Annotated in this window: 55 protein-coding genes and 3 tRNA genes (2 of these 58 cut by a window edge); 24 read left to right on the top strand and 34 right to left on the bottom strand. The window is 34.3% G+C overall.

The window, feature by feature from the left end:
- Positions 1–130, top strand: partial view of a family 43 glycosylhydrolase gene (locus BIW12_RS15670; protein ID WP_071185979.1) — the end only. The gene continues 1475 nt to the left of window position 1, outside the view; only the last 130 of its 1605 coding nucleotides appear in the window; its start codon lies beyond the left edge, outside the window; its stop codon occupies positions 128–130.
- A 230-nt stretch (positions 131–360) separates the two neighbouring features.
- Entirely contained in the window at positions 361–1215 is an 855-nt protein-coding gene (locus BIW12_RS15665) for a CvfB family protein (protein WP_071185978.1), read from the top strand.
- A 68-nt stretch (positions 1216–1283) separates the two neighbouring features.
- On the opposite strand, the gene BIW12_RS15660 is transcribed toward BIW12_RS15665, so the two are convergent.
- Complete coding sequence (locus tag BIW12_RS15660; RefSeq protein WP_071185977.1) at positions 1284–2045, bottom strand: C40 family peptidase; 762 nt, start codon at positions 2043–2045, stop codon at positions 1284–1286.
- A 13-nt stretch (positions 2046–2058) separates the two neighbouring features.
- Entirely contained in the window at positions 2059–3237 is a 1179-nt protein-coding gene (locus BIW12_RS15655; RefSeq protein WP_071185976.1) for an acetyl-CoA C-acyltransferase, read from the bottom strand.
- Positions 3238–3484: 247 nt separating this feature from the next.
- On the opposite strand from BIW12_RS15655, the gene BIW12_RS15650 reads away from it, so the two are divergent.
- From BIW12_RS15650 to BIW12_RS15635, 4 genes are all read left to right on the top strand, one after another.
- Positions 3485–3568: transfer RNA gene (locus BIW12_RS15650), tRNA-Ser, on the top strand.
- 14 nt (positions 3569–3582) lie between these two features.
- A tRNA-Pro gene (locus BIW12_RS15645) sits at positions 3583–3657 on the top strand.
- A 14-nt stretch (positions 3658–3671) separates the two neighbouring features.
- Positions 3672–3745 (top strand) — tRNA-Arg (locus BIW12_RS15640).
- A gap of 112 nt (positions 3746–3857) precedes the next feature.
- A complete protein-coding gene (locus tag BIW12_RS15635) occupies positions 3858–5966 on the top strand; it encodes a TonB-dependent receptor family protein (protein ID WP_083382150.1) in 2109 nt (702 codons plus the stop codon).
- Positions 5967–6106: 140 nt separating this feature from the next.
- On the opposite strand, the gene BIW12_RS15630 is transcribed toward BIW12_RS15635, so the two are convergent.
- Positions 6107–6976 (bottom strand): AraC family transcriptional regulator, encoded by an 870-nt coding sequence (locus BIW12_RS15630; protein WP_071185975.1) that lies wholly within the window; start codon positions 6974–6976, stop codon positions 6107–6109.
- Between the two features lie 282 nt (positions 6977–7258).
- On the opposite strand from BIW12_RS15630, the gene BIW12_RS15625 reads away from it, so the two are divergent.
- From BIW12_RS15625 to BIW12_RS15610, 4 genes are all read left to right on the top strand, one after another.
- Positions 7259–8023, top strand: a complete 765-nt coding sequence (locus tag BIW12_RS15625; RefSeq protein WP_071185974.1) for an SDR family NAD(P)-dependent oxidoreductase — start codon at positions 7259–7261, stop codon at positions 8021–8023.
- Positions 8024–8083: 60 nt separating this feature from the next.
- Positions 8084–8938, top strand: a complete 855-nt coding sequence (locus BIW12_RS15620) for a fumarylacetoacetate hydrolase family protein (RefSeq protein WP_071185973.1) — start codon at positions 8084–8086, stop codon at positions 8936–8938.
- Between the two features lie 81 nt (positions 8939–9019).
- The gene (locus BIW12_RS16460) at positions 9020–9223 is read left to right on the top strand and encodes a putative quinol monooxygenase (protein WP_232227108.1); all 204 of its coding nucleotides are present in this window, start codon (positions 9020–9022) and stop codon (positions 9221–9223) included.
- 433 nt (positions 9224–9656) lie between these two features.
- Positions 9657–11204: a reverse transcriptase domain-containing protein gene (locus BIW12_RS15610; RefSeq protein WP_071185972.1), complete on the top strand. Its 1548-nt coding sequence runs from the start codon at positions 9657–9659 to the stop codon at positions 11202–11204.
- A gap of 75 nt (positions 11205–11279) precedes the next feature.
- Here the strand turns inward: BIW12_RS15610 and BIW12_RS15605 are convergent, their stop codons facing one another.
- The 5 genes from BIW12_RS15605 to BIW12_RS15585 form a co-directional block, all read right to left on the bottom strand.
- Positions 11280–12383 (bottom strand): NADH:flavin oxidoreductase, encoded by a 1104-nt coding sequence (locus BIW12_RS15605; protein WP_071185971.1) that lies wholly within the window; start codon positions 12381–12383, stop codon positions 11280–11282.
- A 296-nt stretch (positions 12384–12679) separates the two neighbouring features.
- Positions 12680–14098: a TolC family protein gene (locus BIW12_RS15600; RefSeq protein ID WP_071185970.1), complete on the bottom strand. Its 1419-nt coding sequence runs from the start codon at positions 14096–14098 to the stop codon at positions 12680–12682.
- Between the two features lie 60 nt (positions 14099–14158).
- Positions 14159–17389: an efflux RND transporter permease subunit gene (locus BIW12_RS15595; RefSeq protein WP_071185969.1), complete on the bottom strand. Its 3231-nt coding sequence runs from the start codon at positions 17387–17389 to the stop codon at positions 14159–14161.
- A 17-nt stretch (positions 17390–17406) separates the two neighbouring features.
- On the bottom strand, positions 17407–18543 hold the full coding sequence (locus tag BIW12_RS15590; protein WP_157499562.1) for an efflux RND transporter periplasmic adaptor subunit: 1137 nt from the start codon (positions 18541–18543) through the stop codon (positions 17407–17409).
- Positions 18544–18754: 211 nt separating this feature from the next.
- Positions 18755–19333, bottom strand: a complete 579-nt coding sequence (locus tag BIW12_RS15585; protein ID WP_071185967.1) for a TetR/AcrR family transcriptional regulator — start codon at positions 19331–19333, stop codon at positions 18755–18757.
- A gap of 501 nt (positions 19334–19834) precedes the next feature.
- On the opposite strand from BIW12_RS15585, the gene BIW12_RS15580 reads away from it, so the two are divergent.
- Positions 19835–21472, top strand: coding sequence for a sodium/sugar symporter (locus tag BIW12_RS15580; protein ID WP_071185966.1), 1638 nt, complete (start codon positions 19835–19837; stop codon positions 21470–21472).
- Between the two features lie 124 nt (positions 21473–21596).
- On the opposite strand, the gene BIW12_RS15575 is transcribed toward BIW12_RS15580, so the two are convergent.
- The gene (locus BIW12_RS15575; RefSeq protein ID WP_071185965.1) at positions 21597–21908 is read right to left on the bottom strand and encodes a DUF3861 domain-containing protein; all 312 of its coding nucleotides are present in this window, start codon (positions 21906–21908) and stop codon (positions 21597–21599) included.
- 590 nt (positions 21909–22498) lie between these two features.
- Between BIW12_RS15575 and BIW12_RS15565 the strand changes: the two genes are divergently transcribed.
- Complete coding sequence (locus tag BIW12_RS15565; protein WP_083382149.1) at positions 22499–22777, top strand: putative quinol monooxygenase; 279 nt, start codon at positions 22499–22501, stop codon at positions 22775–22777.
- Positions 22778–22797: 20 nt separating this feature from the next.
- Here the strand turns inward: BIW12_RS15565 and BIW12_RS15560 are convergent, their stop codons facing one another.
- The 6 genes from BIW12_RS15560 to BIW12_RS15535 form a co-directional block, all read right to left on the bottom strand.
- Positions 22798–23100, bottom strand: coding sequence for a DUF6787 family protein (locus BIW12_RS15560; RefSeq protein WP_071185962.1), 303 nt, complete (start codon positions 23098–23100; stop codon positions 22798–22800).
- Positions 23101–23133: 33 nt separating this feature from the next.
- Positions 23134–23571, bottom strand: coding sequence for a DUF6146 family protein (locus tag BIW12_RS15555; protein ID WP_071185961.1), 438 nt, complete (start codon positions 23569–23571; stop codon positions 23134–23136).
- Between the two features lie 120 nt (positions 23572–23691).
- Complete coding sequence (locus BIW12_RS15550) at positions 23692–24249, bottom strand: hypothetical protein (protein WP_071185960.1); 558 nt, start codon at positions 24247–24249, stop codon at positions 23692–23694.
- A 96-nt stretch (positions 24250–24345) separates the two neighbouring features.
- Positions 24346–25296, bottom strand: a complete 951-nt coding sequence (locus BIW12_RS15545; RefSeq protein WP_071185959.1) for a D-2-hydroxyacid dehydrogenase — start codon at positions 25294–25296, stop codon at positions 24346–24348.
- A gap of 104 nt (positions 25297–25400) precedes the next feature.
- A complete protein-coding gene (gene serC / locus BIW12_RS15540) occupies positions 25401–26471 on the bottom strand; it encodes a 3-phosphoserine/phosphohydroxythreonine transaminase (RefSeq protein ID WP_071185958.1) in 1071 nt (356 codons plus the stop codon).
- A 92-nt stretch (positions 26472–26563) separates the two neighbouring features.
- A complete protein-coding gene (locus tag BIW12_RS15535) occupies positions 26564–27622 on the bottom strand; it encodes an acyl-CoA reductase (protein WP_071185957.1) in 1059 nt (352 codons plus the stop codon).
- Positions 27623–27760: 138 nt separating this feature from the next.
- Here BIW12_RS15535 and BIW12_RS15530 point away from each other — a divergent pair, with 138 nt between their 5' ends.
- Entirely contained in the window at positions 27761–28111 is a 351-nt protein-coding gene (locus BIW12_RS15530; protein ID WP_071185956.1) for a 4Fe-4S dicluster domain-containing protein, read from the top strand.
- A 43-nt stretch (positions 28112–28154) separates the two neighbouring features.
- Here the strand turns inward: BIW12_RS15530 and BIW12_RS15525 are convergent, their stop codons facing one another.
- Positions 28155–28898: a class I SAM-dependent DNA methyltransferase gene (locus BIW12_RS15525; RefSeq protein WP_071185955.1), complete on the bottom strand. Its 744-nt coding sequence runs from the start codon at positions 28896–28898 to the stop codon at positions 28155–28157.
- 284 nt (positions 28899–29182) lie between these two features.
- Between BIW12_RS15525 and ychF the strand changes: the two genes are divergently transcribed.
- The 8 genes from ychF to BIW12_RS15485 all read left to right on the top strand — a co-directional run bounded on the left by ychF (position 29183) and on the right by BIW12_RS15485 (position 40669).
- Positions 29183–30277, top strand: a complete 1095-nt coding sequence (gene ychF / locus BIW12_RS15520; RefSeq protein WP_071185954.1) for a redox-regulated ATPase YchF — start codon at positions 29183–29185, stop codon at positions 30275–30277.
- 108 nt (positions 30278–30385) lie between these two features.
- Positions 30386–30922: an NADPH-dependent FMN reductase gene (locus tag BIW12_RS15515; protein ID WP_071185953.1), complete on the top strand. Its 537-nt coding sequence runs from the start codon at positions 30386–30388 to the stop codon at positions 30920–30922.
- Between the two features lie 294 nt (positions 30923–31216).
- A complete protein-coding gene (locus BIW12_RS15510; protein WP_071185952.1) occupies positions 31217–34813 on the top strand; it encodes a PAS domain S-box protein in 3597 nt (1198 codons plus the stop codon).
- Positions 34814–34819: 6 nt separating this feature from the next.
- On the top strand, positions 34820–35221 hold the full coding sequence (locus tag BIW12_RS15505) for a response regulator (RefSeq protein WP_071185951.1): 402 nt from the start codon (positions 34820–34822) through the stop codon (positions 35219–35221).
- Positions 35222–35336: 115 nt separating this feature from the next.
- The gene (locus tag BIW12_RS15500) at positions 35337–37199 is read left to right on the top strand and encodes a DNA topoisomerase IV subunit B (RefSeq protein WP_071185950.1); all 1863 of its coding nucleotides are present in this window, start codon (positions 35337–35339) and stop codon (positions 37197–37199) included.
- 5 nt (positions 37200–37204) lie between these two features.
- Entirely contained in the window at positions 37205–37615 is a 411-nt protein-coding gene (locus BIW12_RS15495; RefSeq protein ID WP_071185949.1) for a nucleotidyltransferase substrate binding protein, read from the top strand.
- Positions 37615–37917 (top strand): nucleotidyltransferase family protein, encoded by a 303-nt coding sequence (locus BIW12_RS15490; protein WP_071185948.1) that lies wholly within the window; start codon positions 37615–37617, stop codon positions 37915–37917. Before BIW12_RS15495 ends, BIW12_RS15490 begins: the two co-directional genes overlap by 1 nt.
- 16 nt (positions 37918–37933) lie before the next feature.
- Complete coding sequence (locus BIW12_RS15485; protein ID WP_071185947.1) at positions 37934–40669, top strand: DNA gyrase/topoisomerase IV subunit A; 2736 nt, start codon at positions 37934–37936, stop codon at positions 40667–40669.
- 31 nt (positions 40670–40700) lie between these two features.
- Here the strand turns inward: BIW12_RS15485 and BIW12_RS15480 are convergent, their stop codons facing one another.
- The 12 genes from BIW12_RS15480 to BIW12_RS15425 all read right to left on the bottom strand — a co-directional run bounded on the left by BIW12_RS15480 (position 40701) and on the right by BIW12_RS15425 (position 49359).
- Positions 40701–41354 carry a 3'-5' exonuclease gene (locus BIW12_RS15480; RefSeq protein WP_083382148.1) on the bottom strand — a complete coding sequence of 218 codons (654 nt, stop codon included), beginning with the start codon at positions 41352–41354 and terminating at the stop codon, positions 40701–40703.
- The gene (locus tag BIW12_RS15475) at positions 41354–43288 is read right to left on the bottom strand and encodes a DUF294 nucleotidyltransferase-like domain-containing protein (protein ID WP_071185946.1); all 1935 of its coding nucleotides are present in this window, start codon (positions 43286–43288) and stop codon (positions 41354–41356) included. Before BIW12_RS15475 ends, BIW12_RS15480 begins: the two co-directional genes overlap by 1 nt.
- Positions 43289–43440: 152 nt before the next feature.
- Positions 43441–44211 carry a TerC family protein gene (locus BIW12_RS15470; RefSeq protein ID WP_071185945.1) on the bottom strand — a complete coding sequence of 257 codons (771 nt, stop codon included), beginning with the start codon at positions 44209–44211 and terminating at the stop codon, positions 43441–43443.
- Positions 44212–44245: 34 nt separating this feature from the next.
- On the bottom strand, positions 44246–44635 hold the full coding sequence (locus BIW12_RS15465) for a DNA topoisomerase IV (protein WP_071185944.1): 390 nt from the start codon (positions 44633–44635) through the stop codon (positions 44246–44248).
- Between the two features lie 35 nt (positions 44636–44670).
- A complete protein-coding gene (locus BIW12_RS15460; protein ID WP_071185943.1) occupies positions 44671–45513 on the bottom strand; it encodes a DUF922 domain-containing protein in 843 nt (280 codons plus the stop codon).
- 2 nt (positions 45514–45515) lie between these two features.
- Positions 45516–46088, bottom strand: coding sequence for a pentapeptide repeat-containing protein (locus tag BIW12_RS15455; protein WP_071185942.1), 573 nt, complete (start codon positions 46086–46088; stop codon positions 45516–45518).
- Positions 46088–46390, bottom strand: a complete 303-nt coding sequence (locus BIW12_RS15450; RefSeq protein WP_071185941.1) for a type II toxin-antitoxin system RelE/ParE family toxin — start codon at positions 46388–46390, stop codon at positions 46088–46090. Before BIW12_RS15450 ends, BIW12_RS15455 begins: the two co-directional genes overlap by 1 nt.
- A complete protein-coding gene (locus tag BIW12_RS15445; protein WP_071185940.1) occupies positions 46375–46605 on the bottom strand; it encodes a hypothetical protein in 231 nt (76 codons plus the stop codon). Before BIW12_RS15445 ends, BIW12_RS15450 begins: the two co-directional genes overlap by 16 nt.
- A 134-nt stretch (positions 46606–46739) precedes the next feature.
- Positions 46740–46961, bottom strand: a complete 222-nt coding sequence (locus tag BIW12_RS15440; RefSeq protein WP_071185939.1) for a DUF6095 family protein — start codon at positions 46959–46961, stop codon at positions 46740–46742.
- 83 nt (positions 46962–47044) lie between these two features.
- Positions 47045–47860 carry an N-acetylmuramic acid 6-phosphate etherase gene (murQ, locus tag BIW12_RS15435; protein WP_071185938.1) on the bottom strand — a complete coding sequence of 272 codons (816 nt, stop codon included), beginning with the start codon at positions 47858–47860 and terminating at the stop codon, positions 47045–47047.
- A 39-nt stretch (positions 47861–47899) separates the two neighbouring features.
- The gene (locus tag BIW12_RS15430) at positions 47900–48595 is read right to left on the bottom strand and encodes a ZIP family metal transporter (RefSeq protein ID WP_071185937.1); all 696 of its coding nucleotides are present in this window, start codon (positions 48593–48595) and stop codon (positions 47900–47902) included.
- Positions 48595–49359 (bottom strand): SAM-dependent methyltransferase, encoded by a 765-nt coding sequence (locus BIW12_RS15425; RefSeq protein ID WP_071185936.1) that lies wholly within the window; start codon positions 49357–49359, stop codon positions 48595–48597. Before BIW12_RS15425 ends, BIW12_RS15430 begins: the two co-directional genes overlap by 1 nt.
- Before the next feature lie 110 nt (positions 49360–49469).
- Here BIW12_RS15425 and BIW12_RS15420 point away from each other — a divergent pair, with 110 nt between their 5' ends.
- Entirely contained in the window at positions 49470–50633 is a 1164-nt protein-coding gene (locus tag BIW12_RS15420; protein ID WP_071186487.1) for a THUMP domain-containing class I SAM-dependent RNA methyltransferase, read from the top strand.
- Positions 50634–50703: 70 nt separating this feature from the next.
- Complete coding sequence (locus BIW12_RS15415) at positions 50704–50940, top strand: hypothetical protein (RefSeq protein WP_071185935.1); 237 nt, start codon at positions 50704–50706, stop codon at positions 50938–50940.
- A 123-nt stretch (positions 50941–51063) separates the two neighbouring features.
- On the opposite strand, the gene BIW12_RS15410 is transcribed toward BIW12_RS15415, so the two are convergent.
- The 6 genes from BIW12_RS15410 to BIW12_RS15385 all read right to left on the bottom strand — a co-directional run bounded on the left by BIW12_RS15410 (position 51064) and on the right by BIW12_RS15385 (position 57413).
- Positions 51064–51891 (bottom strand): DUF6048 family protein, encoded by an 828-nt coding sequence (locus BIW12_RS15410; protein ID WP_071185934.1) that lies wholly within the window; start codon positions 51889–51891, stop codon positions 51064–51066.
- Positions 51863–52384 carry a DUF6452 family protein gene (locus BIW12_RS15405; protein ID WP_071185933.1) on the bottom strand — a complete coding sequence of 174 codons (522 nt, stop codon included), beginning with the start codon at positions 52382–52384 and terminating at the stop codon, positions 51863–51865. Before BIW12_RS15405 ends, BIW12_RS15410 begins: the two co-directional genes overlap by 29 nt.
- A gap of 72 nt (positions 52385–52456) precedes the next feature.
- A complete protein-coding gene (rlmD, locus tag BIW12_RS15400) occupies positions 52457–53869 on the bottom strand; it encodes a 23S rRNA (uracil(1939)-C(5))-methyltransferase RlmD (protein WP_071185932.1) in 1413 nt (470 codons plus the stop codon).
- A gap of 622 nt (positions 53870–54491) precedes the next feature.
- On the bottom strand, positions 54492–55427 hold the full coding sequence (locus BIW12_RS15395; protein ID WP_071185931.1) for a hypothetical protein: 936 nt from the start codon (positions 55425–55427) through the stop codon (positions 54492–54494).
- A gap of 142 nt (positions 55428–55569) precedes the next feature.
- Positions 55570–56067 (bottom strand): YdeI/OmpD-associated family protein, encoded by a 498-nt coding sequence (locus tag BIW12_RS15390; protein ID WP_071185930.1) that lies wholly within the window; start codon positions 56065–56067, stop codon positions 55570–55572.
- A gap of 29 nt (positions 56068–56096) precedes the next feature.
- Positions 56097–57413: a serine hydrolase domain-containing protein gene (locus BIW12_RS15385; protein ID WP_071185929.1), complete on the bottom strand. Its 1317-nt coding sequence runs from the start codon at positions 57411–57413 to the stop codon at positions 56097–56099.
- A 161-nt stretch (positions 57414–57574) separates the two neighbouring features.
- Between BIW12_RS15385 and BIW12_RS15380 the strand changes: the two genes are divergently transcribed.
- Positions 57575–57671, top strand: the start of a protein-coding gene (locus BIW12_RS15380) for a hypothetical protein (protein ID WP_071185928.1). It continues 359 nt past the right edge of the window; the window shows 97 of its 456 coding nt (coding positions 1–97); its start codon is at positions 57575–57577; its stop codon lies beyond the right edge, outside the window.

The raw sequence follows: 57671 nt of genomic DNA, 5'->3' as shown, positions 1-57671 counted from the left end.
TCCTTCCTGGACTAGTATTCGCATTTCAGACATTGTGGTAAAAGACGGTAAAATAACAATTGGATTTTTTGCTAACGGAACTGCTAATTCATTTTGTTTGTTTGATGATGTGACTTTGGTAAAAAAATAAAGTTAGCCACGAATTACACGAAATAACACAAATTTGGATTTCATAGATATTTCACGAATCTGTCAATGTCAGATAAAATTGGTGTAATTTTTTAATTTGTGCCAATTTACCAGAACATAGATTATCTCATGTTTTTTTGAACTTAGTGTTCTTTGCGAAAAACTTAGTGTTCTTTGTGGTTAAATTGTTGTGTAACATCGTACCTTTGCGGCTTAGAAAAAAGAATAAAAATGCTTAAAATAGGAAAATACAACAGCTTAACGATATTACGTGATACCAAAGTAGGATTGTTTTTGGGGAATCCCGAACAGGATCCGGAAGGAATTCACGACGTCCTTTTGCCAAATAAATATGTCCCTAACGAATTTGAAATAGGCGAGGAGCTTATTGTTTTTGTTTATTTGGACCACGAACAACGTCCGGTGGCTACCACATTGGAACCTTATATTTTACTGAATGAATTTGCGCTTTTGCGTGTTAATTACACCAATCAGGTGGGAGCTTTCATGGATTGGGGAATGGAAAAAGATATTCTGGTTCCGTTTAAGGAGCAAGCCCGACCAATGGAAAAGGGAAAACGCTATTTGGTTTACCTTTATATGGACGAAAAAACCAATAGATTAGTTGCTTCAAGTAAGACGAATCAATTTCTTAATAACGAAACACTTACCGTTGAGAAAGGTGAAGAAGTAGAATTGATTGTTTCTCACATTACCGAAATTGGAATTAATGTAATTATCAATGAGAAGCATAAAGGTCTTTTGTATAAAGATGAAGTTTATGACGACAGTATTCGTACAGGAGACAGAATGCGTGGTTTTATTAAAAACATTCGACCTGATAACAAAATAGATGTTTCGTTGCAAAAACAGGGTTACGAAAGTATCGAACCTAATGCTGAGAAAATCTTGGACGAACTAAGAGCAAGTCGTGGTTTTTTAAGGCTAAACGATAATTCGCATCCCGAGGATATTAAAACGGTTCTTAAGATGAGTAAGAAGACTTTTAAGAAAGCCATTGGAGCTTTGTATAAAGAAAAACTTATTGAAATAAAAGATGACGGGATCTATCTTGTAAAAGAATAAGAGAAACTGTTGCCGGAAATTACAAATGTAAAAAGCCATCTTTAAATTTAGAGATGGCTTTTGTGGTTTTAGATAATCTTTTTTATAACCCTGAGTTTATGAGTATGTTTGTTGATTTCGGCATTAAAAATACCTAAATGATCAATACGGTCAATCCTAACTTTACCACTGGCATGAATGATATAATTGTTTTCCATGATAATACCCACATGGATGATATTGCCTTCTTCGTTGTCAAAAAAAGCTAAATCACCAGGCTCGCTCTCCTCGATAAAACTTAAAGCCTCACCCTGTGTCGCCTGTTGTGAGGCGTCTCTTAAAAGTTTGTAGCCATTCAATTTGTAAACCATTTGTGTAAAACCGGAACAGTCAATTCCAAAAGGTGTTTTTCCGCCCCATAAATAAGGTGCGTTTAAATACAAATAGGCGGTGTTAATGAGATTTTTTTTGTCTTTGATTCCGTTAACTTTAGTGCCTTCAAACTCATAATTTTGAGTATTGATTTCGTTATTGTTCAAAAAAGATAAAGAAGCTCCCAACGGAATGGGTATTAAGGTATTAGAAGGGCCTGTAATGTATTCGATTAAATCCGAATTTAAGATTAAGGTTTCTTTAGATAATTGTTCGTAATTGGATTCGGAAATCTCCTGATATTGTTTAGAATCTACCCAGCCTTCGTAATCGTCATATTGTAATTTGATACGAGACCATTGTTTGTGTCTTTCTAAAATTTTAAAATGTTCGCCAAATAAGACCTGAGAAACAATTTCACTTTTGTCACTAGGTTCAAATCGAAGTGGGATAATGGCTAAATTACAGATTCCAAACATTTAATTATATTTTTTAGATTCTTTCTATAACAATTGCTGAAGCACCACCACCACCGTTGCAAATTGCGGCAGCTCCTATCTTTGCATTATTTTGCTCTAAGATGTTTAGTAAGCTTACAATGATTCGGGCACCGGAACAACCCAAAGGATGTCCTAATGCAACAGCACCTCCGTTAACGTTTACTTTTTTATTGTCTAAACCAAGGATTTTAATATTGGCTAAACCAACAACTGAAAAGGCTTCGTTAAATTCGAAAAAATCGACATCATTGATTGAAATACCGGCTTTGTCTAAGGCTTTTGGTAAGGCTTTGGCCGGGCTGGTAGTAAACCATTTTGGTTCTTGTGCAGCATCGGCATAGCTTTTTATGTAGGCTAATGGTTTTAATTTTAATTCGGCTGCTTTTTCTTCGCTCATGATTATTAAAGCAGCAGCACCGTCATTTATTGTAGAAGCATTGGCAGCGGTTACCGTTCCGTCTTTTGAGAAAACAGGACTCAAGGAAGGTATTTTATCCAATTTTACATTAGTAAATTCTTCGTCTTTATTAATGATAATTGGTTCGCCACGTCTTTGTGGAACTTCAACAGGAACTACTTCGTTATTAAATTTCCCTAATTCCCAGGCTTCTGCGGCACGTTTGTAAGATTCGATGGCAAAATTATCTTGTTCTTCACGGCTAATATTGTATTCCTTGGCACAAAGGTCGGCATAAACTCCCATGGCTTGGTTGTCGTAAGCATCCATAAGTCCGTCTTTTTGCATTCCGTCAATAAGAGTCGTTGGTCCAAATTTAGTTCCGTTTCTTAAATGAGTGTAATGCGGAATTAAGCTCATGCTTTCCATTCCTCCGGCTACAACAATTTCGGCATCGCTAGCCTGAATAGCCTGAGCAGCCATCATAACTGATTTCATTCCTGAAGCACACACTTTATTGATTGTGGTACAAGGAACATTATTGTTTAATCCGGCATAAATAGCTGCCTGACGGGCGGGTGCCTGTCCGGTGCCGGCCTGAATAACATTACCCATCAGCACTTCGTCAACCAGAGTAGGGTTTAGGTTGATTTTGTCTAAAGCTCCTTGTATTGCTATAGCGCCAAGTTTTGGGGCTGAAATAGTGGATAATGCTCCCATAAAACTTCCGATAGGGGTTCTAACGGCTGAAACGATAACAATTCTTTTGCTCATGACTGAAATGATTATTTAATATATAGTAGAAGCAAATTTACTCTTTTTTGTATAAAATTTAGATTTTCAGGAGTTGATTCTATTTTTATAAAAATAGTTTTGCTTGTATATGAATCTATATATTTGATTGTGAGAGTATTTAAAATAAAGTAAAAAAAATAATAAAAATAATCTCGAAAATAGTTGTGAGAAATGGGATGATGTGTTACATTTGCAACCGCAAAACGAGATACATTCTTTGAGCTTAGGAGAGGTGCCAGAGCGGTAATGGAGCAGATTGCTAATCTGTCGACGGGTAACCGTCGCCAGGGTTCGAGTCCCTGTCTCTCCGCTTAATTTTTGCCTCGGGGTGTAGCGTAGCCCGGTTATCGCGCCTGCTTTGGGAGCAGGAGGCCGCAGGTTCGAATCCTGCCACCCCGACAAATTGAAATAATGGTTCCATAGCTCAGCTGGATAGAGCAACGCACTTCTAATGCGTAGGTCGAAGGTTCGAATCCTTCTGGAATCACATTAAAACCCCTTGATTTCAAGGGGTTTTTTGTTTTTATATTTTTTTTTATTTCTACATTTACCACTACAAAAAGCCGCTTTTTGTCACAAATTCACGAATTTTTCACGATATGACAATAGAAATCAGACTAAACAATCAAAAAAAAGTATTTACTTGTTTAATTTGTTTGTTGGTTTTATTATCTGGTATTTCTGTTTTTGGACAAGCTAAAAAGGATACACTTTCTTTGTCTGAATTAGTATTATCAGCTGCTCCTATTCGAAAAAATATTCAGAATACAGCTGCTGCAGTTTCGATAATAACCGAAAAAGAAATCAATCAGACCGATGGGGTAATTTTGACTCCGGTTTTGAATAAAATTCCGGGAGTTTATATGCAACAAGGTGCTTTGAATACCAATAGAATTACAATTCGCGGTATCGGGGCAAGGACACAATACGGTACAAGCAGAATTAAGGCTTATTTTGAAGGGATTCCGCTTTCTGATGCTGAAGGAGAAACGGTGTTAGAGGATATTGATTTAGAAGCTTTAGGAGGAATCGAAATTATAAAAGGACCTAATTCGAGCAGTTTTGGTGCCGGTTTGGGAGGTGTTATCAGTTTGAAAGCAAAGCAAATTGATGAAGAGGTCACCTTTGGAAAATCAGGAACTACTTTTGGGAGTTTTGGGTTGATGAAACAGATTTTATCGGTTGGTTCTGCTGATTCAAATTCTTCTGTTTTTGTCAATTACAGTAATTTGCAGCAGGATGGTTATAGAGTAAATAGTGATTACAATCGAAAATCACTTAATCTGTTTGGTAAACAGCGGCTCTCCGGAAAAAGTACTCTTTCTTTCTTTGGAATTGCAACCCGATTGAAAGCATTTATTCCGAGTTCGATAAGTGAAACTGCTTTTAATAACAATCCTAAATCGGCGGCGGCTACCTGGCTTGCTGCGAAAGGATTTGAATCCTATGATAAATTGTTGGCGGGTTTGGGATTGGAATATCAGTTTTCTGAAAATTGGTCTATGGATAACAGTTTTTTTACGACTTTAAAAAACGCTTACGAAGCCCGACCTTTTGATATATTGGAAGATAAAACCAAATCGGTAGGTTTTCGATCGAAAGTAAATTATTCATCTTCTTTATTCACTTTGCCAAATGTTATCAGCCTTGGAACTGAATTTATAACGGAGAATTATAATTTCTCTCTTTTTCGAAATTTATATCAGTCTAATTCCGGAAAAGGTAGTTTGCAGGGAGAACGATTTGCTAAAATGGAACAAAACAGACGTTATTGGAATGCGTTTTTACAAATGGAAACTAAACTATCAACAAAACTCAATCTGGAATCCGGAATTGCATTCAATACAACTCATTACAATCAGGTAGCTATTTTTTCAGAAGCGGGAATCAAACAAAATTACAGCTTTGAAAGTATTTGGTCGCCTCGAATAGGATTGTCTTATAAAATAGCCAATGGTAAAAATATTTATACTTCATTGAGTAAAGGTTTTTCTATTCCTGTAGTTGCCGAAACCCTAACAACCGAAGGGCAAATTAATACTGATTTAAAACCAGAAGTGGGAGTTAATTATGAAGTAGGTTTTAAAGGGAATTTTTTAGGTCGAAAGCTTTATGCGGAATTGGTTTTTTATTCTGCACAAATTAAGAATTTATTAGTGGCGCGAAGGATTGCCGACGATCAATATGTGGGCTTTAATGCAGGTGAAAGTTCGCATCAGGGAATGGAATTCGTAGTGAATTATAAATTTGATGCGAATGCCAATATTCAGCTTAATCCGTATTTATCGGGAACCATTACTCATTTTAAATTTAAAGATTTCGTAGATAGGGACAGTGATTTTTCAGGGAAATTGTTGCCTGCTGTACCTAATGTGCAATTGAATGCGGGATTAGATTTAGTAACGGCAATGGGTTTGAGTTTTAATGCTTCTTATCGATATACGGGCAAAAGATATCTTGATGATGCCAATTCGAAAGAAACAAAAGGGTATCAATTGCTTGATGCAAAAGCCAGCTATGTTTTTTATGTTCTTAAAAAGATAAAAATGGAGATGAATGTGGGAATCCAAAATGTATTGAATGAAAATTATGCAGCCAGTGTTTTGCCTAATGCAGTAGGTTTTGGTACAGCTCCGGCGCGTTACTATTATCCGGGAAATCCGGTAAATTATTACGGAGGCTTCAATGTGGTTTATGTGTTTAACTAAAGGTTGTTTTTGAATTTATTTTAAAAAGAAATTTTCTTTTTCCCTATTCCGCCTGGGCGGATGAAAAATTTCTTGAAAATTCATCAAAATTACATCCGCCGCGGCGGAATAGGGGGAATTAATTTCGATAAATTTTAAGTTTAACGCGCTATTTTGTTTTTGTATTCTTTAGGAGTGTTTCCCGTATTTTTCTTGAATAGTTTATTGAAATTAGAAACGGTTTTGTATCCGCATTCATAGGCTATTTCCGAAACACTCATGTCAGTTTCAATAAGCTGTTTGCAGGCATTGGAAATGCGTATTTCGTTCAGATATTCAATAAAATTCTTTTTGGTTCTGGATTTGAACATTCTGCAAAAAGAAGTCGGTGTCAGATTGGCAATTTGAGCTACTTCATCCAGAGAAATCTCTTTTTTGTAATTGTCTTTTATGTATTGGTAAACATCCGAAAGACGATCTTTTTTGAAAGAATCGTTGGAAGGAGTATAAGTTTCGCTATTTATGAAGTCTAAATCAGTAGTGGTAGCGGATAGAAGAGATAAGATTTCGAACAGACCTATGATTACTTCAAAGTCCTGTTTGATGACTAATTGTTCTAATTTTTCGGCAATCAGTTTGTTTGTTTTTCCTTTAATTGAAAGCCCTTTTTTTGCTTTTTCGAAAAGGCTATTGATTTTTTGAGCTTCTTTTAATTCGTAAAAAGCCGGGCCAAAAATATCTTTGTTGAAGTAAACTACAATGGCTTTTGCCTTTAGTTTGTTGATGTTGTGATAATAAATTTCGTCATTTAGCCAAACATGAGGGATGTCGGAACCAAGGAAAACCATATCTCCGGCTTCAAAATTGTCAACAGAATTACCTATAATCCTTTTACCAAAACTTTCCTTTACATAAACCAGTTCCAGTTCCGGGTGGGAATGGAAAGGGGCCTGAAAGAAAGATTCCTCTCTGACAAGTACAGAAATAGCATTATTTAGGTAAGACGATATTTGGGTTCTCTCTAGTTTCATTAGCTTCCAAAGATAAATAATAATTAGATAAGGATAAAATCGAATTATTATTTAGGATTGTGGCACAGTACCTTTATTTTTTTATATTTAGATAAATTTAAAATCGTAATCTATTGGTATTTAAAACGATATGATGTTAGGTGTTGGTTTTGTAAATCAGTTGTTATTTCCAATAATTCAACAAATTAAGACTATTTTGTCTCTTGAAAACGAAGCATTTATTTATAAATTTGTCCTTATTAAAATAAAATATCATTTATAATAATTTAATACTACGTTAAAATGTTCTCATTAAAAGATAAAAAAGCAATCATAACAGGTGGTGGTAGCGGAATAGGAAAAGCTATTTCTGTTTTATTTGCAAAACAAGGAGCTGAAGTTCATATTATAGAATTAACTGCCGAAAGTGCCCAAGCTACCGTAGATGAAATCACTGCCGAAGGAGGTAAAGTTTTTGCTCATGCCTGTAACGTTGCCAAACATGATGAAGTAGTTGCTACTTTTGAAAAAATTGGTAACATTCATGTTTTAGTGAATAATGCCGGAATTGCCCATGTAGGTAAGGTTGATACCACTCCGGAAGCTGATTTTGACCGAATTATGGACGTAAATGTAAAAGGAGTTTATAACTGTTTGTTTGCAGCTATCCCTCAATTCCGTAAATCAGGTGGAGGATCGATTGTGAATATGGCTTCGATTGCTTCATGGGTTGGTATTTCAGATCGTTTTGCTTATTCTACAGCCAAAGGAGCTGTGATGTCTATGACTTTATCAGTTGCCAGAGATTATATCAACGAGAATATCCGTTGCAATTCGATTTCTCCTGCACGTGTGCATACTCCTTTTGTAGATGGATTTATTGCTAAAAATTATCCTGGAAATGAGGCTGAAATATTCGAAAAATTATCAAAATCACAGCCTATTGGAAGAATGGGAAAACCGGAAGAAATTGCTACTTTAGCATTGTTTTTAGCAAGTGACGAAGCCGGGTTTATCACAGGATCAGATTATCCAATTGACGGAGGATTTATCAAATTAAATAATTAAGTCTAAGCGACTTAGTTGCTAAATACCTAAAAGAAAAAAATAACAATAAAATATAGAGAAATGAAATTAATACGTTTTGGAGCAGCAGGCAGCGAAAAACCAGGAATTTTAGTTGGAGAAAAAAGATATGATGTTTCTTCAATTGTAACTGATTATAACGAATCTTTTTTTGAGAATAATGGCTTAGAAAAGTTAAAAGCAGCTATCGAAAGCGGAACTTCTTTCCCTGAAGTTTCAAATGAAGTTCGTTTGGGTTCTCCGGTTGCAAGACCTTCAAAAATTATTTGCATTGGTTTGAATTATGTGGATCACTGTCATGAAACTGGTGCACCAATTCCAACAGAGCCTATCATTTTCTTTAAATCGACTACTTCTTTGTGTGGACCAAACGATAATGTGATTATCCCTAAAGGAAGTGAAAAAACCGACTGGGAAGTTGAATTAGCTTTTGTAGTGGGTAAAAAAGCAAGTTATGTGGAAGAAGCTGAAGCTTTGGATTATGTTGCGGGATATGCTTTGTTAAACGATTATAGCGAAAGAGCTTTCCAAATTGAAATGGGAGGGCAATGGGCTAAAGGGAAAGGCTGTGATACTTTCGCACCTCTTGGACCGGTTTTAGCTACTCAGGATGAAATTGCCGATGTGAACAATCTTCCAATGTGGTTGACTGTAAACGGTAAAAAATTCCAAAACAGTAATACTTCTAACTTAGTGTTTAAAATTCCATTTTTAGTACATTATTTAAGTCAGTTTATGACTTTACTTCCTGGTGATATCATCAGTACAGGAACGCCTCCTGGAGTAGGTTTAGGTATCAAACCAGATCCTATTTATGTTAAAGCAGGTGATGTGATTGAATTAGGAATCGAAGGTTTAGGTTCTAGTAAACAAGTTGCTGTAGCTTATTCTAAATAAGATATACCGAATATATTTTTTAAATGGAGTATTGGATTTAAGATTCAACACTCCTTTTTTGATTAAGTATTTAACTCTTGGGTGATTTTTTTTGATTGTAAATTTTCGTCAGTTCGAGGTGGATTTTTAGAAAATGCGATAGTTTTTTCAGAAAATGTTTTTATTATTTGGGAAGAGTGGAAAGATCAGGCAGGGCTTGATATACACAACAGTCAACAATACTTAATTGATTTTATTGCCGATACCAAAACTTTATTGGCTTCTCCTATTCAGGTTTTTAATTAGTATTGCAAAAGAGAATGGTATTTAGTGTTTTTTAGAAGCAAACTATGTGAATAAATGTTTTGCAAAAAGTAAGTTAACGACTATTTTTTTTCTATTTTTGCTTAGCATTGGTAGACGGAGCCGATTAACACGTTTTATAAATTATTGCGTTTAGTTTAAGAATTAAACGGAGATTTGATACCAATAAAGCAAATAATTTGAAATATAATTACTGCCATCTTTGGAAGGGGACTCCTCGAGAGCCAACCCTCAATCATTTCTAGTGCTGTTTCTGCCATCTCATTCATTAAGTTGTTTAGATACAAAGATACAAACTTTATACCTGACGTAAGAGGAAGCGGTGTTAGCAATAGCATCGAACAGGCATGTGTTTTTCCATTAAGTTAGGCTTGCTTCCCAGTAGCCGTTTACCTTTGCTTTTTTTAATTGTCTTATGGTAAAAAAAGATTGGTTTAGATTAAAACGCTATCCTCATATTGGATTGCCATTAAAATTAAGGCATAGACCTTGGATTGAAAATTATATTTTTGATAAAAAAAATATCGCAAAACATAGTTTTTATCCTTTTATCCATAGAAAAATTTCTGTTAGGAAGTTTAGAAAAGTAAAAAATGCTGATGGAACAAAGTCTATAAAAAGAGAATCTAGTTATAAAGACAGAGAGGTTTTTTATGCTAATCATTTAGATTCTATGATCTATGGATATTACTCAGATATTATTACAAAAAAGTATGAGAAAAAATTAATTGAACACGGCATAAAAGATTGTGTTTCTGCATATAGAAGTGTTCCATTAAAAGCCAACGAAAAATCTCGAAACAAATGTAATATAGATTTTGCAAATGATATCTTTAAGTATATAGAAGAAAATAAAAACCGTGACCTCATTGCAATTACATTTGACATTACTTCATTTTTTGATAATCTTAACCACAAAAGATTAAAAGAAACTTGGATTGAAATTCTAGATGAAAAGATTTTACCAGATGATCATTATGCCATTTTTAAGAATCTAACAAAATTTTCATATATAGAACAGGAGGATATTTTTGAAGAATTTAAAGATCAAATAATTGTTGATAAAAAAGGGAAAAACACTAAGATTTCTATTCCTAATATTGAATTGTTAAAAGAGAAAAATGCAATTGCTTTCTGCAGTTTAAAAGATTTTAATTCAAGAATTCGAGCTAAAAATCTCATAAAGAAAAACCGTTTTAAAACAAAAAATGATTTCCTAACAGGAAATTTTAGAATTAAAGGAATACCTCAAGGCTCACCAATTAGTTCGACACTTGCTAATATTTATCTTTTACATTTTGATAAATTGATTAATGAGAAGATAACTGAAATAGATGGAATGTATCGAAGGTATAGTGATGATATGATTGTAGTTGCAGACGAGAAAAATATGGACATGATTTATAATCTTTTGATTGATGAAATTCAAAATTTTGATTTAGAAATTCAGCCCAGTAAAAGCCAGTCATTTATATTTAAGTATTTTAATGAAAAATTTGGTTGTAAAGAGATTGATTTAGATACTGGTGAAATTAAAGACAATACAAAATTTGAATATCTTGGATTTTCGTTTGATGGTGAAAAAGTCTATTTAAAATCATCTGGTTTGGCCAAATATTATAGAAAGATGAAACGTTCTATAAAAAGAGGGGGATATTATGCTAAGTTTGGTAAAAATAAGGTTCCTCAACTTTTTAAAAATAGACTTTATAAACGTTATACTATAATGGGTGCACATCGAAGAAAAATAATTAAAAAAGCTCCACATTTACCTAATACGTTTTATAGAACAAATACGTACGATTGGGGAAATTTTTTAACATATGCTAAACTTGCGGCAAATGTTTTTGAAAACAATGGTATAAATTCTCAGATAGGGAAGCATTGGGACAAGTTTCATAATTTGATAAAAGATAAAGAAGTTGAAATTGAAAATCATTACGCAAATAAGATCAGAAAATAAAATAAGAATGAAAAACAAAACCCCTAAACAGTTTAACCGTTTAGGGGGGTGTCAATAAATAAGCAGAATATAAAATTATAATACCAATTCGCTCAGAGCTTCTTTGCTAAATCCTACCAATTCCTCTGTTTTTCCAGCTTTTATTTTGGCAACCCAATTTGGGTCAGATAATAAAGGTCTTCCAACGGCAACCAAATCAAAATCGCCTCTGTCGAAACGTCTTGTTAGTTCGTCTAAAGAGGCTGGTTGTGAACTTTCGCCTGCAAAAGCACCAAAGAAATCACTGGAAAGCCCAACAGAACCCACGGTAATTGTTGGAGATCCAGTTAGTTTTTTAGCCCATCCTGCAAAATTTAAATCTGAATTTTCAAATTCAGCTTCCCAAAAACGACGTTGTGAACAATGCAAAATATCCACTCCGGCATCCACAAGAGGTGTAATCCAAGAGTCCAATTCCTGAGGTGTTTTCGCCAGTTTATAATTGTAATCAGATGGTTTGAATTGAGAGAAACGCATGATAACCGCAAAATCATTTCCTACCTGTCTTCTAATTTCTTTCACCACTTCAATTGCAAAACGGCTGCGTTCTTTTATTGTTTTTCCACCATAAATATCAGTACGTAAATTGGTTTCAGGGCTAAAGAATTGGTCAATCAAATAACCGTGCGCACCGTGAATTTCGATAGTGTCAAAACCCAATCTTTTAGCATCGGCAGCAGCTTTTCCAAAAGCAAGAATGGTATTTTCAATGTCTTTTTCAGACATCGTAGTTCCGTTACTGAAACCGGGACGGTTCAATCCGGACGGTCCTTCAAACGGTACTGGCGGAACCCAACCCGAATGATGATTGTCCATAATGCCCATGTGCCAGATTTGTGGTCCCATTTGGCCTCCGGCGGTGTGAACTTCATTAATCACTTTTTGCCATCCTTTTAATGCCTGATCGCCATAAAAGTGAGGAACATTTCCATCATTGGATGACGATGGTCTGTCGATAACTGTTCCTTCAGATAATATTAAACCTACTTCGCCTTCGGCTCTTTTTTGATAGTAAGAAGCCACTTCATCAGTTGGAATTCCGTTTGGAGAAAAGGAACGCGTCATAGGTGCCATTACGATTCTGTTTTTAAGATTTAATGTCTTAAAATTAAAGGGGGTAAATAAATTAGTTGTACTCATACTATTTTATAATTTTAGATTTTATTAAACTGTTTGTATTTAACTATATATCAAATGTTGTTGTTTTCAGATTATCCCGTCCTTAGCTTCCGCAGTCGAGTGTCAAATGTTTGAAGAATGCGTAAAAAGAAAATCTGTTTGAGTCCCGAAAGCTTTCGGGACGAGTTATTTTCTTTTAGCATTCGAAAACTAATTTGACCGACGAGGAAGTGTATGACTTGATTTTTTTGTTTCTTTTTTGATCAAGCAAAAAAGAAAATTGATAATCTACTTTTTTCTTTTATATCATTGAATATTTACCTCCAACCACCACCCAATGCTCTATACAATTCAGTATTAGCAGAAAGTTGTTCTCTTTTTATATTCGCCAGTTCCAACTCACTTTGCAATAAATTTGCCTGTGCTGATAAAACTTCCAGGTATTCAGCCATTCCGTTTTGGAATAACAAATTGGCATTTTTTATCGCTTGCTGCAAGGTTTTTACTCGTTGTTGCAAAAACGATTCCTGTTGTTGTAATTTCTCTACTTTTACCAAGGCATCTGAAACTTCACTCACAGCCACCAAAACAGCCTGTCTGAAACTCAACACCGCTTTTTCTCTTTCGATTTTCGCAATATTGTATTGTGTTTGCACTTTTTTAGAGTTCAATAAGGGTTGGGTTAAACCTCCTGCCACTGTTCCAAATAAAGAAGCCGGAATATTGAACCAATTGCTGGTTTCGAATGAATTTACGCCGCCTTGCGCCGTAATTCTAAGCGCAGGATATAAGTCGGCTTTGGTGATTCCAACATTGGCGTTAGCCACTTTCAGCGCTAATTCGGCACTTTTTACATCCGGTCTTCGGCTTACTAAGGATGACGGAATTCCGGTTAACGTATTGTTTTTTACTTCAACTGAACCCAAGCGAATCGTTCTTTCTTTCGAATTTGGGAATGAACCCGTTAACACACTCAAAGCATTTTCCTGAATGGCAATGTTTTGTTCCAATAAAGGAATCAATTGTGCCGCATTTAATCTCTGCGCTTCAGCTTGTTGAATCGCCAATGAAGTCACCTGACCCGAATCGTGTTTTAATTTGATGATTTTGCTGGTACTATCATTCAGTTTCAGATTTTGTCTGGCAATATCCAATTGTGCGTCCAGCATCAACAGATTGTAATATCCTTTGGAAACATTGGCTACAATAGAAGTTTGCAATGCTTTTTTCACTTCTTCCGATTGCAGGTAATTTGCAAACGCCCCTTTTTTTTGATTGCGGATTTTACCCCAAATATCAGCTTCCCACGAAAGGGAAACTCCGGCCGAATAATCGTCAATGTGTTTTTGACCCAAAGCCTGATTCAGATTCATTCCCGTAAAACTATTGTCCGAAGGATTGCTGGTACTGGCATTGACAAACAAATTAGCCTGAGGAACATTTCCCCATTTGGATTGTGTGAATCGGTATTGCGCAATTTCGATGTTTTTAGTGGCGATTTGCAAATCGTTATTTTTGGTCACCGCGCTATCGATTAACTGAATAATATCTTTTTCGGTAAAGAAATTTTTCCACTCTAAATCGGCAATGCTCGGGGTATCTTTTGAAACCGATGCATTCCTGAAATTCTCAGGAAATGCATCTTTTGGAGTTTCAATATCCTTCGAAACGGTACAGGATATCAAGGTGCTGGTCAAAATGGCGACCATCACGATTTTATTTATATGCTTTTTCATTTTATACTTCTTTATTTTTCTGAACAGAAATCATCTTTTGTCTCAAGATCTTTTGACACTTTATAGGATATGTACGTGAGGCTGATGATTATTGTCAGCAGAATTGTTGTTATATAATTTTCCATTTTTATTTTCTTCGTTATGAGTTACAGCTACTGGTTTTCCAGAAAGCTTTTCCTGTAAATGTTGGAACACGATGAATAAAACCGGGATGATTAACAGCCCCAGAATTACTCCTGAAACCATTCCGCCCGCAGCTCCAATACTTATCGAGTGATTCCCTTGTGCCGAAGGCCCTTTGGCACTCATCATCGGGATTAAACCGACAACAAAAGCCAGTGATGTCATGATAATTGGTCGCAAACGCAGTTTGGCGGCATCAATCGAAGCTTTGACCAAATTCTGTCCTGATTTTCTTTTTTGCAATGCAAATTCGACAATCAGGATGGCGTTTTTGGCGAGCAGTCCGATAAGCATTACCAAGGCAACCTGTACGTAGATGTTGTTTTCAATTCCGGTTAAACCAATGGCTGCAAATACCCCGAAGATTCCCGCAGGGATGGAGAAGATTACTGCCAAAGGCAAAATGTAACTTTCGTATTGTGCTGCCAATAAGAAATAAATGAATATCAAACACAGCAAGAATATCGTTGCCGATTGACCTCCTGACGAAATTTCTTCTCTTGTTTGTCCTGAGAATTCATAGCTATAACCGGCAGGTAATTGTTGCGCTGCGACTTCTTCGATTGCTTTGATGGCATCTCCTGAACTAAATCCTGGTTTTGGAATGGCATTTATCGAAATAGAGTTAAACAAATTGTATCTCGAAGCAGTTTCAGAACCATAAATACGGCTTAGTTTTACCAAGGTGTTGATTGGAACCATTTCACCACGATTATTTTTTACAAATACACGATCGATTGCAGATGGATCAGCTCTGTCGGCAATATCAGCCTGAACAATAACTCGGTAGTATTTTCCAAAACGATTAAAATCAGAAGCCTGAGCACTACCAAAATATGCCTGCATGGTTTGCAGAATGTCTTTGACTTTTACACCCAATTGATCGGCTTTTTCATCATTGATATCCAATTGCAATTGCGGATAATCGGCTTTGAAAGAAGTAAAAGCAACCGCAATTTCGGGACGTTTCATTAATTCTCCAATGAAGGTTTGTGAAATTCCGCTGAACTTATCCAGTTTGCCTCCTGTTTTATCCTGCAGCACTAAATCTAAGGCTTCAACGTTACTGAAGCCGGGAACGGTTGGGAAACTGAATACAAAGAAACTTCCGCCGGAAATCGCGCCTAATTTGCCACGAACCTCATTCATGATTTCGTCAATATTTTTTACCTCGCCACGTTCTTCATTTGGTTTCAGCAAAACAAAAACTACTGCCGATGACGGACTGGTAGAATTTGTCAATAAGTTGAAACCTGAAATTGCCGTTACAAATCTTGAAGCTTCCAAACCTCTTAAGGTATTTTCGGCTTCGGTCATTACTTTTTGAGTTCTGTACAAAGAAGTTCCCGATGGAGTGTTAACCGCGATGGCAATAAATCCCTGATCTTCTGTTGGGATAAATCCTGATGGAGTTGTTTTTACCATTACAATGGTTGCAACAGTTATTAAGGCCAATCCGCCTAAACTCAACCATTTTTTGCGAATTAAAAATTGCAATCCACCCACATAACGATTCGTTAAAGAGTTGAAACTTGTATTAAAAGCAGTGAAGAATTTTTCTTTAAATCCTTTTTTCTCATAAGGTGTATTTTCATCATGTGCGGCGTGATTGTCTTTTAAGAATAAAGCGGCCAGGGCAGGGCTTAAAGTCAAAGCATTTACAGCCGAAATTACAATTGCAATGGCCATCGTAAAAGCAAATTGACGATAGAAAACCCCAGTAGAACCTTCCATGAAACCAACAGGCAGGAATACTGCAGCCATTACCAACGTAATCGAAATAATCGCACCGGTAATTTCGTGCATCGCTTCGTGAGTAGCTACTTTTGGAGACAGATGTTTGTGTTCCATTTTGGCATGCACGGCTTCGACCACCACAATCGCATCATCTACCACAATACCAATCGCCAGAATTAAAGCGAATAAGGTTAATAAGTTTATTGAAAATCCGAATAACTGCATGAAAAAGAACGTACCCAAAATCGCTACCGGAACCGCAATTGCCGGAATCAAAGTTGATCTAAAATCCTGCAAGAAGATGAAAACCACAATAAATACCAATATAAATGCTTCTAATAAAGTATGTTTCACCTGATCTATCGATTGGTCTAACGATACTTTTGTACTATAAAAAATATTGTGTTTGATGCCCGGAGGAAAATCTTTAGCGGCTTTCACCATCAATTTATTAATCGCAACCTGAATATCATTTGAATTAGAACCAGCCAACTGAATCACACCAATTACAATTCCTTTTTTACCATTTAAACGCGTTAAACTGTTGTAAGAATAAGAACCAAGTTCCACTCTGGCAACATCTTTTACACGAAGTACTGAACCATCAGCATTCGAACGAATGGCAATATTTTGATAATCTTCGGGTTTGCTTAGTTTTCCTTTGTATTTGATTACGTATTCAAAAACTTCCTTACTTCTTTCTCCAAATTTACCCGGAGCAGCTTCTAAACTTTTGTCCTGAATGGCTGCCATAACTTCATTCGGCGTCACATTGTAAGCAGACATCTGGGTTGGATTCAACCAAACACGCATCGAATAATCTTTTACACCACCAAAAATACTGGCGGCACCCACTCCCGGAATACGTTTGATTTCAGGGATAATATTAATCTGGGCATAATTGGCAACAAAAGTTTGGTCGTATTTGGATTCGTCATCGGTGTACATTCCGATGGCCATGATAAAACTATTTTGTTGTTTTGCGGTAATAACCCCTTGCTGAACTACTTCGGCAGGCAACTGACTTGTAGCCTGAGCCACCCTGTTTTGAACGTTTACTGCGGCACGGTCAGCATCGGTACCCAGTTTAAAGAAAACCGTAATGGCTAAAGTTCCGTCGTTACTGGCTGTTGAGCTCATGTAAGTCATATTCTCAACACCATTTATCGATTCTTCAAGAGAAGGAGCAACCGAACGCAAAACGGTTTCGGCATTCGCTCCCGGATAAACTGCCGTTACCAAAACCGATGGTGGCGCAATATCAGGAAACTGTTGTAAGGGCAATTTGGTAAGACCAAGTACACCTAATATCACCAGTAAAATGGAGATAACGGTGGCGAGTACTGGTCTTTGTATAAATATTTTGAACATCTGTATAGAAATTATATTTAGTTAATAATTTGAGCAATTTGTGCTTTTGGTTTCTCAGGCTGGATCAGTTGTCCTTCCTGAAGTTTGTCGATACCGCTTAATACAATTTGGTCACCTGATTTTATTCCGTCTTTGATTAAGTAATTAGTACCGCTTTTTCCGCTGATGTTAATCGGCATTTTGTTGACTTTGTTCTGTTTATTTACGGTGAAAACAAAAACTTTATCCTGCATTTCAATTGTAGCCGATTGTGGAATTAAAATCGCATCGTCATGTTGCACTCCTAATCGGATTTTCCCGGTATTTCCGGAACGTAATGTTCCGTTTTTGTTTGGGAAAGTAGCTCTAACGGTAATGGCTCCTGTGTTTTTATCAAACTGACCATCAACCATATCAATTTTTCCTGATTGTGGGTAAGCTGAATTATCGGCAAGGACTAAAGTAACGGGAGGTAATTTTTTGATTTTATCGCCAAGGGTATTTCCGCTGTACGCTGATTTGAATTTGATAAAATCGGTTTCGCCTAATGAGAAGTAAGCATATACTTCATGCACATCGGATAAGTTGGTTAAAGGCTCAATATCAGTTGCAGCAACCAAACTTCCTTGTTTTTTAGGCAATCTCCCAATGTATCCGCTTACAGGGGCTGTAACATTAGTATATCCTAAATTAATTCTGGCCGAACCCACCATTGCTTTTGCCTGCTCAATATTGGCAGCAGCGATTTTTTGTGTTGCTTTAGCGGTTTTCAACTGATAGTCTGAAACTACTTTGTTGTGTACCAATGGTGTCAGCTTATCGACTTCTAACTGAGCGTTTAAATAAGCCGCTTCTGCTGCGTGAAGATTAGCCAGAGCATTGTTTAATTGCTCACGAAAAGGACGCTCGTTTATTTTAAAAAGTGTTTGACCTTTAGTTACATAAGCACCTTCATCAACATAAATCCTTTCCAGATTTCCGCTTACCTGTGGGCGTATTTCAACATCTACAGCACCTTGCAGGGAAGCCGGGTATTCATTTTCTGTAGTGGCTTCCTGTGATTTAATGTTCATTACTGGAAGGCTAGGGGCTGTAGTTGCTGGTGGAGCGGCATTTTTATCGTTGCAACTGATAACGAATAATGCTAGTATACTTATTAGGGTAATCTTTTTCATAGTTATTGTTTTCCTTAAATTAATATTTGATTTAGAACTTCTTTTTGAAATAAACGTTTCAGAATCCATGCTGTTTTTTATTAAATTAATGTTTGATTTTAGCACTCATTCTGGAATAATCGTTTCAGAATGAATGCTGTAGTTTAAAAAATGGGTATGCGTAATAAATATTATATCTGAAATAAACGTTCCAGAATTGGTGTAAAAAAAATTACTTGAATATGTTTTTTATCAGGAATTCTGACATTTTTTTGATTTTGATAGGATTTCCATTAAGAATATACGATTGCTTCCATCCTGTAAAAGAAGTGGCAATGTATTCAGCCATTAATGCCGCATCTTCCGAATCATCCATTTCGCCATCATCCATCGCTTTTTGAACTATAGTAGCTAAGAATTCAATGAATATATCATTGTTTTTACTCATTACATTTCGGACAGTGCAATCATCCGGAGCAATTTCGAAAATCGTTTTCATCCCCAGACATCCTTTATCACAGGATATAATCCAATCTGCTTTATCAGAAATGACCTTAATCAGCGCAGCTTTCGCCGATGTTTCGTTAGCCACTTTATCTTTTAATTCCTGCATCGCATTATCAAAATAATTGCTGATGCATTTCATAAAAAGCTGATGCTTGTCGCCAATGGTATTGTACAAACTGCTTCTATTGATTTGCATAGCATCCACAAGGTCTTGCATTGAAGTAGCATTATATCCTTTTTCCCAAAAGACATTCATTGCTTTTTCAATTTTTTCGACTTCGTTAAATTCTACACAGCGAGCCATAAGATTTAATTTGAAGTGCAAAGATATAGTTATTTTAATTCTGAAACAAGCATTTCAGAATTGTTTTTTGTTTTTTTAATTTTGGCTGTATTAATTTTCTTTTTTGCTTGATTAAAAAAGAAACAAAAAAATATCAATGCGTTACTTTTTTTTTGTATTCATGCCCCGAGCTTAAAAGGCAAACGGATGTAATAATTTTCGATTTCAAGTTTTGCGCTTCTTTGTCGGTTATAATTAGTATTCTTCAAATATTTGATAATCGACTGCGGAAATTATGGACACAATTGGAAACAACACAAAAAAAGTGCTTCTTAATTCGGAAAGAATTTTTTATTTAATTGAGTCACAATCTGTTTTTCAGGCTCACCAAATGGATTAATTAGCTATTCCTTTATGAAAAATCCATGTATTAGCATAAAATATCCATATTCAGTTTTTATTTTGAGTCTATTTTTGTGTACATAGTCTTGCTATTGACTACAATAAACCAACCTAAAAATTATGAATGCACTACAAACCGCAGATTACATTGTTTTTCTTATTTATTTTGTGATAGTCACCTCTTACGGAATGTATATCTATCGAAGTAAGAAAAATGCAGTTACAAGCTCAAATGATTATTTTTTGGCCGAAGGATCACTAACCTGGTGGGCTATTGGAGCCTCATTAATTGCGTCTAATATTTCAGCGGAACATTTTATCGGGATGAGTGGTTCGGGTTTTGCACTTGGACTGGCTATTTCTTCATATGAATGGATGTCGGCAGCAACATTAATTATCGTAGCCGTGTTTATCCTTCCGGTATATCTTAAAAACAAAATATTTACGATGCCGCAATTTTTGGCAAAAAGATACAATGATACCGTAAGTGCAATTATGGCGGTAATCTGGTTGCTGATTTATATATTCGTAAATCTTACTTCGATTATTTATTTAGGTGCTTTGGCCATTTCATCGATTGCGCCGGTTAGTTTTGAGTTTTGTGTTATCGGATTGAGTTTATTCTCTGTTATAGTTACTTTAGGAGGAATGAAAGTAATTGGATATACCGATATGTTTCAGGTAATCGTATTGATATTGGGAGGTTTGGTTACCACTTATTTGGCACTAACCTTACTTTCAGAGCAGTTTGGATATGGAAAAGATATTTTTAAAGGTCTTGCTATTATAAAAGAAAAAGCACCGGGTCATTTGCAAATGATATTTGATAAATCGAATCCACATTATTCCGAATTACCGGGAATGTCAGTAATTATAGGAGGGATGCTTATCAATAATCTGGCTTATTGGGGTTGCAATCAATACATCGTTCAAAGAGCTTTGGGGGCCGATTTAAAAACTGCCCGAAAAGGGATTTTGTTTGCAGCCTTTTTAAAATTATTAGTTCCGGTTATTGCAGTTTTGCCGGGTATTGCCATGTATGTAATGCATCAAAACGGAATGTTTCAAAGTGAAATGCTTGACGCAGCGGGAGTTTTAAAACCGGATCGTGCTTATCCTACATTGATGAATTTATTGCCAGCCGGTTTAAAAGGAATTGCCCTGGCAGCTTTAACTGCTGCAATTGTGGCTTCTTTAGCAGGAAAAGCGAATAGTATTTCGACAATTTTTTCTTTAGATATTTACAGAAAATATTTTGATAAAAATGCCTCTGAAAAAAAATTAGTACGTGTAGGAAGGCTAGCTGTTGTGGTAGCGATGCTAATTGGTGCTATTGTTGCGCCTTCTTTAAAATCATTAGATCAGGCTTATCAGTTTATTCAGGAATATGTAGGTTTCTTTTCACCGGGAGTATTAGCAATTTTTATGTTGGGAATGTTTTGGAAAAAGACTACTGCTAATGCCGGTCTTGCGGGTGCATTGCTGACAGTGCCTATTGCTACAGTATTAAAATTCCTGCCTGTTTGGACAAACGGTGCTTTTCCGGATTTTCCTTTTTTAGACCGAATGAGTATTACTTTTGTTATGATAGTAGCTATCATGGTAGGAATAAGTCTTTTGAAACCTGAACCGGTTCAATTACACGAAAAACACAATATAGAAGTGGATACCTCAATGTTTAAAGTGTCTTCAGGTTTTATTATTGGATCATTTATTATTTGCAGCGTGTTAGTGGCATTATATACTGTTTTTTGGTAATTCTTAAGTTTTTAAAAAAAGAGTAAAAGAAAAGATTGCTTAGATTATAGTTTAGTTTTTAGATTGAAAAAGGATTTCGCTTTAAATAGTGAAATCCTTTTTTTTTGTTTTCATTCGAAATTATTTATTCTGAATCTGCGGCGGGAATGGCTTTGAGTCTTTTCATAAAGGCTCCAAAGGCAGGAGCTAATTCCTCAAACAAAGGATCTTTTCGATTTTTGAGCATCACTTCGCTGAATAGTTTCAGACCAATGGCAAATTCGGTAGCTTGTTGCTTATCGCCAAATAAGTTTTTGTTCTTTTGTCTTTCGATAATCGAGAAAATATCGTCGTGGTTGTTGAACGTTAATTCGATAGGGGCTACTGAAATACTTTCTCCTTTTGAATCCTTAAGGTATTCGAGTGTGAGTTTATATTGATGGGCTCTTTTTTCCATGATTTTATTGTTGTTTTATATTGTCTCCTATAAAAGTAAAACATACTGATGAAATACTAAAGTTAAATAGGCCAAATCAGGAATCGCATCTATTAAAACGCTATTAGAATCGATTGAGGGTAATTAGCTTTTGATGAAATTTTTCGTGAGTTCGAGCCAATGACTTTTTTATTAAATGTGAAATAATGGATTATTAATTTTCTTTTTTGCTTGATCAAAAAAGAAACAAAATATTATTCATGCGTTCCTATTTTTTTGGTATTCATGAATCTTCGATTTCAAGTCTTGCGCTTCCTCGTCGGTTAAATTAGTTTTCGAATGCTAAAAGAAAAAAACTCTCCGCAGCGGCGGATCAAACAGTTTTTCTTTTTACGCATTCTTCAAACATTTGACACTCGATTGCGGAAGCTAAGGACAGTTGAGTCTCAAAAACAACAGAATTTTGATTTATACAGGAATACACCAACATTGAAATCCTTGTCCGTTTTTAATTTTCATCAGCTCGAAAAGGGAAAAACAGAAAATAGTATTATCTTTAAACAGGATTTTACTTAATTATGTAGATTCCATTTTTTAAATTTTATAGAATTATGATTTCGATTACAGCTATTATAAAAAGCAAAAAAGAAAATATAGAAGTGGTTAAAGAGATGGTTCATAATCTGGTTGTTAATACCAGAAAAGAAGCTGCTTGTGTTCAATATGATTTACATTATTCCGAAAATGTTTTTATTATTTGGGAAGAATGGACAAATCAGGCGGGACTTGATATTCATAATGAACAGTCTTATTTGATAGATTTTATAGCTAATAGCGAAACTCTGTTAGCTTCTCCTATTCAGGTTTTCAAAACAACTCAGGTGATGTAAGTGGGATTTTGAATTCAGGATTATTCTTTAAACATAAAACCCAAACCCATTTTTTGAAGCATTTTTTTTTCGAATGCCCAGAAAAATTTGAATTGACCAAATAAAAATCCAATTAGGACTAACAGAATTTGGTACAAAGGAAAAATTAAAATCAAACGAATAGGAGTGTGCCAGAAACCAAAATCTTCTTTGAGAATTCCTAACCAGACACAAACTGGTTTTGAAATCCATGCCGAAGCTGATCCCGTAATGGCAAAAACGATAAAAACTATTGTAAGTTGAAAATTAGAAGTAATTCCCCAACGTTTTTTTAATCCCTTCATTTTTATTTATAATGATAACAAATGTAGTAAAGATTATCTTAAAGGAACGTGACCCCAGAGTTTTTGACGGTAATTATTTTGAAAATAAATCATATAATTGTAAATCAAATAATTTACTTCGTAACCGTAATCAATGTTAGGGTCGTAATCAATATTCATTTCATATAAATTTCTGCTGTAACGTTGCGGTTGTAAAAAGCGATTGTTCCATTCGTTGATATACAATCTGTTTTTGTTTTCCAGATAACTTTGGGTATAAAAACCGCGGGGATAAGCCATAGAGTTAAGCCAGGTTGTGAAACCGGGATCAATAATGATAACTTCGTATTCGAGGTCTTTATTGGCAATTTTGATAGTATCATTAGTGCTGGCTATTTCGTTTTTTTGTTTTATAATACTGGTTTTGTTTGTATTACAACTTATTGTAATAATAGCTAAAAGGGTTACTAATATGTGAAAAATATTTTTCATGATGATGAAATAAGCTATTTAAATTTACGAATTTAATAGCTTGTTTTGATTGTTTTTAACAAAAAAAATAGCCATTTATCTCAGGTATAAATGGCTCTATAGTAAAATTGTAATCTGATTTTATCTTCCAAAAAGTTTTCCAAGCATACCGCCTAAACCTCCTTTTTTGGTTAGTTCTTTGGCATCGTCTAAATCAATTTTTCCATCGGAGTTTTGATCTAAACCAAAATGAATTCCATAAGTACCTATAGCGTGCATGATACTAGCGTGTTCGGGACTATCACCGCCTGTTAAGGAATCCAGTAATCCGGAAAGGCTGATACTCTTGTCTTTTGGGTCGTTAGCTTTGTTAATTAAGGAACTGAGTACTTGAGGAATCAAATTTGTTGCTGTGTTAGTAGCTGTAGTTGAGTTAATTCCTAATTTTTGAATCAATGAATTGGATACTTCATTGGTGATTTTTTGAATGGTGGGATCATTTTTATTGATGTCCTTGCCTTGTAATAAGCCTGCAATTTGAGATAAATCAGCTTCGGTTGCTATTTTTTGTAAACTTGAAAATATAGAACTGCTGGTTTCTTTTAAAACTGCCTCATTTTGTTCGTTTGGAATAGCCTCGTTTTTTACAACAGCATCTTGTCCAAATTCTTGTACTAGTTGTGTTAATTGTTCTAACATGAGCTTTTTTTTAAAATGGTTTAATCAAATATAATGAAAAAAGGACTCATTACCAATTGATAAAGAGTCCTTTTGTGTTATATAATTCTTAAACTATTAGCTCAAAATGCTGATGATTTGTGATGCTAATTCAGTTCCAATTCTGTCCTGAGCTTCTCCAGTTGCAGCTCCAATGTGAGGAGTCAAAGAGATTTTTGGGTGCATTAAAAGTTGAGTTGCCGGAGTTGGTTCGTTTTCGAAAACATCTAAACCTGCAAAAGCAACTTTTCCGCTATCTAAAGCTTTAACTAAATCTACTTCGTTGATAACACCACCACGAGCACAGTTTACAATACCTACACCGTCTTTCATTGTAGCAAACTCTTTTTCAGTTACAATGTAACCGTTTTGAGCAGGAACGTGTAATGTAATGAAATCAGCTTCCTGAAATAAAGATTCTAATGATTGAGAAACAACAGTTGTAGTTACTGATTGTCCGTCAAAGAATTCAACTTTAATATCTACTTTTGGGATAAAACTATCCGCAGCGATAACTTTCATACCTAAACCAAGAGCCATTTTAGCTGTAGCCTGACCAATACGACCAATACCTACGATACCTAAAGTTTTCCCTCTTAATTCAACTCCATTAGCATATGCTTTTTTCAAATCATTGAATTTTGTGTCTCCTTCTAAAGGCATGTTTCTGTTGGAATCATGTAAGAAACGAACACCAGATAATAAATGAGCAAAAACTAATTCAGCTACAGATTCTGATGAAGAAGCAGGAGTGTTGATTACGTGAATTCCTTTGCTTTTAGCATAATCCACATCAATGTTATCCATACCTACACCACCACGACCGATGATTTTGATACCAGGACAAGCGTCAATAATATCTTTACGTACTTTGGTTGCACTTCTTACCAAAACTACGCTTACGTTGTTTTCATTGATATAGTTAGCTACTTGTTCTTGAGCCACTTTTGTAGTGATTACTTCAAAACCACCTTTTTCTAAAGCTAAGATTCCACTTTTTGAAATCCCGTCGTTTGCTAATACTTTCATTTCTTTTTTTTTATTTTAAAGATTCGAATTCTTTTTTGGTTGAAATAAAGAACGATTAAAAGTTTTTGACTTTTAATCGTTCCATTTATTTATATGTTTTGTTTTTAAACGTTTTTTTCTAAAGCTTGCATTACATCTACTAACACTTGTACACTTTCAATTGGCATAGCGTTGTAGATAGAAGCTCTGTAACCGCCTACTGAACGGTGACCTGGCAATCCTGAAATCCCGGCTTCTTTCCACATTTTATCAAATGTTTCAGTGTGTTCTGGGTTAGTTAGCAAGAAAGTAACATTCATATTAGAACGATCTTCTACTACAGCAGCACCTTTAAATAATGGGTTTCTGTCGATTTCATTATAAAGTAATTCTGCTTTTGCGTTGTTTAATTTTTCAACAGCAGCAACTCCTCCTTTTTCTTTGATCCATTTCATAGTCAATAGAGAAGCGTAAACCGGGAAAACTGGTGGAGTATTGTACATACTGTCAGCTTTGATATGTTTAGCATAGTCTAACATACTTGGAATAGCACGTCCGTTTTTACCTAAAATTTCTTCTTTAACAACTACTAAAGTAGTTCCTGCAGGTCCCATGTTTTTTTGAGCTCCGGCATAGATAATGTCGAATTGAGAAAAATCGATTACTCTTGAGAAGATATCTGAACTCATATCGCAAACTAACGGTACATTAGTTTTAGGGAATGATTTCATTTGTGTACCAAAAATGGTATTATTAGAAGTACAGTGGAAATAATCTGCGTCAGCAGGAATTTCATAATCTTTAGGAACATAAGTATAGTTGTCTTCTTTTGATGAAGCAACAATTACAGTTTCTCCAAAGAATTTAGCTTCTTTAATAGCTGCAGTAGCCCAAGTTCCTGAATCTAAATAAGCGGCTTTCCCGTTTTCTTTCATCAAGTTGTAAGGAACCATTAAAAATTCAAGGCTTGCTCCACCTCCAAGAAAAAGAGCTTTGTATCCTTTTCCTTCTAATCCTAGTAATTCAAGAGCTAAAGCTCTGGCTTCGTCCATAACGGCAACGAAATCTTTACTTCGGTGCGAAATTTCTAAGATAGATAATCCTGAATTATTGAAGTCTAAAATAGCTTGTGCTGATTTTTCAAAAACTTCCTGTGGTAAGATAGATGGTCCTGCGCTGTAGTTGTGTTTTTTCATGGTGTATTTAAGTCCAAAAAATTAAAATGCAAATTTCGGTAATAGGAGTTGAATAAGCATTAAATTATTCATAATAATTATTAAAAAATTTTCTATGTTATTAACAAAAACGATATAGTATCGGTATTATCGGCATAATCCCATAATTTAGGTTGTTGTGTCTGTCCAAATGCGACGCTATTTTTTACTAAATTATTACTCACAATACATTGGATATTGTCGGCTTCTGAATCCAGTCTTTTTTCTAAATCTGCAAGATTTTCGTAATATTCGTAAAAAACGCTTGAAATAGGAGAGGCATGGCTATTATCTTCTTTGATAGTTAAAAAGCCATTGTCTAATAATTTGAAATTACTCATCAGGAAAACCGCCTTATTGTAATCGTAATTGTTGGCGTATTTTTCATATTTGATTATATCCTGATATTCGAAGATGGCTTCAAAAAAAGCATCAAAATTATATCCTTTTGGAACAAAAAGCTTGGATACATTGCGGCATCCTAAACCAAAATATCTGAAAATATCTTCGCCTAAAGCAATTAATTGTTCTTTGGTTTCTTCTCCATTCAAGATGGCAACCGAATTTCGGCTTTTGCGAATAATAGAAGGTTTGTCTTTAAAGTAATATTCAAAATAACGGGCAGTGTTGTTGCTTCCGGTGGCAATTACGGCATCAAAATTTTCCAGTTTGCCTTCGGTAAAAGTGATTTTATTAGCTAATTCGGGGGCAATGTGAATTAGGTATTTGGCTAAAAAAGGCAATAAATGCTGATCGTTTGAGGATGTTTTTACTAAAACATCGTGTCCGGTAACCAGTACTGATAGAAAATCATGGAAACCAACCAGTGGAATGTTTCCGGCTAGTATCAGTGCAATTTTCTTTGGTTTTACATTGGTAAAATCATAAGCATTTAACCAGGTATTCAGGTTTTCTGCTGTCAGGGCATTTGTCCAGGATTGAACCGCATAATACACTTGTTCAGGAGTGTACCATCCATTATGAGATTGAGATAGATGGATTAAATCAACAAAAGAATCAAAAAAAACAGCATTGCCTAAAACGTCTTTTTTTTGGGTGTTTTCGGCTTCGGAAAATTGACTTAAAAATTTTCCTAATTCAATAAACGCATTTTTTTTTGTTTCTAATGTCATAATGTTTGTTTATGAAATGTTTTGATTGTAATTTTGCACAAAAGTAAGATTTAATAAGTCGAAAGTCAAAAGTCTTAGGTCAAATGTTTTTTTGGTTAAAGGATTTTAGCTTACAAACAAAATAAACACAGAATAAAAATGGCAATTATCATAACAGACGAATGTATCAACTGTGGTGCATGTGAACCAGAATGTCCAAATACAGCAATCTATGAAGGAGCTGACGATTGGAGATATAAAGATGGTACAACATTAAAAGGAAAAGTAGTGCTTCCTGACGGAACTGAAGTAGATGCTGATGAGGCACAAACTCCAATTTCGGATGAGGTATATTACATCGTTCCGGGTAAATGTACAGAGTGTAAAGGGTTTCATGATGAGCCTCAATGTGCTGCTGTATGTCCTGTGGATTGTTGTGTTCCGGATGAGAATCATGTAGAGGATGAAGAAACCTTGTTGAACAGACAGGCTTTCTTGCATAATGAATAGTTGATTATATATAATTTCAATTTAAAAATCCTGAGTGAATAACTCAGGATTTTTTTTGTGCTACAATTACAAAAGTGTCGTAAGCATAGGTTTTTCGGTCGATAATTTCGATAATTTCAAAATGGTTGAGATAGAGAAATAATTGCATTTCGTTTAATGTAAAAACTCTTACGGTAGCATAGTCGTTTGCAATTATTTTAGTATTGTCAATTTCGTCACTGTAATATTTAGCAGTCCATTCGAGCAAAAAATTATCGTGCATACTTACTTCCCAACTGCTTTTTCGGCTATAATTAATGCCTTTATGTTGGGCTGAATGAATAATGGCTGTGTTTTCTTTGATATGAGGAATGAATCGGTTTGCGTCTATGAAGTCAAAAATAATAATTCCTTCGGTATTAAGGTTGTTGTACAAACAGCTAAAAGTGTCGTTGATGTCGTTATTTGAAATTAGGTAACTCGTAGAACGACTGGTGATGATTATGGCATCTACTTTTTTTTCGAGGTTAAAATCACGCATGTCAGCGTGAATAAATTCGCAGTTTGGATTTCTTTTTTGCGAGATACTAATCATGCTTTTGCTGTAATCAAGACCGGTGTAGTTTTGTTTATTTTCTATAAAACGTTGAGCCAGATTTCCTGTTCCGCTGCCTATTTCTAAAATGCTTTTGGGATTGTTTTTTTGGAGTAAATTATTGTAAAAAGTATATTCTTTATCATAGTTTATGAAGCTTTGGTACATGGCATCATATATTTCGGCCATTTTATCTGGATAAAGATTAGTCATAAATTATGCAATTAGTTTGTTAATCGTTTTGGTGTGATTTGTCAACTGCAAGATAAGTTTTTTTGCTGAAAGCATTGGATTTGGAATTCTTAAAAGATAGATAAATTAACGGATCAGTATTGGGAAAAGCAATAATAAAAATGCTTGTTTTATGATCTTAAAAGTGGTGCAGTATTAATTTTATAAATATGCTCTCTATAGATTTTTATATCTTATATTTGCAACCGTTTAATTTAAAATCTAAAGGGCTTTAGCTGTAATGGCTGGCTGTAAACAATACGATCATGAAAGCAGGAATTGTAGGATTACCAAATGTAGGGAAATCAACTTTATTTAATTGTTTGTCTAACGCTAAGGCGCAAAGTGCCAACTTTCCGTTTTGTACTATCGAACCTAATATTGGTGTGGTAAACGTACCGGATCCTCGTATTAATAAATTAGAAGAATTAGTAAAACCGGAGCGTGTTCAAATGGCAACTGTTGATATTGTTGATATTGCAGGTTTGGTAAAAGGAGCCAGTAAAGGTGAAGGGCTTGGAAATCAATTTTTGGGTAATATCAGAGAATGTAACGCGATTATTCACGTTTTGCGTTGTTTTGATAATGATAATATTGTTCACGTAGACGGAAATGTAAATCCAATTCGTGATAAAGAAACAATAGACATCGAATTGCAGTTGAAGGATTTAGAAACGGTTGAAAAACGTTTGGAAAAAGTAAATCGTGCTGCTAAAACAGGAAATAAAGAAGCGCAGGCTGAAAAAGCACTTTTAGATAGAATTCGTGAAACTTTATTACAAGGTAAATCAGCTCGTACGGTAGTTCCTCAAAATAATGATGAAGAAGAATTGATGGAGGATTTTCAGTTGATTACTACTAAGCCGGTTTTGTATGTATGTAATGTTGATGAGTCATCGGCGGTAAGTGGTAATCAGTATGTTGAGCAGGTGCGCGAAATGGTAAAAGATGAAAATGCTGAAGTTATTGTGCTTTCAGTTGGTGCTGAGGCTGATATTACCGAATTAGAAAGTTATGAAGAGCGTCAGATGTTTTTACAGGATTTAGGTTTAACTGAGCCTGGTTCTTCTGTTTTAATTCGTGCCGCTTATAAATTATTGAATTTACAGACTTACTTTACTGCAGGAGTAAAAGAAGTTCGTGCCTGGACTATAAAAATTGGCGATACAGCTCCAAAAGCGGCTGGAGTAATCCATACTGATTTTGAAAAAGGATTTATTCGTGCAGAGGTAATTGCATTTGGTGATTATGAAACTTATGGTTCTGAATCTAAAGTTAAAGAAGCAGGAAAATTACGTGTAGAAGGAAAAGAATATGTTGTTAAAGATGGAGATGTAATGCACTTTAGGTTTAATGTGTAGTTATTAGAATAAAGAAAATAGAAAAAAACTGCTGGAGAAATTCAGCAGTTTTTTTATTTGAAATTGGTATTTCAAATTTTATTACTTTTAAAAATAAAATAAAAGATTATGAAAATTATAGCCTTTGGCGCAAGCCCCAGTAAAAATTCTATCAATAAGAAGTTAGCGACTTATGCTTCGTCACTTTTTGTAAATGCTGAAGTAGAAGTGTTGGATTTGAATGATTATCAAATGCCACTTTTTAGCGTTGATGTCGAAGCAGAAATAGGTCAGCATGAATTGGCGAAAGCTTTTTTGGTAAAAATAGAATCTGCTGATTTTGTAGTCATTTCTTTGGCAGAAAATAATGGAAATTATTCAGCTGCTTTCAAGAATTTATACGATTGGTGTTCCCGAATTAACGGAAAAGTTTTTCAGGGAAAATCACTGTTGCTTTTGGCTACTTCGCCGGGAGCCAGAGGAGGTGCATCAGTATTAGAAATTGCCAAAAATGCTTTTCCACGTTATGGTGCCGATATAAAAGCTGTTTTTTCATTGCCAAGTTTCAATGATAATTTTGATGTTGAAAACGGAAAGATTTCTAATGAGGAATTTGATAATCAATTAAAGGAAATTGTTAAGAATATTCAATTCCAGAATCCATAGTTCTAATTTTTTTAAGTTGAAATTATAGGTGTTTTTTTCTGGTTTATGTAATAGAAGCTTGTTTGTTGATTTTTAGGTGATTGACTTGTAAATGGTATAAAAAAATATTTTTAGTATTATTTATGTTTGTTTTTTTTAGTTTTTGTGTTAATTACCTGTGAAATTAATTTGAGCTTCAGTCTAAAATGTTCTAGGTTTAGAATGGATATTTTTTATATTTGCCTGACTCTTCATTGTCTTATTTGCTTTTGGGCACTACAATGATTTTATATTGATTTCTGTTAATTCGTAAATATGGTAAATAAGTTAAAAGCATCTGTAGAATTAACACTGTTAGTATTTATCATGACCTTATTTATTATAGGAATTGGTATTTATGGTATTTTAGAAATAAGACAATTAAATAATAGTTCGAAAGAATTATACAACGACAGAATGCTACCAATGGATCAATTGGCAGATATTCGTTTTCATACTTCTAGTATAATTGCTACTGCACATCAGGTTGATAATAATACGATTTCTTATAGTGAAGCATTGCAAAAGCTAACTCAGGCTCAGGATAGCATTAAAGTAAATTGGGAAAATTATAGATTCACTTATTTTACAGATAAAGAAAAGAAGTTGGTTTCTAAAATGACTGTTAATATTAATCAGACCAATAATACAATTGAAAAATTAAAATTAATATTAAAAAAAGAGGATAGCAGTTTACTTCATTCTATTCTCAAAAATCAATTGTACTCTGAATTAAATTCAGTAATAATTAGTGCCACTAATTTACTTCATTTACAAGTTGAAATTGGAAAAAAAATTAATAAAAACAACGACAAAGTTTACAGTAGTTATAGCCAAAAATTTTTGTGGATTCTATTTATAACCTTTCTCTTTGTTCTTCCGTTTACCTATTATCTTATAAAGAAGAACAGTACTATTATAAGTAGCTTAAATCTCAATGCGGTCAAGCTTTTTCTTTCTGAAAAAAATTACCGGAATCTGATTGAATATGCTGGAGAAGCTATTTTAATTTTGAATGAAGCAACAGAAATTATTGACTTAAATGATGCTGCTTGTGTTTTATTAGGATATACACGAGAGGAGTTGCTTAAGATGAGGATTTCAAATTTAGTGTCTCCAGAAGATGTTGAGAAACAAAAAGAAGATATCAATTCTGTTATAAAGAACAAATTTGCAATAATCAATAGAAAAATAAGAAGAAAAGATGGTGTTTTTATTGAAACCGAAATCAGTAATAGATTGATGGAGGGTAAAGGTTTTTTTGCTATTGTTCATGATATTACCGCACGTAAAAAAACAGAAGAAGCAATAAAGAAATCAGAAGAAAAATACAGGTATTTGTTTGATAATAATCCTGCTTATATTATTATTTGGGATATAGAAACATTGGCTATTTTAGAAATAAACAATGCTGTTTTAAATAAGTATGGTTATACTAAAGAAGAATGGGAAAGAATGTCGGTTTTAGATTATCGTCCTCAAGAAGATTATAATGACATAAAAGATTTTGCTCAATATATGATGATCAATGAAGAGTCTATTTCTAAAAGAAATTGGCGTCATTGTAAGAAAAACGGAGAGGAAATGATTATGGAGATAGCTTCTCATAAGATTAAGTATAATAACCGGAAAGCTGTGCTTTCTTTGGCAAAAGATATCACTGCTCAAGCAAAAGCAGAAGCTCAATTAATTGAAAGGGAAGCTCAATTGGATTTGTTTATTGAACACAGTCCGGCATCTTTAGCAATGTTTGATACTAATATGTGTTATTTAGCAACAAGTCGTCGTTGGATGGTAGATTACAATCTTTTAGGTCAAGATATTATTGGAAAAAGCCATTATGAAGTTTTTCCGGAAATTGGTCAGGAATGGAAAGATATTCATCAGCGATGCTTGCAGGGAGCGATTGAAAAAAGAGAGGAAGATTCTTTTTTGAGAGCCAATGGAACTGTGGATTGGATGAAATGGGAAATACGTCCTTGGTACAAATCGTCTAACGAATTAGGTGGTATTATTATGTTTACTGAAGTGATAACCGAACGTAAGAAAGCTACTGAATTGTTTAAAAAACAATTTGAAAATTCTCCCGATATTATTTTATATGTAAATCAATTTTATAAAATTGAAGCTATTAATAGGGTGCATCCAAAGGTAGGGACAAAGGAAGATGTTGTAGGTATGGATTGCATTGATATTTTACCGGAAGAAAGTCGTAAAGATGCAAAAGAGGCTATAGTGAAATGTTTTGCTACTGGGGAAAGTCAGGAAATTGAAAACGCATTAAACCACCAACGTTGGGTACGTTCAAGAATAGTTCCTTTGGTTGTTAATAATGAGGTTACTCATGTAATGATTTTTGCAACTGATTTGTCAGAACGAAAACAAGCTGAACTTAAACTTAAACAGAGTGAGGAGAAACATCGGGTTTTGACAGAAAATATAAGTGATGCCATTCTGCTTTTAGATGAAAATGCTAAAATTGTTTATCAAAGTCCTTCGGCTGAGAAAATATCAGGTTATAGCTATGAAGAGGCTAGAGATAGATGTTTCACTGAATTTTTAACCTTGGAAGAAATAACACGAGGGAAACTTTTTGTAGAAGAAGTGATGAAATCTCCTAATGAGCCAAAACAAAATCAATTTAGACTTATTCATAAAAACGGACAAGAAATTTGGGTAGAGGGAACAGCTTTGAATTTACTGGAAAAAGATAGTGTAAATGCAATAATTGTAAACTATAGGGATATTTCTAAAAGAAAAGAATTAGAAGTTCAACAGGCTTTAACAGCTTCTATAGTTAATTCATCTGATGATGCTATTATTAGTACAACATTGGATAATGTTATTACTTCCTGGAACAAAGGGGCAGAAAAAATATTGGGTTATTCAGCAGAGGAAATGATAGGAGGTACTATTTTAAAGTTTATTCCGGAGTATTTAAAAGGAGAGGAAAAAGAAATTTCGGCTCAAATAGTTATTGGACAAGCTGTTGATCATTTTGAAACGATAAGACAAAAGAAAAACGGAGAACTTATTTATGTTTCATTGACTATTTCGCCTATTTATGACAAATTAGGCAATGTGGTAGGAGCCTCAAAGATTATGAGGGATATTACTGAGAGTAAGACATTTGAAAATGAATTAATTCGTTATAATACCGAATTAAAAAAAACAAACGCCGAATTAGACCGATTTGTATATAGTGTTTCGCATGATCTAAGAGCGCCTCTTAAATCGATGTTGGGACTTATTTATATAACAACTGAGGATGTTAGAGAAAATGAAATGCTCGATAATAGTTTACCAATTATAGAAAGATTGGATTTATTGGATAAAAGCGTTGCTAAACTAGATGGTTTTATTGAAGATATACTTGATTATTCCAGAAATGCCCGTTTGGAATTAGTCTATGAGGAAATTGATTTTGAAAGCTTAGTTCATGAGGTAAAAAGCCAACTTAAGTTTACAGATGAAAGTCAAATTGATTTTAGTGTTTCAGTAAAATCCAAACAGCAATTTTCGTCGGATTGTCAAAGATTGAAGGTCGTTTTAAATAATATTATTTCAAATGCTTATAAATATTCAGATACCGCAAAAGAAAAATCTTTTATAAATGTTGCTTTTTCTCCTGATACAACTAAGGCAACTATTATTATTGAGGATAATGGAATAGGTATTGTAGAAAGTGATCGAGAAAAAATATTTGATATGTTTTATCGTGCTACTACAGTTTCAACTGGTTCGGGTCTTGGGTTATATATTGCTAAAGAAACAATAGATAAACTTGGTGGTAAAATTAGTGTTGAATCTGAGTATGGAAAAAAATCAAAATTTTATATTGAAATACCTAATAAAATCAATCTGTTAAACTGATTTTTTATGAAAACCAACCACATTTTATTAATTGACGACAATGAAATTGATAATATTGTCAATAATCATGTCATTATAAAAAGTAAAATAGCTGAAAAGATTACAATTAAAAAATCTGCCATAGCTGCATTAGAATATTTAAAATGTCAAGAAGGCAACACTATGGAATTTCCAGATTTGATTTTTTTAGATATCTCAATGCCTGTTATGGATGGTTTTGGATTTTTGGAAGAAATAATGAAATTTTCCAAACCTAAAGAGAAACAGTTCTCTGTTGTTATGCTTAGTTCATCTGATAATCCGAATGATATTAAAAGAGCAATGAGTTTTGAAGTTGTGATTGATTTTTTTACTAAGCCATTACGAATTGGTATGATAGAGGATTTGATTAAGAACAAAAATTTGTAAAATATAGATTTTGTATTAAATCTGTTTTGTCAATATCATTTTTAATAACTTTGGAAAGAAGCACTTTTAAAATATATCGAGATATGTTATATTAGCAGAAAATCCACAGAATTTAATGTCAGAGCAAAGTAAATATACCGAAGATAATATTCGGTCACTCGACTGGAAAGAACATATCCGTATGCGTCCCGGTATGTATATCGGAAAATTAGGAGACGGGTCCTCGCCCGATGATGGTATCTATATTTTACTAAAAGAAGTTATTGATAACTGTATCGATGAATTTGTCATGGGTACAGGAAAAACTATTGAGGTAAGCATCAAGGATAAAACCGTGGCTGTTAGAGATTATGGTCGTGGGATTCCATTGGGGAAAGTGGTGGATGTGGTTTCCAAGATGAATACCGGAGGAAAGTATGACTCTTTAGCTTTTAAAAAATCGGTTGGTTTAAATGGAGTAGGTACCAAGGCAGTGAATGCTTTGTCTAATTATTTTCGTGTAGAATCGGTACGAGAAGACAAACAAAAGGCTGCTGAGTTCTCTGCCGGTAATTTGGTTTTGGAAGAAGATATTATTGAAACTACCAAACGAAAAGGAACCAAAGTTACTTTTACTCCTGATGAGGCAATTTTTAAAAACTATAAATTCCGTAATGAATATGTAGTGAAAATGCTGAAGAATTATTGTTATCTGAATGCAGGATTAACAATAATTTACAATGGCGAAAAATATTTTTCAGATAATGGACTGAAAGATTTATTAGATGAAAATATTGCTATCGAGGATATGGTTTATCCAATTATTCATCTGAAAGGAGAGGATATTGAAATAGCTTTAACGCACAGTAAGTCACAATATAGCGAAGAATACCATTCTTTCGTAAATGGACAAAACACCACTCAGGGAGGGACACATTTAGTCGCTTTTAGGGAAGCGATTGTAAAAACTATCCGTGAGTTTTATAATAAAGGTTTTGAGCCTTCGGATATTCGAAAATCGATTGTCAGTGCGATAAGCTTGAAGGTTATGGAACCTGTTTTCGAATCGCAAACCAAAACCAAATTAGGTTCTACAGATATGGGTTCTGATCCCGGAATGCCTTCGGTACGTACTTATGTCAATGATTTTGTCAAAAATAATTTAGATAATTATCTGCATAAAAATCCGGAAACTGCCGACTTGCTTTTGCGTAAAATTTTGCAAGCAGAAAGGGAGCGTAAGGAACTTTCGGGTATTCGAAAATTAGCCAAAGACAGAGCTAAGAAAGCGAGTTTGCACAATAAAAAATTGCGTGATTGCCGCGTGCATTTACCCGATATTAAGAACCCACGTTATTTAGAAAGTACCCTTTTTATTACCGAGGGAGATTCGGCTTCCGGGTCGATTACGAAATCGCGCGATGTAAACACACAGGCTGTATTTAGTTTGCGTGGTAAGCCTTTGAATTCATACGGAATGAGCAAAAAAATTGTTTATGAAAATGAAGAATTCAACTTATTGCAAGCCGCTTTGGATATCGAGGACGATATGGAAAACCTGCGCTACAACAACATTGTTATCGCAACCGATGCCGATGTCGATGGAATGCACATCCGTTTGTTGTTGATTACATTTTTTCTGCAATTTTTCCCGGAGTTAATCAAAGAAGGGCATTTGTATATTTTGCAAACGCCACTTTTTAGAGTTCGAAATAAAAAAGAAACTATTTATTGCTATTCTGAAGAAGAACGAAAAGCAGCCATAGAGAAATTAAAACCAAAACCTGAAATCACCCGATTCAAGGGATTGGGAGAGATTTCGCCAAATGAGTTTCAGTTTTTTATTGGTGAAGATATTCGATTAGATCCTGTTATGATGGATAAACATACTTCGGTAGAACAATTGTTATCCTTCTATATGGGTAAAAATACTCCTGACCGACAAGAATTTATCATCAAGAATTTGAAGGTGGAGTTGGATACAATTGAAGAAGCTTAGAATTTATGGAAAATCAGGATATTCGTTGGAAACAGAGGTTTGAACATTTTGTAAATGCATTTAAGCAATTAAAAAATGCTAAGCAACTTAAAGAAGAAAGAGATTTTACTGAATTAGAACTACAAGGGGTAATTCAGGCATTTGAAGTTTCTCAAGAATTGTCTTGGAAAGTAATGAAAGATTTCTTGGAAGAACAAGGAAAAACAGATTTGTTTGGTAGTAAAAATGCTGTAAAAGAAGCTTTTAATGTTGGACTTATTTCTAAAGGAGAAGTCTGGCTAGATATGATTAAAAGCAGAAATCTTACTTCTCATATTTATGATGAGAAAGAGGTTTTGGCTATTTTGGAGATTATATTGAATGATTATTTTCCTGTTTTCATCGATTTTGAAAATAAAATGAAAAGCCTTTTATAATGTTTGGAATTTATCCTAAAAGCTATCAGGAAATTTTGATGATTTTTGAAGATTGTCTTTCAATTGATGAGGTAGTTATCTATGGTTCCAGAGCCAAGGGAAATTATAGGGAAGGTTCAGATATTGATATTACATTAAAAGGAGAGGTGACCAAAGAAGATTTAAATAAGTTATGGCATAAATTAGATGATAGTTTTATCCCTTATAAATTTGATATATCGATTTATAAGGATTTGAAATCTGAAAGTTTAATAGAACATATCCAAAGAGTTGGTAAAACTTTTTATAAAAGAAAAAACTGAAATAAATTCAGCATAAATGAAAGACGAAGAAGACGATAACATAATTCCAGATAACGAAGAAAATAATTCTGAAGAGAATCCTATTGATGAAAATCAAGATGGAGCCGATGCTGATGAAATTATTCACGTAGATGCTAAGCACTTTGAAGGAGAGCATTTTTACGATCAGGATGAAGAAGGAGATGGCAATGATACCATTACCAAAGTTACCGGTATGTACAAGGACTGGTTTTTGGATTATGCTTCTTATGTAATTCTGGAACGTGCCGTTCCTGCCATAGAGGATGGTTTTAAACCCGTTCAACGCCGTATTATGCACTCTTTGAAAGAGTTGGATGATGGGCGTTATAATAAAGTGGCTAATGTTGTAGGGCATACCATGCAATACCACCCTCACGGAGATGCCAGTATTGCTGATGCGATGGTGCAAATAGGTCAAAAAGATTTATTGATAGATTGTCAGGGAAACTGGGGTAATATTTTAACGGGCGATGGAGCTGCGGCTTCCCGTTATATCGAAGCACGTTTGTCAAAATTTGCTTTGGAGGTTTTGTATTCGCCAAAAATCACTGATTGGGGCGTTTCTTATGACGGACGTCGTGCTGAACCAAATAATCTTCCGGTTAAATTTCCGTTGCTTTTGGCGCAAGGAGCTGAGGGAATTGCCGTGGGACTTTCCACTAAAGTCCTGCCTCATAATTTCAATGAATTAATTGATGCTTCGATAAAAATATTAAAAGGAAAGCCTTTTACGTTATATCCTGATTTTATGACTGCGGGTATTGCCGATGTGTCTAATTACAATGATGGTATGCGTGGCGGGCGTGTACGTGTGCGTGCTAAGATTTCGCAAATTGATAAAAACACTTTAGCAATTACCCAAATTCCGTTTTCGACAAATACATCGACTTTGATTGATAGTATTTTGAAAGCCAATGACAAAGGGAAAATCAAAATCAAGAAAATTGAAGACAATACCGCCGCCGATGTTGAGATTTTAATTCACCTTTATCCGGGAGTTTCTCCTGATAAAACCATTGATGCTTTATTTGCTTTCACGGCCTGTGAGACTTCGGTAGCGCCTTTAGGCTGTGTGATTGAGGATAATAAACCTTTGTTCATAGGAGTTTCGGCGATGTTGAAAATATCGACCAATAGAACGGTCGATTTACTTCGTCAGGAATTGGAAATTCATTTAGAGGAATTAAAAAATAAATGGCATTTTTCTACTTTAGAAAAAATCTTCATTCGTGAAGAAATGTACATCGATTTCAAATTGTATCATGATAAAGAATCATTATTCAAATACATGTATGATCGTTTTGAGCCTTTTACAAAATCATTCGTCAGAGAAATTAATGATGACGATTTGCAACGATTGACTCAAATTCCGATGATTCGTATCACTCGTTTTGACTCTGACAAAGCCGATGAATTTATCGCTAAGTTAGAAGATGAGATGAGGGAAGTGGAACATAACTTAGAACATATAATTGATTTTGCTATTGCTTATTTTACCAAATTAAAAGAAAAATACGGTAAAGGACGTGAACGCCAAACCGAATTACGCATTTTTGATGATATTGAAGCAACAAAAGTAGTATTGAGAAATACCAAGTTGTATGTGGATAGAGCAGAAGGTTTTGTAGGAACCAGCTTGAAAAAAGATGAATATGTAACGGATTGTTCCGATATTGATGATGTGATTGTTTTTCTGCGTGACGGAAGTATGATGATTACTAAAGTCGATGCAAAAACCTTCGTGGGTAAAGACATTATTCATATCGCTATTTTTGACAAAAGTGATAAACGTACCATTTATAACATGGTGTACCGCGACGGAAAATCAGGACCTTCTTATATCAAGCGATTTAATGTTTCGGGAATTACCAGAGACAAAATGTATGATTTGACAAATGGTACCAAAGGTTCTCAAGTCTTGTATTTTACCTGTAATCCTAACGGAGAAGCTGAGGTAATTACAGTTCTTTTACGTCAAATAAGCAGTATCAAGAAGTTGAAATTCGATTTGGATTTTGCTAAATTGGCAATTAAAGGTCGTGCTTCTAAAGGAAACCTGGTAACCAAATATCCAATTAAGAAAATCGAAATTAAGGAAAAAGGAATTTCGACTTTGTTACCAAGAAAAATTTGGTATGACGATACAGTACAACGTTTAAATGTTGACGGTAGAGGAGAATTATTGGGAGAATTTAGGCCAAGTGATAAAATTTTAATTATCCAGCAAACCGGTAAATTAAAGGTAATCATTCCTGAATTGACGACTCATTTTGAACCCGATATGATTGTTTTGGAAAAATGGATTCCTAAAAAACCTATTTCGGCTATTTATTTTGATGGAGAAAAGGAACGTTATTATTTAAAACGTTTTCTGGTGGAAACCGAAAATAAAGAAGATAGTTTTATTTCTGAACATCCTAATTCGCAATTAGAATTAGTTTCTACCGATTATCGTCCTGTAGTAGAATTGATTTTTCCAAAAATTAAAGGTGTACAAAAAGAATCGATAACGGTTGATGTTGAGAATTTTATTGCTGTAAAAGGATTTAAGGCCCTCGGAAATCAATTGACAACTGATAAATTAAAACAGGTAAATGCGTTAGAGCCTTTGCCTTATGAAGCTCCGGAAGAAATTATTGCCGAATCGCTGGAAGTAAGAGGCGAATTGAATGCTGATGATAGTGAAATTCAGCTGGAAGATGACGGACAAATAACCTTGTCTTTGGATTAGTAAAAAGCTTCTGCTGCGGCAGAAGCTTTTTTTATCGAAACAACTGATATAACATAATTTCATTTTTTTCTTTTAATTTACGTATAATTTTAAGGAAAGCGATTGCTGTAATATAAGCGTCTCCCATAGCGGTATGTCGGTCTTTTTTAGAAATATCAAATTTATCTGCCAGATCGTCTAAGGTATAATGGTCTTTATGCTGTAATAAGTTAGATTTTATTAGTGTTTTCTTGTATAAAATGGCTGTATCTAAGGTTTTGTTAGTTAGTTTCGCTAATCCGTTTCTTTCCAGAGCAGTATTAATCATAGTGATGTCAAACTTAGTATGATGAGCAATTATGATTGAGTCGCCCAAATAGTCCAAGAGTAATTGTAATACTTCAATTTCAGATTTGTGATTCAATACATCCCGTCTTATAATTCCGTGTATCTGAACACTGGATTTGTCAAAATGTTCCTGATCGATATAATGCTCAAAACTGTCCTGGACATTGATAGTCCCATTTTGTAAAACAATAGCACCTATACAAAGAATACGATCTGTAACATAATCAAAACCTGTAGTTTCGGTGTCTAAAACTACAAATCGTGCCGATTCAATAGGAATATTCAGACTCTCATCTATAGGTTCTTTTAGGATTCCTAAAATTTGAAGCGATTCAATGATTTTTTCTTTAATAGTCATTATATTGTAATTTTTCCGGGATTAAAACGCATCGAAATAACTTCTTGTAGTTCTTTTATGGTTTTAAATGCCCCTTTTAGTTTAACTTTTTCTAATTTAGAAAGCGCCTCTAGCTCGATAAATTGCCCTGAATCATGGTGTAAAAGACCTTGTTTGGTTCTGAATTTTAATAATGCTTTATACGAATAAGCACAGGATAAGTATAATTCTTTGTTTTGAGGTTCAAGTTCAGCTAATTTTTCAAATCGTTCATAAGTATTACTGATTCCTTTAACGGAATGGGATAAAATTAAAACCCTTGCCGCATCGGCCAGGGGCATCAAAGCACGACGTTTTATATCAAAGAAATCTTTGTGAGCACCGTCTTGTTCAACAAGAAATTGTCTAAAAAATCCTGTAGGCGATGGGCTTTGCAGTGCACCACTAACCAAGTGCACATAGAAAATAGGATTAGCATCAATATCTCCAAAAATATAATCGGCTAATTCATTAGCGAGTTCTCTATCGCCATAAGACAAGCTATAATCAAAAAAGATAAAAGATAGCAATACTTCGTCTTTTCCGGGTTTACTAATCCAGTCATGAACCAGTTCTTTCCATTGATTTAAACTCAAACACCATTTAGGATTGGAAGCCATCATTTCGGCAGGACAATATTCATAACCAATTTCAAATAACCCTTTGTTGACTTCAGCAGCTAATTCCAGAAAATATTTTCGGGTTTTTTCCTGTATTGCTTCCGGAACATCTTCATAGATTAAGGCGTTATCCTGATCGGTATGTAATAATTGTTCGCTACGACCTTGGCTTCCTAATGCTAGCCAGGAGAAACGTGCCGGAGGAGGCGTTTTCATTTTGGCTAAAGACAATTCGATTACCCTTTTAATACAAGCATCATTTAATTCGGTAATAATTTTAGATGTTAATGTTATCGGGATATTTTGATTCAAATAGCCTTGTAACAACTGCATAATTTTGGCACGAATAGGCTTAATTGCTTTGGCTTTTTTGACTCTTTTTAATGCTTTTATCAATACGGCAGGATTATTTCCCAGAGCGACCATCACATCATGTTTGGAAAGAATTCCTACCGCTTTTGTATTGGCTGTTCCGTCTTTTGTTAGACATAAATGACTGATATTACTTTTCATCATTGCCATTTGGGCTTGAGTAATCGTCATTTTTTTAGAATAGGTAATCACAGGAGAATTCATGATTACATCCGCTGTAGTATTAATTGAATATTCACCGGTTACAATTTTATTTCTTAAATCTTTATCGGTAATAATTCCTATGGGCAACATATCTTCTACTACCAGCATGGCTCCAATGTTTTTCTTGGTCATTGTTACTGCAATTTCTTTGGCGGTAGCCGCACGCGAACAAGTAATAATTTTTTTAGAATATTTAATGGGTTGTAAATCCAAAATTTTATTATCGGTATCGATAACTTCTCCGGAGTTTTCACTATTAAAATCACTTCCATATAATTTGTCGCTATGACTTTTAGAAAAGGGATTTTGTGTGTTAGAAGCAAAACTGTCTATGATGAAGCTCCCAACATTTGAATTTTTTATGGCATAAGGTTTGAAAATGGCAATCGGGATGGCATAAAGGATGGTTTCTTCGTGCGTTCGAGCCTCCATTTTATAATTTTCATGCGCAATTAACGGACGTAAACCAAAAATATCGCCTTCGTCACACATATCTAAAATATCGTTTTTCTGATTTTTTAAAAGTTCGACAGCGCCTTTGTGAACCACATAAAAAGAATCATGGGTTTCTTCATTTTCAGTAAAAATTACTGCTCCTTTATCTTTGTAAATTATTGAAACCTGTTCCGAAAGTACTTCGATGTCGTGTTGATCTAAAAAATTAAAAGGAGGGAAGTTTTTTAAAAAGTCGGCTACCCTTTGCGAAATAGTGTTTTTCATTAAAAAATATTTTAGGCTGTATTGGTATCTGTTTTTAGAAAAGAAATTAGCAATTCTTTACTTTTTTATAGTTGCTAATGTATTAATTTTTATGTTCTCAAAAGCAAAAAAGCCCCTAATTAAGGAGCTTCTTTGCAATATTGTACGATGATTTATTTTTTTCTGGTGGTTTTCATATTTAATACTTCAACCAATAACGAAAAACTTATAGCAAAATACAAATAGCCTTTTGGAATTGGTGTAACATGACTGCCAAAAATTAGTGCATTAGATAAATGTGCACTTTCGGTAATCAGCATTAAACCTATTAATATTAAAAATGATAATCCTAAAATTTGAATGGAAGGGTTTTTGTTTACAAAAGTCCCCACAGGAACGGCAAATTGCATCATAATTAATACCGAAATAATTACTGCTGTAACCATAATATATAAGGCACCGGGAACTCCACTAGTCATCCCCACAGCTGTTAAAATACTGTCAAATGAAAATACTAAGTCAATTAAAATAATTTGTACAATAACACTACTAAAGGATTTTGCCGCCGATTTCCCTATTTCTTTTTCTTCCTCTCCTTTGTGATCTACTTTTTCTCTAATCTCATTGGTACTTTTATAAATTAAGAACAATCCACCTAATAAAAGAATGATACTTTGTCCGGAAATTTGAGCATCTATCCAGCTAAAATTAATTGTAAACCAAGGTTCTTTCATGGCAATTAAAATGGTAATTCCAAAAAGAAGAATGATACGCATAAACATGGCTAAAAACATACCAATTTTAGTTGCTTTTTTTCTACTTTCCTCAGGCAGCTTTCCTGTTGCTATCGATATAAAAATGATGTTGTCAATTCCCAGTACAATTTCCAGAAAAGTTAATGTTAATAAAGCGATCCAGGCATCAGGATTTAAAAATACTTCCATAGTATTAAGTTAAGATTAAAGAATAATGCGAATTTTATAATTCACCAATTTTAGTTACAGTTCCTTTTTGTTTTTGGTCAGAACCTACAATACCAAATTCAAAGGTATATGAATTTCCTGAAGTCGTCAAGATTTTCATACCAATTGATTTTTCTTCCGCCATATTTTTGGGATGCAGTTTTTTTAGCACATATTCGCAATCGTTTACCCAGCGGATAGAAGCTGTATCAGTTTTTCCTTCGAATGTTTCAATTTCGATACTGTCGTTGCGTTCAAAAAGGGTTACTTTTTTTACGCCGTCTACTTCATATTCAAAACGGAATTTTCCGGTTTTAAAATATTTACAGTTACGTTCTGCATTATAGCAGGAAGTTACAATTATCAAAAGTAAAGGAAAAATGAGTAATGTTTTTTTTATAGTCATTGTATTTATTATTTAAAATGATTTGCGAAAAGAAATTAATTTGCGGCAAATTCATCTAATTGCTTTAGTTCAGTTTCAATCATTTTTTTCCATTTTTTTTGCTCTAAAGTATCTCTTCCGTGATTAGTTTCTTTGTCGTATAGAATTTGTCTTTCTTTGTTTAAATCAAAATATTCATAAAATAGTTTGTTAGATTCTTTGACTAAGTTAAATGAGTTGAATTTATTTTCAGAAATTATTTTCCTCAATTTTCGAGCATATATTTCACTTAAATCAAAATGTAATTGTTCATGTTCTAAAAGAGATTGATTTTCTAAGTTCTTTGTTTTGACCCAACTTTCATCACAATGGAAAGAGTTTGTGATTTTTATTTTTGGTTTGTTAATTAAAGAGACAGTATTTGATTTGAGGGTAAATGTGCAACTAGTTTCAGCACCAAAAGGGTAGTTGTCTGAAGCAGGTTTACGCTTAAAATCAAACCAAGTAAGTTTTCTTTCTTTAGACCATTCTATTGTGTTTTCATGAATTTTATAATTAGGAACCTTGTAAATTGTTGCTTCTATACGATCACAAGAACTTTTTAAATCAGGTACTTTGTGCTCATTTATTTTAATAATATTAGCCCCATTTTCTCGACATATCTTTTTGTATTGTTCTATAATTTCATCAAAACTGCAATGTGTAGAAAATCCTTTGTCGGTAGATTTTATTGTTCCAATTTGTATTCCATCATTTTTAAAATCATCATCTTTATTTAATACTAAAATATATGTATCATCAGAGATTGGATTTTGTTTAGAAATTATTGTAGGGGTAATTCTAGGTGAACAAGAATTCAGAATAATGAACGATAAAATGATTAAAATATTTATTTTCATCTCTATTGAATTTTAATGTCGTATTTGTCTAAAAGTCCCGGGATTCCCTGCATCGAAAATTTAGCTTTTCGCATCGGGTTGAATTCAGGATCAATTTTATAATTGTAAGCTGTCAGGAAATTGACTTCCTTGAGTTCAGTATCATTAAAAACGGCATTGTCTAAATTACAATTATCAAAAACCGAATTGGAAAGGTTTGTTCCAATGAAACTCACTTCTTTCATTGAACAGGAATTGAACTTGGTTTTCGGCATTTTTGTATTCGAAAAAGAAGCGTAATCTAAAATGCAATCATTGAAACTTACAGCAAACATAAAATCGGCACAGCTGTTAAACTGAATTCCAAGTAATTTGCAATTTGAAAAATGAACTGTTTTCAAACTTGTCCCGCTTAAAGAAGTCATCGAAAGATTGCAATTAATGAATTCGCAATCCATAAAAGTATTATTTGAAAAATCACTATTGGAGAAATCACAGTTTTTAAAAACACAGTCTTCAAATTCGCGGTTGCTGACTTTTTTGTTTATAAAAACGACTTTGTCGAATGTTTTTTGAATATGAATTAAGTCTTCCATTAGAAGTTTTTGGGTTTTCTTGACGTATGTCTAATTCGAAGAATTTGAATGTTTTCAGGGGTGATTCTATAGGAAATCATATAGTCGTAAACAAAATAAACCCGAAAACTGCCATCGTTGTTATCCTTTTTTGGGTCAAGTTTGTAGATTTCCGGTTTGCTTTTAAGAATTTCGGTACTGTCAAAAATTTTATCGACTACTTTGTCAGCTACCTGAATGGATTTGCTTTCAAAAAGAATATAAAAATGAATATCTTCAAGCTGTTCTAAAGCATTTGAAGACCAAATTATTTTCTTCCCCATTTTTTTGACATTTCCTTAGCTTCATTTTCATTGTAAAAGTCACCTTTTTTTATGCTTTCCAATGCTTTTTCGATATCGATATTATAATCAATATCTGTAGTTTCAGAAGGGGAATTTGTAGTCAGTAAAAGACGTTTTAATTTTTCAACAAAAGAAGGATCTTTTACTTTGTCAATTTCTTGATGTATCCAATTTATTTCGGCTTGAATATCCATAATCAAATTTTTAGTAAAGGTACAAATTATACCAATTATATTTTTATTGGAGTTATCAATAAAGTTGTGGCATAATGCCGATATAACAAAATAATAGGACAATTTTTTGGACTATATATTTTGTATAATCGGTATTAATCGTTGAATAAAGCTTTCATCATGAATTTCAGTCCCAAAAAAATCAGATATACCGAAGCCAGACAAGCAATGATTCCGATTCCTAAAACCAGATAATGCCATACATTTTGCTGGTTCATAAAGGCATTGTGAATTAATGACGGACCAATAAAAAGCAAGGGCAAAGCGCCTGCTAAGTATCGGACTCCTTTGGATAATAATTCTTTGTTTGTTGCCATTTTGAAAAGTTAGAGGTTAGAAGTGGGAAGTTAGAAGTTAGGAGCGACACACGACACATAACCTATAACTCACAACTTTTAACTTATTTATTATTATAAAAATCAACTGCTTTGCGCACACTTCCGTGTTCTTTCAGTAATTGAGCGGCTTCTTCGTAGCTTACAGGAATTTCACCCATAATCATTTTAGTTCCGCGATCTACCAATTTGTTGTTACTTAATTGCATATCGACCATTTTGTTGCCTTTTACTTTTCCCAATTGAATCATCGTAGCAGTTGAAATCATATTCAGAACCAGTTTTTGAGCCGTTCCGGCTTTCATTCTGGAACTTCCTGTAACAAATTCTGGACCTACAACAACATCAATAGGGAATCTTGCTGTTTGCGAAAGCGGACTTCCTGCATTGCAGGAAATGCTTCCCGTGATAATATTATTTTTGTTGCAAGTTTCTAATCCACCAATAACATAAGGCGTTGTTCCGGAAGCTGCAATTCCTATTACCACATCATTCTCGTTGATGTTGAATTCCTGTAAATCAATCCAGGCTTGGGTTGCATTGTCTTCGGCATTTTCTACCGCTTTGCGAATGGCCTTATCGCCACCGGCAATAATTCCAACTACCAAATCAAATGGAACACCAAAAGTAGGCGGACATTCAGATGCATCGACCACTCCCAAACGTCCTGAAGTTCCGGCTCCAATGTAAAATAAACGCCCACCCAGTTTCATTTTAGCAACAATTTGAGTGACTAAAGTTTCTATTTGAGGCAAGGCTTTTTCAACAGCAAGCGGAACGGTTTTGTCTTCGTTATTGATATTAGAAAGTAAGTCAGAAACTGACATCTTTTCTAAATGCTCGTATTTTGAGGATTGTTCGGTGGTTTTTATGAAGGTCATTTTTTTAAGCTTTATTTGGTGTGTTTTAGTGATTAAAATTTATAAAAAATATGCCAATATAATTCCCAGTACAATCATCGAAACTTTAGCAATATTAAATTTATGGCCTTCGCTACTTTCGAAAATAATAGTTGAGGAAATATGAAATAAAATCCCGATTACTACAGCGGTAATTTGGTTATGATAATGGCTTAGAGGAGTAAGATAATCAGAGGCGAATGTTCCCAATGGTGTCATAAATGCAAAAGTAAGCATGAAGGCAAAAATAGCCTGTTTGTTTAAATGCGAATTAATGAAAAAGCTAGTTAGAATAATAGCAATAGGAAGGTGATGAATAGCAATTCCAAGAGCTAAATTATCGTGATTATGCCCCACAGGAAATCCTTCTAAAAACGCGTGAATACAAAGACTGATGAACAACAACCACGGAATATGCGACATGTTAGGGTGTCCGTGTACGTGACCATGCTCGGCACCTTTTGAGAAAAATTCCAGTATAATTTGGAACAAAATCCCCAGCATAATAAAAATCCCTGCATTGTGATTGTGACTTTCATCAACACCATGATTGTGACTTTCGTAAATCTCAGGGAGTAAGTGCATTACCGTCAAAGAAAGCAAAAAAGAACCACTAAAAGCTAACAGTAACTTTAGATTGGTTTTCTTTTTAGGTTTGAGGACTAAGGCAATGATGTAACCTATTAGTACAGAAAGTAAGGGTAAAAGGTAGTTCATTATTTGAAAATAAGGATAAGTCGTTCGCTTTCTGTTTTGTGAAATTTTTTCAGTTTATAATCTCCAAAAATATCCAAAAGATAAATTCCAGCTTCTTCCATCATGGTTTCGAAGTCCTGTAAAGTCAGGGCTTTTACTTTTTCGGTAAAATGATATTTATGACCTTGGTCTTCAAAATCAATTTCTTTAAATATATGACCGTCGGCTACATAGCGTTTCAGGTGAAAATCGATTCCGTCCACTGTTTTTACTTCTTCGGGAACCAGGGTTTCAATTACCTGATTGACATTCATAAAGTCAATTACGGCAAATCCATAGTCTGATAAACTGTTTTTGATGGCTTTTAAAGTCGTTAAATTGTCGTCATCATTTTCGAAATAACCAAAACTGGTAAACAAATTAAAAATGGCATCATACTTTTCTTCGAATTCTTCGCGCATGTCGTGTACTTTAAAATGCAGGGTATCATTCGAATTTTTGCTGGCTTCAGCAATGCTGTTTTCAGATAAATCAGCACCAATGACATCAAAACCCAATTGGTTCAAATAGATAGCGTGACGACCTTTGCCACAAGCTAAATCCAAGACTTTAGCTTTTTCAGGAAGATTTAAATAATGTGTTAAGTTATCCATGAAAAGCTGTGCTTCTTTGTCATTTCGTTCTTTGTAGAGAATGTGATAATAGGGAGTGTCAAACCAGGAGCTGAACCATGTTTCATTTGGTTGGTCTTGATTTGTATTAGTTGTTTCTTGTGCTTCGGACATTTATTCTTTTCAATTAATTCTATCCCGCAAATTTAGTGTATTTTTGCGGAAATATACTATTTCAGGTTGTTTGGAATTTGGAATTTAGAAAATTGGAATTTAAAAGAGAAATGGAAGAAAATTTTAAGATGATTGCCAAAACCTTTTTTGGTTTTGAAGAAATATTAGCCACTGAATTAAAAAATTTAGGAGCACAAGACGTAGAGCAGGGAGTAAGAATGGTGAGTTTTAAAGGTGATAAAGGTTTTATGTACAAGGCCAATTTGTCTTTGCGTACTGCATTAAAAATCTTAAAACCTATTTATTCTTTTAGAGCCAATAATGAAAAAGCTTTGTATAAAGGAGTTTCGGGTGTTAATTGGTCAAAATTTATCAATGCCAATCAGACTTTTGTGATTGATACTACAGCGCATTCAGAATATTTTAAGCATACCGAATTTGTTTCTCAAAAATGTAAAGATGCCATTGTGGATCAGTTCAGAGAAAGAACAGGGCAACGTCCAAGTATTGATAAAGTACATCCGGATTTAAGAATTAACATTCATATTGATAAAGATCAGGTTTCGGTAGCTTTGGACACATCAGGAAACGCATTGAATCAACGTGGTTACAGAACATCGACGAATATAGCACCGATAAACGAAGTCTTGGCAGCGGGAATTTTGTTGCTTTCGGGTTGGGATGGACAGAGTGATTTTCTGGATCCTATGTGTGGTTCGGGAACTTTCCTTGCCGAAGCAGCTATGATTGCCTGCAACATTCCTGCAAATATTAACCGTAAAGAATTTGCTTTCGAAAAATGGAAGGACTGGGATAATGATTTGTTTGACAAAATTACCGATAGTTTATTAGGGAAAGTTCGCGAGTTTCATCATACGATTAAAGGTTATGATAAAGCACCGTCGGCGGTAAGTAAAGCGAAAGAGAATATTCGAAATGCAAATCTGGAAGAATATGTTAGTATTGAAGGAAATAATTTCTTTGATAGCGAAAAAACTTCGGAAGGAAAATTACATATTGTTTTTAATCCGCCTTATGATGAGCGTTTGGATATTCACATGGAAGAATTTTATAAAAATATTGGCGATACTTTAAAACAAAGTTATCCGGGAACAAACGCCTGGTTTATCACAGGAAATCTGGAAGCACTGAAATTTGTAGGTTTGCGACCATCCAGAAAAATCAAATTATTCAACGCTGGACTCGAAGCCCGATTGGTAAAATATGAAATGTACGAAGGAAGTAAACGTACTAAGTTTCAGGAGAGAAGTTAGAAGTTAGAAGTTAGAAGTGCAAGCTTAACATTGAGCTTTAAACTTTAAATAAAAATACAAACAATAAGTTATGACTAAATTACAATTACGCGCTTTTTTATACCAACTGGGTTGTTTTGCTATATTATTTGTTTTGTTTCGCTATTTAGTGGATAGATATTCAGGTTTAACAGGACTTTGGATTCCATTTACAGCTTTTGCAATAGCAACTTTAATAGGCCCAAAATTTCAGGCTGTGAAAACTAAGGATGGTGAAAAATTGTTTATGAAATGGATTTTTATAAAAGGAATTAGAGAGATAGGTTAGTGTTCAGTTTGCAGGAAGCAGGAAGAAGAATACATTAGATTCAAAAAACATAAAAAAAAACCGCAAATTCTCAATTTAGTGAATTTGCGGTTTTTTGTGTTTCTGCCGACTGAACACTGCAAACTATTTTTTCTTTGTTTCCACAGGAACGACTTTCTTTTTGAAAATTGGAACAAAATAAGTTACCGTGTAATTAAAACCAACACCAAAATCCCCATTATACGTTCGGTTAAAGCCAGGAATATAAAGGTTTTCAAAATTGTCAGGTTGTTTGTTGGTAATCAATCGGTTCAAACGAAGGCTGAAACCTAAAAATACGTTGTTAAAAACTTTAGCTTTCATTCCGGCAACCACTTCAATCCAGCTTGCTGTAAGACCGTTGTATTTTTGACCCGAAGCTAGAGACGGTGTTTCTCCAAAATATTGATTTGGATTATAAATTTTATAAGTATTCAATTCCTGATTAAAAGTACTAAAACCGTAGCGCAAACCTATCGAAATAATGTTCTCCATATCCAGCCAGTTTTCATAACCGTTATAATCAAAACCTACTTTCAGGTACGAACCTTTGGTAGTGAAATTCAGGCGGGCATCATCGGTAGTTTTATTTTCATTACCAACTTCGGCGGCGATATAATGTTTTTTATCCCAACGGTAATCTCCTACAAGCTCGATTCCTTTGTAGTTATTATCATAAAAACTACGGCTTAATTTGAATAAATCTACTCCCAAGCGCACTCCATAACGATTGGTTTTTACGGCTGGAGCAATTGAATCGGTTTTAGTTATTACATCGGTTTTGGTAGCCACAGCAGCCTTTTTAGGGATAATTCCGGTCGAAATAGTATCCTTTTTGGGCTTTGTTGAAGGAGCTTGAGTATTTTGTGCATTTGCAAAAAACAAAGACAAAATAAGACAGCTACTAAAAATATATTTTAAGGTGTGTTTCATTTTCGTTAGCTATACTATATTTTTCTACTGCAAGATATTGTATCCATAATAAATCCGGAGTTGCCGCATCGGTGTGAACAAATGGCGAAATTGGGTCTAAAGTAAAATTAGTTTTAAAACCACAGGCACGAGATACAAAAATGGTTTCTCTGCTGTATTTAAAAGTTAATACGTCTTCGTTTATCAGAGCCGTATTGCTATTGCCAAAATTTAAGATAAAACGAAATTTAACTTCATCGGCATCTACTTTTAGAGGAATAGAAACCGTACTTCCGTTAATTAGAGTGTTTCCGTCAAAATTAACAGCTTCTTCCATTCCATCACCAAATATGCTTAGATTGGTCACACTTTTTTCAACCGAAGGGTTACTGATGTCATAAAATGTAATGACCATTCGGGGTGTGGTAAGGGTATTGCCATCACAAATATCGTCTTTCTCACAACCGGAGAAAGAGAAGCAAAACAGCAATAAAAGCAGTATCGTTTTCTTCATATATTTTTTAGTTGTTAGTACATAGTCCTTAGTCCTTACTGAAAAAACTAAGGACTAGGTACTAAGGACTAATTATCTTCTTTCTAAAAGTACTACATTTTCCACATGATGCGTTTGCGGAAACATATCCACAGGACGCACTTTAGTTACTTTGTATTTTTCGTCCATTAAAGCCAAATCACGGGCTTGTGTAGCCGAATTACAACTTACATACACTACTTTTTCAGGAGCAATTTTCATAATTTGTTCAATTACGTCTTTGTGCATTCCGTCACGTGGTGGGTCGGTGATAATGACGTCCGGTTGTCCGTGTTGTGCAATAAAAGCGTCATTGAAAACTACTTTCATATCACCTACAAAAAACTCACAATTGTCTATGTTATTGCGTTCGGCATTGGCCTTAGCGTCTTTAATGGCATCAGGAACACTTTCGACACCAATTACTTTTTTTGCTTTTTTAGAAACAAACTGCGCAATGGTTCCTGTTCCGGTGTATAAATCGTAAACGGTTTCATTTCCTGTTAATCCGGCAAAATCTCTCGTTATTTTGTATAATTCATAAGCCTGATCGGAGTTGGTTTGGTAAAAAGATTTGGCATTGATGCTAAATTTCAAACCTTCCATTTCTTCCAGGATGTAATCACGACCTTTGTACAATTTGATGTCCTGATCGTAAAGTGTATCATTTGCCTTGTTATTTACCACATATTGCAATGAAGTAATTTGAGGGAATTTGGCATAAAGATGATCCAGCAACAATTCTCTGTTGGCTTTATCATTTTCGAAAAACTGAATCAAAAGCATGATTTCTCCGGTTGAAGCCGTACGTAACATTAAGGTTCTTAACAAACCGGAATGTTCTCTCGGGTTAAAGAAAGTCAAACCATTTGCATTAGCAAAATCGCGAACTTCATTTCTAATAGCGTTTGAAGGATCTTCTTGTAAATGACATTTTTTGATGTCCAGGATTTTGTCCCACATTTTTGGAATATGGAAACCAAGAGCATTTCTATTTCCTAAATCTTCATCGCTTCCAATTTCAGCTTCTGTTAACCAACGGCTGTTAGAAAACGAAAATTCCATTTTATTTCTGTAGAAAAACTTTTTCTCCGAACCTAAAATCGGGTCAAATTCAGGAAGTTCAATTTTTCCTATGCGTTGCAAGTGATTTTTAACCTCATTGTGTTTGTAAAACAATTGTTGGTCGTAGTTCATGTTTTGCCATTTGCAACCGCCACAAACCCCAAAATGCTCACAAATAGGATCTACACGATGCTCTGATAACTCGTGGAATTTCACCGCTTTTCCTTCATAATACGCCTTGCGTTTTTTGAAAGTTTGCACATCAACCACATCACCCGGAACCACATTCGGAATAAACACTACTTTTCCATCGGGAGCCTTTGCTACCGAAACGCCTTTTGCACCTGCATCAAGGACTTTTATCTGATGAAAGACAACTTTGTCTGTATTTTTTCTACCCATGGCGCAAAAATAAGTGTTTGTTGTCTTTTATGAATTCAAATTAGGAATTTTTTTTGAAAAGTGTCGATTTTTATCTTTATTCGACTTGCTATTTGGGCCATTTCCCGCTTTTCGCTACAAATCCTCGTGTTGCCGTCAGTAACACTAAGCCATTAAAGGAGCTTCCGTTGGTCGCTCTTTACCGGCAAGTGTTCTATTGCCGGCAACACTGCGGGTTTTTTGCTGCAAACGAAGTTCACTGAACTCCTATGAAAATATTGTCCAGTGAAGTAATCGGGGGCAGGGGAGTTGTGGAAATATTTAGGCTTTTGGGTAAAAAGAAACCTCGTTTAGTTGACGAGGTTAGTTAATGCCTTTTAAGTTTTGATAGCGTTTTGATAGCGCGGAATTGTATTCCGTGCACACTCCAACAGGATAAAATACTATTTAAAATTGAACTGTTTGGTTTTGTAGTTGCTCAACTTTGTGGGCACGGAATGCAATTCCGCGCTATCGTTGCGTTGATATATCCGCGCGGTCTGGTCTGCCGCTCAATAGAAATACCACAGTTTAAATTTAGTAAAAAAGTTCAATCGAAGCCGTTCAGCCCCGCTTTTGGCAATACCTTGTTAGCTGTAGACCATTATTTAAATTTTTCATTTGAATGGAATATGTATGCTATTTCTTTACCAGGTAACTTAGCTTCTTCTTGAAGTAAGTTCGCATTTTTGATGTTGAACTGAAACAAATCCTTTATAGAACTAACATAGTTTCCAGAAGCCATATTTGCTAAAAAATTAGCTGTCGAATTTACTATAACTTCAAGTGTCGAATTATTAAATTTCATTTTGTGAAGTTTAAAATGTTTAATGTATTCACTATATAAAAAATCGTATTCTTCTTTAATTTCTGATAGTTTTGAGTTTGAATTTGAAACCTTATTTATCCAGTTCGTTAGAGCTAAATACTTATTTCTTATTTCTTCATCTGTTCTAAATTCAATTATATGGTCCCAAGAAGTATTGTAGTCAGGCTCTGGAATATCATTTAAGACAAACTGAATTACTTGGCTTTTTTTATCATCAGATTTAAGTGTGTCATAAGTTCTTAAGAGGGGATAGTATTCTGCAAGATCATCCAATTTTCTTAAATGTATTGTGTCTAATCTAATTGAAAGGTCGTGAGTTAGAAAGAAATGGTTAAAATATTCTTTCTTCATTTCCGCTAATTGTTCTTCACTAGGATGTTTTGGGAAATTTCCATTTGTTCTCTCTTTTTGAAATAACTTTTCTAATTGTTTGGTTAATTCTAGTACTTCTTTATCTTGTCCTTCAAACTTGTCCTTGAAATAAGGATAAGTTTTTACAACATTATTGTCTTTCAGAAAACTCCAAACAGCATTTTCGTAGAATAAGGACTGATTTTCCTCATTCATTTCTAATTTAGAAACACCTGATATAATACTAAAACGTCCGTCCCCTATATAAATATTATCATAAAAAAGAGATAGTTTTTTTATAATCGCTTCATCAACAAATCTGTTGAAGGTTACGTATGGGAAAACAATATTCTTTGCCATTTAGGTTTCTCTTGGTTTACAGCTAACTCGTTTATAGGCGAAACAAACCTTCGTATATACATCTAAAATTGGGTAGATTGGCGAAGGTTTGTTTCGCTTTATTTATTTTCAAATATATTAAAATATTCTTACAAAAAAAGTATCAAGGCTTTTCTCTCCCCACAAATTTTCCTTTTCCCAATAAAAACGCAATGGCTTTTGGAATATTTTTATCGATGCTTTCCTCTGTTTTTAAATTAGCAATATAGCGGATGATTTCATGCTGTAATGAAGGACGTAAATTTTGAAATACGTTATTAGCAGCTTCGTTTTCAGCTAAAGCTTCTGAAAGTTTGGGATGTATGGGGATTTCTCTTTTTTCGGAATCATAGCTGATGCTTATTTCTATTTGTTCTCCAATTCTTTTAGGAGAGTTTTTAAGCATTTTGGTATTGATGTACAAGCGCCACTCGCCTTTAAATTTCATTAAAGTTTGGGTGTAAGGAATAGAATTGACAGCTCCTTTTACAGGAATAGGACCTTTGGATTTCGCTGCTTTTTCAAAAATATGCTTTAAGATTTCTTTAGGCACATAAACAAACGGATTGATTCCTATAATTTCAATAGTAGTCGAAAAAGTATAGCTTGTTTCCAGTGTCATAAAGCAGGATTTTTGATTTTGATTGAAAGTTAATTTACTTTTTTTAGAAAATAAATATTGTCAGTTTCTTTAATTAGGAGATTCTTTTTTTCGGGATTAAATTCGAAAAAATAGCCTAAGTCTTTATTCATGAAATAATTGTCACCAATGGCTTCAACTTCAAATGTTTTCCCTTTTGATTCAATCAATAATTTAGTGTTGTTTTTAGTGCAGTTGACTACAATTTGACCTGATGAATATTGACCAAGATATTGGTCTAAATCTTCCGGTTTTAAGTTGTAGTTTTTAGAAAAAGGAATTGTGAATTCTTGATTAAAACATATTTTTAGAATTCCTTCAATCAAATCGGTTCTTGGATAAAGGATTCCGTTGGTACAGTAGGCAAATGATAATTTTTGTTTTGGGAAATACCATGCTGCGGTGTAAAACTCTTCGACTCTTCCGTTGTGTCCAAAGCTGGTTTGGGTACCATACTTATTTGAAAAAAGTCCCATACCATAGTCATCAATAAGGTTTTTCATTTTAGACAGGCTGGATTTATTTACAAGTTTATTGGTAAATAAGGCATTTATAAATACAGTCATATCTGTTGGTGTCGAGATAAGTGCGCCAGCTCCTCCGTGTATGCCCAAGTTTGTTTTTTTAAAGGTATTCCACTTATTGTCGGAATATTTGAAAGAGCCGCTTTCATCGTTTTTTATGTTGGAAATACTTCCGTAATAAGTGTCTTTAAGTTTGAGTTTAGAAGTTATCCTTTTCTCAATTGCCTTTGCATAAGGTATTTTACATTTGTTTTCAATGATATAACCTAATAAAAGATAGTTGCTGTTAGAATAATCCGCTTTGGTATCGGGTTCAAAATCGCTTCCTTTTTCTTTTATAATTTCGAGTAGTTCATCGTGAGTTTTAGGCTTTTCCATCCATTCAGGATAATTGGTTTCCTTAGTGTAATCATGCAAACCGCTCCGGTGGTAAAGCATATCGCTAATAGTGATTTTATTTGCATTGGGTAGATTTGGATAAAAATCACTTAATTTTTGTTCCAGTTTGATTTTGCCTTCTTCGATTAATTGAAAAATCAGGACGGCTGTAAACATTTTTGTTGCAGAACCAATTCGGTATTTGGTAGATACGGTTGCAGGTGTTTTTTTATCAATAGAACTGTAGCCAATTGCTTTTTGATAAAGTAAATTGCCGTTTTGAGAAATGCTAAGACTGCCCATAGCTAAGTCTTGTGATGCAAGTACATCCAGAAATTGATCTATTTTTTCTTTATTTATGTTTTGCCCGTAAGAAGAAAAACGGAGAATTGAGCTTAAAAATAAAAAGAGGATTATTTTGTTCATTATCTCGGCTGGTTGAAGTTTTTGAATTTCAAATATAATGAAAGAATTATTTTATAGTATAAATGAACTGTAAATAAGCTAATTCGGAATTTTAGCTATTAAAAAATCAACGTTATTTCTAAAAATAGAAATTTTATCTTTGCTGCTAAAGTGATAAAAGAATGAATCTGATATTGGAAAAAAGTAAAGGTTTAATTGGTTTTTGTATTCTCTTTGCTGTTATAGTTTTTGGTTGTGCAGATGCGAATAAGGAAGGCA

The organism is Flavobacterium commune (assembly GCF_001857965.1).
Taxonomy (GTDB): Bacteria; Bacteroidota; Bacteroidia; order Flavobacteriales; family Flavobacteriaceae; genus Flavobacterium; species Flavobacterium commune.
This window is presented reverse-complemented; position numbering and strand designations above follow the sequence as displayed.

What these genes read in the sequence shown, in the direction of transcription:
- BIW12_RS15665 (WP_071185978.1), top strand. Translation starts at nt 361, where the DNA reads ATGCTTAAAATAGGAAAATACAACAGCTTAACGATATTACGTGATACC.
- BIW12_RS15660 (WP_071185977.1), bottom strand. Translation starts at nt 2,045, where the DNA reads ATGTTTGGAATCTGTAATTTAGCCATTATCCCACTTCGATTTGAACCT.
- BIW12_RS15655 (WP_071185976.1), bottom strand. Translation starts at nt 3,237, where the DNA reads ATGAGCAAAAGAATTGTTATCGTTTCAGCCGTTAGAACCCCTATCGGA.
- BIW12_RS15635 (WP_083382150.1), top strand. Translation starts at nt 3,858, where the DNA reads ATGACAATAGAAATCAGACTAAACAATCAAAAAAAAGTATTTACTTGT.
- BIW12_RS15630 (WP_071185975.1), bottom strand. Translation starts at nt 6,976, where the DNA reads ATGAAACTAGAGAGAACCCAAATATCGTCTTACCTAAATAATGCTATT.
- BIW12_RS15625 (WP_071185974.1), top strand. Translation starts at nt 7,259, where the DNA reads ATGTTCTCATTAAAAGATAAAAAAGCAATCATAACAGGTGGTGGTAGC.
- BIW12_RS15620 (WP_071185973.1), top strand. Translation starts at nt 8,084, where the DNA reads ATGAAATTAATACGTTTTGGAGCAGCAGGCAGCGAAAAACCAGGAATT.
- BIW12_RS15610 (WP_071185972.1), top strand. Translation starts at nt 9,657, where the DNA reads ATGGTAAAAAAAGATTGGTTTAGATTAAAACGCTATCCTCATATTGGA.
- BIW12_RS15605 (WP_071185971.1), bottom strand. Translation starts at nt 12,383, where the DNA reads ATGAGTACAACTAATTTATTTACCCCCTTTAATTTTAAGACATTAAAT.
- BIW12_RS15600 (WP_071185970.1), bottom strand. Translation starts at nt 14,098, where the DNA reads ATGAAAAAGCATATAAATAAAATCGTGATGGTCGCCATTTTGACCAGC.
- BIW12_RS15595 (WP_071185969.1), bottom strand. Translation starts at nt 17,389, where the DNA reads ATGTTCAAAATATTTATACAAAGACCAGTACTCGCCACCGTTATCTCC.
- BIW12_RS15590 (WP_157499562.1), bottom strand. Translation starts at nt 18,543, where the DNA reads ATGAAAAAGATTACCCTAATAAGTATACTAGCATTATTCGTTATCAGT.
- BIW12_RS15585 (WP_071185967.1), bottom strand. Translation starts at nt 19,333, where the DNA reads ATGGCTCGCTGTGTAGAATTTAACGAAGTCGAAAAAATTGAAAAAGCA.
- BIW12_RS15580 (WP_071185966.1), top strand. Translation starts at nt 19,835, where the DNA reads ATGAATGCACTACAAACCGCAGATTACATTGTTTTTCTTATTTATTTT.
- BIW12_RS15575 (WP_071185965.1), bottom strand. Translation starts at nt 21,908, where the DNA reads ATGGAAAAAAGAGCCCATCAATATAAACTCACACTCGAATACCTTAAG.
- BIW12_RS15565 (WP_083382149.1), top strand. Translation starts at nt 22,499, where the DNA reads ATGATTTCGATTACAGCTATTATAAAAAGCAAAAAAGAAAATATAGAA.
- BIW12_RS15560 (WP_071185962.1), bottom strand. Translation starts at nt 23,100, where the DNA reads ATGAAGGGATTAAAAAAACGTTGGGGAATTACTTCTAATTTTCAACTT.
- BIW12_RS15555 (WP_071185961.1), bottom strand. Translation starts at nt 23,571, where the DNA reads ATGAAAAATATTTTTCACATATTAGTAACCCTTTTAGCTATTATTACA.
- BIW12_RS15550 (WP_071185960.1), bottom strand. Translation starts at nt 24,249, where the DNA reads ATGTTAGAACAATTAACACAACTAGTACAAGAATTTGGACAAGATGCT.
- BIW12_RS15545 (WP_071185959.1), bottom strand. Translation starts at nt 25,296, where the DNA reads ATGAAAGTATTAGCAAACGACGGGATTTCAAAAAGTGGAATCTTAGCT.
- serC (WP_071185958.1), bottom strand. Translation starts at nt 26,471, where the DNA reads ATGAAAAAACACAACTACAGCGCAGGACCATCTATCTTACCACAGGAA.
- BIW12_RS15535 (WP_071185957.1), bottom strand. Translation starts at nt 27,622, where the DNA reads ATGACATTAGAAACAAAAAAAAATGCGTTTATTGAATTAGGAAAATTT.
- BIW12_RS15530 (WP_071185956.1), top strand. Translation starts at nt 27,761, where the DNA reads ATGGCAATTATCATAACAGACGAATGTATCAACTGTGGTGCATGTGAA.
- BIW12_RS15525 (WP_071185955.1), bottom strand. Translation starts at nt 28,898, where the DNA reads ATGACTAATCTTTATCCAGATAAAATGGCCGAAATATATGATGCCATG.
- ychF (WP_071185954.1), top strand. Translation starts at nt 29,183, where the DNA reads ATGAAAGCAGGAATTGTAGGATTACCAAATGTAGGGAAATCAACTTTA.
- BIW12_RS15515 (WP_071185953.1), top strand. Translation starts at nt 30,386, where the DNA reads ATGAAAATTATAGCCTTTGGCGCAAGCCCCAGTAAAAATTCTATCAAT.
- BIW12_RS15510 (WP_071185952.1), top strand. Translation starts at nt 31,217, where the DNA reads ATGGTAAATAAGTTAAAAGCATCTGTAGAATTAACACTGTTAGTATTT.
- BIW12_RS15505 (WP_071185951.1), top strand. Translation starts at nt 34,820, where the DNA reads ATGAAAACCAACCACATTTTATTAATTGACGACAATGAAATTGATAAT.
- BIW12_RS15500 (WP_071185950.1), top strand. Translation starts at nt 35,337, where the DNA reads ATGTCAGAGCAAAGTAAATATACCGAAGATAATATTCGGTCACTCGAC.
- BIW12_RS15495 (WP_071185949.1), top strand. Translation starts at nt 37,205, where the DNA reads ATGGAAAATCAGGATATTCGTTGGAAACAGAGGTTTGAACATTTTGTA.
- BIW12_RS15490 (WP_071185948.1), top strand. Translation starts at nt 37,615, where the DNA reads ATGTTTGGAATTTATCCTAAAAGCTATCAGGAAATTTTGATGATTTTT.
- BIW12_RS15485 (WP_071185947.1), top strand. Translation starts at nt 37,934, where the DNA reads ATGAAAGACGAAGAAGACGATAACATAATTCCAGATAACGAAGAAAAT.
- BIW12_RS15480 (WP_083382148.1), bottom strand. Translation starts at nt 41,354, where the DNA reads ATGACTATTAAAGAAAAAATCATTGAATCGCTTCAAATTTTAGGAATC.
- BIW12_RS15475 (WP_071185946.1), bottom strand. Translation starts at nt 43,288, where the DNA reads ATGAAAAACACTATTTCGCAAAGGGTAGCCGACTTTTTAAAAAACTTC.
- BIW12_RS15470 (WP_071185945.1), bottom strand. Translation starts at nt 44,211, where the DNA reads ATGGAAGTATTTTTAAATCCTGATGCCTGGATCGCTTTATTAACATTA.
- BIW12_RS15465 (WP_071185944.1), bottom strand. Translation starts at nt 44,635, where the DNA reads ATGACTATAAAAAAAACATTACTCATTTTTCCTTTACTTTTGATAATT.
- BIW12_RS15460 (WP_071185943.1), bottom strand. Translation starts at nt 45,513, where the DNA reads ATGAAAATAAATATTTTAATCATTTTATCGTTCATTATTCTGAATTCT.
- BIW12_RS15455 (WP_071185942.1), bottom strand. Translation starts at nt 46,088, where the DNA reads ATGGAAGACTTAATTCATATTCAAAAAACATTCGACAAAGTCGTTTTT.
- BIW12_RS15450 (WP_071185941.1), bottom strand. Translation starts at nt 46,390, where the DNA reads ATGGGGAAGAAAATAATTTGGTCTTCAAATGCTTTAGAACAGCTTGAA.
- BIW12_RS15445 (WP_071185940.1), bottom strand. Translation starts at nt 46,605, where the DNA reads ATGGATATTCAAGCCGAAATAAATTGGATACATCAAGAAATTGACAAA.
- BIW12_RS15440 (WP_071185939.1), bottom strand. Translation starts at nt 46,961, where the DNA reads ATGGCAACAAACAAAGAATTATTATCCAAAGGAGTCCGATACTTAGCA.
- murQ (WP_071185938.1), bottom strand. Translation starts at nt 47,860, where the DNA reads ATGACCTTCATAAAAACCACCGAACAATCCTCAAAATACGAGCATTTA.
- BIW12_RS15430 (WP_071185937.1), bottom strand. Translation starts at nt 48,595, where the DNA reads ATGAACTACCTTTTACCCTTACTTTCTGTACTAATAGGTTACATCATT.
- BIW12_RS15425 (WP_071185936.1), bottom strand. Translation starts at nt 49,359, where the DNA reads ATGTCCGAAGCACAAGAAACAACTAATACAAATCAAGACCAACCAAAT.
- BIW12_RS15420 (WP_071186487.1), top strand. Translation starts at nt 49,470, where the DNA reads ATGGAAGAAAATTTTAAGATGATTGCCAAAACCTTTTTTGGTTTTGAA.
- BIW12_RS15415 (WP_071185935.1), top strand. Translation starts at nt 50,704, where the DNA reads ATGACTAAATTACAATTACGCGCTTTTTTATACCAACTGGGTTGTTTT.
- BIW12_RS15410 (WP_071185934.1), bottom strand. Translation starts at nt 51,891, where the DNA reads ATGAAACACACCTTAAAATATATTTTTAGTAGCTGTCTTATTTTGTCT.
- BIW12_RS15405 (WP_071185933.1), bottom strand. Translation starts at nt 52,384, where the DNA reads ATGAAGAAAACGATACTGCTTTTATTGCTGTTTTGCTTCTCTTTCTCC.
- rlmD (WP_071185932.1), bottom strand. Translation starts at nt 53,869, where the DNA reads ATGGGTAGAAAAAATACAGACAAAGTTGTCTTTCATCAGATAAAAGTC.
- BIW12_RS15395 (WP_071185931.1), bottom strand. Translation starts at nt 55,427, where the DNA reads ATGGCAAAGAATATTGTTTTCCCATACGTAACCTTCAACAGATTTGTT.
- BIW12_RS15390 (WP_071185930.1), bottom strand. Translation starts at nt 56,067, where the DNA reads ATGACACTGGAAACAAGCTATACTTTTTCGACTACTATTGAAATTATA.
- BIW12_RS15385 (WP_071185929.1), bottom strand. Translation starts at nt 57,413, where the DNA reads ATGAACAAAATAATCCTCTTTTTATTTTTAAGCTCAATTCTCCGTTTT.